Origin of the sequence: Clostridioides sp. ES-S-0001-03 (assembly GCF_020676075.1) — a bacterium.
Classification (GTDB): Bacteria; Bacillota; Clostridia; order Peptostreptococcales; family Peptostreptococcaceae; genus Clostridioides.
Window position 1 is genome coordinate 230,686 of sequence record NZ_JACVWJ010000006.1, and the last position, 57,671, is coordinate 288,356.

Genomic DNA, 57,671 nt, shown 5'->3' on the forward strand with positions numbered 1-57,671 from the left:
AACCCATCTTGCAACTTCTTCTTCTTGTTGTTTATTTACAGGAGCAAATACTCCACTTATTGCAACACTTTCTACCTTGCCTTTTATCTTATTGCAAAAATCTACAACTTCATCTTTACAAAGTTCATTTATCTTTCTTCCATCAAACTCATAACCACCAGATATCAATATTGAATCTAATTCTATTTTTTCTCTTAAATCTTCTGGCCAATCTATAAATGGTAAAATAGCAGTGGTTGCTGGTTTTCCAATTCTTATCATTGCTACATTATTAAGTCTTTTTCTTTCTACTATTGCATTTGTACAGTGAGTTGTACCAAGCATAGCATATTTTATTAATGAATGGTCAATTTTACTTTCATCTATAACTTTTTTTAAGGCATTATAAACACCAGTTTCAACATCTTTTGTAGTTGCTACTTTAACTGAATGGATTACTTTTAATTCCTTATCCAGTATACAAGCATCTGTATTTGTTCCTCCAACGTCAATTCCTACACGATACATCAAAATTTCCCCCTAAATTTTTATTTTCCTTGTAATTCTTCTACTGTTTTATACTCTACATCATATCCAAAGTATTCAGGTCCAACTGTCTCAATTCCTTTTTTAGTTCTCCATTTTTCATTACAAGGAAAAGCTACTACCATCACACGAGAACCATATTTTATTCTTTCTGTAGTTATTGGGAATCCAGTTTCTAAATCTAATATTGCTATTAAATCTGGCGTAATACAAAGTGGTGTACTACCTTTTTTTGCAATTAGATTTTCATTTTGAAATAGTACAGAGTATTCTCCATCATATCCATTAATTCCAGCGAAGAATGCATGCCCTCTAGTAAAACCACCTTTTAACTCTCTTTTAATATCAACTACTTTTCCTTCAAATAATTTATACCCTTTTAATTCTTTCAATATATTTTCAATAGCACCTTTTGAGTCTGACTTATTCTCAAGTAAAAATCCTCCTATAGTTTCAGCTATAGTCAAGGTATTTCCTATCGCAGCTTTTTTAACTTGAGCTCCACTTAAATTATAGTCACTAATAGAAGAACTTCCTCCCATTTCTACTGTTAAAGTTCTAGCCAATCTTTCTGACCAAATTCCATCAACAGGATAAAGGATGGCTGAATTACCCTTTTCATCAGCCATTACAGCAGGTGATGCTTCATATCCTTCAAGATAAAAAGTTACCATTTGAGCTTCCGGAAACGCTCTACCCATAGAATCTGCATCCAAAATAGGAAGCCCTTTTTTTGCAGCAACTGCTATTGGCATAAGTGAATTTATTCCTCCTATTTCTATAGGAATTATAACATCAACTTTTCTATTCAATAATTTTTCCATTATCTCTAAAGGAGTAGTTAATTCCACTTCAGAAAGTAATTTTTCTATTGTAATTACAGGGGAACCCATACCAGATACTGGTACTACTAAAGCATCATCCTCTAGCTCATCTAAACTAATCACTTTTACAGGCCCATACTTTTTAATTGCTTGTTTTGCAACTAATTTACCTATGTATGGGTCTCCTCCTCCTCCTGTTCCAAGCACTGCTGCGCCAACTGCTATTTTATCCACGCTTTCTTCTGTTAAAAATCTCATGTTACTTTCTCCTCATATTCCAAATTTATTTTATACTTTACAAGCATATTTCATTAAACTGCTTTTTCTGCTTCTTGTTTGTTTTTTGATGAACAAATCACTTTTCCAATAATTGATTGTATTATAAATCCTGCTATAAATCCATCTAAAGGTGCTATAGTAGTAAGAGTTATAAATCCATATGTAGAAAGGTATGTTATTAATATACCAATTATCCAAGATATTATTGAATGTTTAACTATTGGTTTGTATGCTATCCCCTTATCAAATCCTTTAAGTTCTTGTTTTACTATATAATATTCTGCTGTATACACACCACCAACAGGTGCAATAACAATTCCAAGTAAATTTAAAAATCCTATAAATCCTTCATATATTCCAAATACAGCTAATAAAGTTGCTACAACACCAAGAACTATAGTTAATACTTTTTCAGGAGCTTTTTTTAGTACAAGAGCTATACTTAGTGATGCAGAATATACATTGCTTGTATTTGTAGTCCATTGAGCTAATGTAAGTACAATTATACCTGGTATAGCAATTCCTAATGTAATAAAAATTCTCATAATATCTGAAGTACCCATACATTTTACTAATATTATTGATACTACTATCATAAAAGCATTTCCAAATTGTATCCCTAGAAAACTTGAAAGTGCACAATCTCTTCTACTTTTAGCCCAGCGACTTATGTCAGGTGATACTATTGCTCCAACTATTATTATACTCATTGATAGAGAAACTCCACCTGCAAATGTCATAGTCGATTTCATATTATCATCAACTGGAATTCCATTTGCTTTAAAAGCTAAGAATATAGTTAACATCATAAGAATTAATAAGAATGGTACTGAATACACACTTAATTTTTCCATTGCTTTATATCCATAAATAGCTGTACTCATCATCAAAAGACCACCTATGAGGCTTAAAATTTGCATGCTCACATCTAGATTAAATATATCTTTTATTATTATTTGAGCATTTTGAGCAAAAAAGCCTACTTGAACTCCAAACCATCCTAATAAAGAAACTCCTATAACTAGAGAAAATATTTTTGCTCCAGCTTCTCCAAACACATATTTTGTTATCATAGATGTAGATAAGCTTGTAGATGAACCAACTAAAGAGCATATAGTATACAAAATAGCAGAAAAAAATGAACCTACAATTACTGATAATATTGCTTGTTTCATTGGCATACTTTGAGCTAACTCAGCTCCTAAAATAACAGATGATAAATCCACACCTATTGCTACTAGCACTGAAAACATAGCTACCCAACCACGTTTTTGATTCTCTGGAACCTGTTCCAGGGCATAATTAATTTTTTCTTCTTCCATTTTCATCCCTCCATTAAAATTGTAAAACCATTTAATTTGTTTGTTTTACAATTTTCTAATTTATAAATTTATTAACAACTATATATTTATAATTTTCATTTAATATATAGTTTTAAATTTTCTGAAATAATTTTATAATAAAAAACGCCTCTTGGAAAAAATCCAAGAGACGAATACCAATCCGTGTTACCACTCTTATTAGTAAAAATTTATTTTACTCACTCATTTTCTTAAGGCGAATTAAACCACTACTACAATAGAACTGTAATAGTATTCTCCAAAGCTCTTTTCACACAAATTTCAATATTAGTTCTCAGCCAAATCTAACTCTCTGTAAAATTCCTTTATGCTACTTTCTTCTTCTGCGAATCTACGTTATTTATTTATTTATGATTTATATCATAATATATATGCAATATTTTGTCAACTTAAAAAGTAAATTACTTGTATTTTTTAGTTTTATATGTAATTTTTTATATTATTACTGTATTTATATTTTGTATTTTTTAAATTTAATAAAAATTTATATTATTTTTATATACAATTGAATATAATTTTACAAATTATTTTCATTTTTTTGTAAAGTTCTACAACCATATTTTACAATTCAGTTAGTATATTCATTTACACTATACCAATCCTTCGCAAGCTTTATAACTAAATCTGGGTGTGTTTTAGAAATGTCATTTAAATTATTAGCAACACTCTTTCGCACATACAGTGATGAGTCGGTTTTTAATTGTTCCAATATAGATAGAATAGGTGTAGGGTCTTTTTTAAATTTAGTTAGTGCTTAACCCCAAGGCAACTGTGGACGACAACATGAACGTACAGCAAATAATCATATCTCACATTATACAACAGTATGTTATATTGTTAAATCTATCTATTTAAAATACTTCACACTGCACATTCTGAAATATTGTAAAGTATCTACTGACAGTAAAAATGTCCGAACAGCCTATAAAACAAGGCTATACGAACATTTAATAAAATTTTAAAATATAATCAGAAATTTATTTTAAGTTCAATCAAATTTTTATTGAATTATATCTATTGAATCTCCAATACTTATAATTCCTTCCTTTAAAACCTTAACAAAAATTCCTTCACGTGGCATTACACAGTCCCCTGTTAATTTTTTAATTTCACATCCATTATGACACTTTTTACCTATTTGAGTTACTTCAACTTCACATTTGCCTATCTTTAATTTTGTACCAACAGGTAATGAAAACACTTCTATTCCTTCTGTAGTTATATTCTCAGCAAAGTCTCCAAATTTTAATTGGTCAAAACCTCTCATCTTCATTTTATCTATACTTTCTTTTCCAAGTAAACTTATTTGACGATGCCAGTTTCCCGCATGTGCATCTCCAACTATTCCATAATTTATTTTTAGTTCTGCACATTGCACAGGAACCTTAATTACACCCTTTTTGTCACTTATATTTATTGACACTACTTTAGCCATATTTCCTCCAAATTTTCACCCATATATTCTTAAATTATTCAAACTTAAAATCACCTGATTTTCCACCAGTTTTCTCCACAAGATGTATATTGCTTATAACCATCTTTTTATCAACTGCTTTACACATATCATAAATTGTAAGTGCTGCTAAAGAACAAGCATTTAATGCTTCCATTTCTACACCAGTTTTACCAAGTGATTTACAGGTTGCATATATTCTAATAGCAGATATAGAATCATCTATCTCAAATTCCAAATCACATCCAACCAATTTAATTTGATGGCACATTGGTATATTTGAAGATGTATTTTTAGCTCCCATTATCCCTGCAACTTGAGCTACAGATAATACATCTCCCTTTTTTATTTGTCCATTTTTTACCTTTTCTAAAGCTTCTTTACCAAGAGTAATCGTAGCTGTTGCTATAGCAGTTCTCTTTGTATCATCTTTTTCACTTATATCTACCATTTTAGCATACCCTTTTTCATTTATGTGCGTTAACATTACCTATCCTCCAATTTCATACATACGTCTATTTGTATCACTACATTTATTTTCTATTAAATGATGTTTTTCTGGCTTTTCTTTTATTATATCTTTCATAGTTTCTCTAAATAACAATGGTTTATGTAAAAGTGGTTTTATATCTATTTCCTCTTTTGAATGTAGACACAGTTTTATTGCACCACTAGAGGTAAGTCTAATACGATTACAAGTGTTGCAAAATGAACAACTTAATGGAGTTATAATTCCTATTCTTCCTTTTGCTCCTTTAAACTTATAATATTCTGCTGTACTTTTTTCATCATTTTTAACTTTATATAAACCATATATTTTTTCAACCATTTCTTTTACATTAAAATATCCTTTTTTGTAGACTCTATTAGCTTCACCTAATGGCATAAGTTCAATAAATCTTACATCAATTGGTGATTTAACTGTTAAAAACATAAAGTCTTTAAGCTCATCATCATTAAATCCATTTATGGCAACACAATTTACCTTTACTTTTATACCTAAATTTAAACATGACTCAATCGATTTTAATACTTCTTTTAAATTGCCACCTCTTGTCACAGATTTATATTTATATTCCTTTAAAGAATCTAAGCTTATATTTACTTTATTCAGACCACATTCTTTAAGCTCAAAGATTCTATCAGAAAGTCCAAGAGCATTAGTTGTCATTCCTATATTTTCTATTCCACATTCTTCTCTTGTAAACCTTATAAGTTCATTTAAATTGGGATATAAAAGAGGTTCTCCTCCAGTAAATCTAACCTTTTTTATACCTTGTTCTGACATAGCCTTTATAATGAATTTATAGTCTTCAAAACTTAGATTATCGTTTATATAATTTTTTTCAAATTTAACATCTGGTGGCATACAATAAACACACCTTAAATTACACTTATCTGTAAGTGAAATACGAAGGTAGTCTATTTTTCTTCCATACTTATCAATCATACTCTATCTACCTCTTTGTCTATTTTTTATCTATCTGAATTATATACTATTTTTTGTTATTAGTGGCACATTCTGTGGCTTCTCCTCTTAAAATTTCTATGCCATGGTCTAAGACATCAATAATGAAACTTAGATTTTCAACTGCACCTTTAGGACTTCCAGGTAAATTTATTATTATAGAATTATTCCTTATTCCACTTACACCCCTACTTAGTATAGCTTTTTTAGTAATTTCTGTAGATTTCATTCTCATGTATTCACTGAGACCTGGTATCTCTCTTTCTAAAACATCTTTAGTAGCCTCTGGAGTTATATCTCTCTTTGAAAATCCAGTACCTCCATTAGTAAGAATTAAATCTACTTTATTACTGTTACAAATTTTTATAATATTTTCCTTTAACATTTCCTTATCATCTTTTATCAACACGTATTCAGTAACTTTATAATTCCCTGTATTTTCAACAAATTCAGTTAATTTTTTTCCTGTTATGTCTTCTCTTTTCCCTTCATAGCCCTTATCACTAAGCGTTATAATTGCTACATTAAACATATGGTTTCACCCCTTTATATATTAATTAAACTTTTATAAATAAAAAATCTATTTAATAGAACCTATTCTGGTAATATTCCTTCTGATAATAATGCTTCTAAAACTGCTCCTGCTATACAACGTCCTTTATCTGATATCGTAAATGAATTTTTTACTTCTTCCATTCGAGGGTCTATATCCAATATCTTTAATCCTTTTTCTATTTGTGAACCATTTCTCAATAAGCCTCTCAAAACACCATCTATAGAAGCTTTCACTTCTATTTTATTTCCATTTTTTTCAGTAATATAACATATTATATCTCCTTTTTTAACTACATCCCCTATATTACATACATTTTCTATTATTCCAACGTTCTCAGAATAAAAAACTCGTTCTTTGGTTATACCCAATATAGCACCTGGTATTCCTGTATTTTTTAAAGCATATCCTTTTCTTATCACTTTTCCTAAATTATGTCCTCTCATAGTTTCAATAACTATGTCTACATCTTTACCTGCACAAAATCCTGGACCTAAAGCTATTGTAAGTGGTGCCATCGCTTTATTTGTTCCAATATTTTTTTTTGCAAGTATACAATCTATAACCGCTACAGGACGTATTTCATCTATATATTTACCTTTTGGGTCTATTATTAGTGCCACGTTTCTTTTATTTAAAGCTTTTTTTATTTCTGCTTTATCTTTGCAATACACACAATAAACACCTTCCACAGAAACTTTCTTTTCATAGATAGCCTCACTAAAAGAAACTTTCCTTCTTATTGCAAGAGGAGTCTCAACTTCTAAAGCGATTATTTTAAAACCACAGTTATGTAACTTATGTATAACTGCTGTTGCTAAATCTCCAGCCCCTCTAACTATTATAACATTGTTCATATTTTCTCCTACTAATAAAAATTTTAAAGTCTATACTTTATATTATATAATATAATTTTACTTATTTATATAATATCATCTTATTTTATTATTATAATGGTTAAAAATTACTTTTACCTGATATTTTTCAAACAAAAAGAGACATCCATAAAATTTATAAAAGATGTCTCTTTCTAATTCCTTATATTTTATTTTTCAGATATATCATTGTTATCTTCTAAAATAACTGCTGTTCCATAAGCAAGCATTTCTGCCGCTCCTTGCATAACTGAAGCTGAAGACAATCTAAATGCTATTATTGCATTTGCACCTTTAGATTCTGCATCTTCAACCATTCTACCAATTGCAATTTGTCTTGCTTCTGTAAGCATTTCATTATATCCTGTAAGTTCTCCTCCAACAAGATTCTTAAAGCTTGCTCCTATATCTTTTCCAACATGTTTTGCTCTTATCGTACTTCCTCTAACTAGCCCTAAAACTTCTGCTATTTTTTTTCCTTCTACTTTTTCTGTAGTTACTATTAACATAATATATCAACTCCTTTATATTCCTGTTTAATATATTATATCATGTAAATAGCAATCTTCTTAATAAATCTTGTAATTTAATACTTTATCTAGGAAATCTATACTATAAAATAAGATATTTCGTTAACCAATTATGTTCCTAATCAATTTTCTATATATAAATTTACTTAGTTAACTCATCATATAAACTTAAATTGTATTCTACATTCAATTTTAAATCCTTAATTTTTTTAATAATCATTTCACTAAAGCTTCCTTTTTCAAACCAGATATTTTGTATGTCTAAAAGTTCTATCTCTTCTAAAATGGCCTCCATCTTAGACTGCTTATCTATAATAGCTACAACATCAATATTGTGTGGTACGTCTTTTAGGCACTCATATACATCTATACCTTCAATATTCTTTTTCTCTTCATCTATAGCAACAACTTTGTACATATTCTTTTTAAGTTCATCTAATATTTTATATGCTTTGCTTTCTTCGTCACTATTATTTAATATCACTGCCCAAGAATCACATTTAAGTAAATTCATAAATTCTCCTCCATATAAATCCTACTCTATTTTACAACCGTAGCTAATTAAACTTCAGTCAATTTTTTATACTCATCAATAGTATTTACATTTAAAAATAAATCTTCGTTATCAAAGTATATATAGCTTTTATCTATTTTTTCTATAAGAGTTCTAAGCTTCAAATCATTTTTCCCTATACATAAAGATACTTTATTTATTATACTCTTTTTGTATCCAGAACACAATGGTTGTAACTTTCCATTTGTTACTGAAATTACACTTTTATCATCCATTTCATCAGCTATTTTTTCGACTACTTCATTATTTAGATATGGCATATCACATGCAACTGTAACTATATCATACTTTGCATGTTTAAGAGCAGTATATATTCCTCCTATTGGACCAACATTTTTTATTATATCATTATAAACTTTAATGTTATATTTTGAGTATAATTCTTCATTGTTAGATACTATTATTACCTCATCAAAATTTTTAAATACTTCTATTGCAATTTCAATAAAAGGCTTTTCATGTAATTCTAGAAAAGCTTTATCTTTACCCATTCTAGAACTTTTCCCTCCTGCTAAAATTACACCTGTTTTTTCTATACAAATCGCCTCCTTTAAAATACTTTTATTTATATTTGAAAAATGGCGCTATTGCGCCATTTCAACATTGATTGACTACTCAAAAATCTGAATAATTTTTTCTTTAAATGCATTCATAAGTTTTTCTTTTTCTTCTAAATATTCACTATAACACTCATATTCTCTACATATACAATTTATAATTTCACTTGATGTAAAATTGATTTTTTCAAGATTATAGTTATATAAAATTTCAACACTATCAACCTCACTTATGCTATTAAAAATACAATCATATATATCTTCAATTATAAAATTACTATCTTCTTCAAATTGACCTAAAAGTTGTTCTCTATTTTCTTCAAGCAATACATTTTCCTTTATAAACTCTACAAAGTTTTCAAAATCTTCAGTGTTATTACATGGTTCTATTTCAAATAGTATCCTAAAAAATAAATTCCATGGAAACTCTGTATTTAGTCTACTTCTAAAATGATTTCCTAAATCATTACAGAACTTATCATCAAATGTAGGTTCTCTTTCAAACTCTATTTGGTCATTAAAATCTATATCTTTATTTACAATTTCATTTAATCTTGCAAACTCATCAAGCATAAAATTGCCTAAAACTTCATCACTTATATCTTGTTTATTAAAAGAATAACTTAATATAGTTTCACATGGCTTTTTAAAATCCACAACAAAACCTATACTTTTATTCATCTTTTCTGAAAAAGCATCATACACTAATTTTGCAAAGAGTTTTTCAATTTCTTTTTTACTTACTTTCATGTTAAAAGACTTTCCTGAATGAAAGTTTTTATAAATACTCAAAAGCTGATTATCTATCATAGTAAGATTATTCTTTATAGAGTCCATCATATCCTTTATAAATTTATCAGCAAGTAAATATGTGTTATTTTTATAAATTATTTTATGCTCAATCTCACTCCAAAACACATTTACAAGAGATTTAATTTGAAGTTCAAATTTTACTTCTCTATCTAAATATGCAAAAACTCCATCTATCTTATATATTTCAAATCCATTTTTTTGCTTATTAGGCTGTCTTTCAGACAATTTTAATTTAATATTTTTATTTTCTTTATTATAATAGTTTATTTTATCATCTGTTTTATTAAAATATCTTCTTAAAAGCCTATATATCTTATTTTCATCCTCAATAAATCTACACTCAATTCTTAGTCCTATTAAATCAGATACATTATGAATAAGATTACTTGCCTCCCCATATTTTTTTAAATATCTATTTCTAATTATCTTTTCCCTCAAACTTGATTCTGATTTTATTCTAGAGGTTACATTTATATACTCTTGATTTTTTTCGTCCAAGATATTTTCAAAGTACTCTTCTATTTCATCTGATATAGTTTCTAAAGTTGGAGACATTACCCTCAACATTTCTATAGACTCTTCAATAAAATCAAATTCTTTTAATCCCATAAATTTTTACACTCCTATGTTTAATAACTGTTAGCTATTTCAGTTCTTTATATTTAACTACATTCTTATTTTAACATTTTTTCCTATTATAAGTAAGTATTCTCCAAAAACCTTCATATATATTTCAAATTAGAATTAAAATATCAGATAAAATTAAAAGATTTTGTGATAATAAAGTTATAAAAATAGTGGATTTTTTTTCCTAATACGAGTATACTATAGATATAAATATTTAACTAATTAGTTAAATATTTATATCTATAGTAGGGAGGATATTATGGTAAAAGTATTTAAAGCATTAAGTGATGAAACTAGAAGAGAAATTTTAAAATTGCTTAATGAAAGAGATATGAATGCAGGAGAAATAGCAGGTCATTTTAATATGTCTAAACCAGCAATATCTAAACATTTAGATATTTTAAAAGATGCAGAACTTATTAGTTCAGAAAAAATGGGGCAATTTTTGATTTATTCTATTAATTTATCGGTCCTTCAAGAAGTACTTGGAAACTTCTTGGATATTTTTAAAAAGATATAGGAGGCTATTATGGAAAATATAGGTTTAATATTACTTATAGCATTATTAATTATAAACTATGTAAACGCACCAGAAATTTTAGGTTTTTCAAAAGATAACCCTAAAGTTAAAACTGCAAGAAGGTTACAAATGTTATTTTTAATAGTCGCAGTTGGAAGGTTTATCATTCCTTTACTAGGTATAGATGAGATATTTTCTTATGAAATTAACGACAAAGTATCAGTTATAATAAATGCCATTATAATTATGTATTTTGGTAATTTATTACCTAAGCTACAAATTTATAAGAACATAGATACTAAATGTGCTTGGGCCATTGGAGATGAAAAAATATGGAAAAAGGCAAGTAAGATCTTTGCGTATTTATCATTTGTTATATCTATTGGAATGATTATATTGAGTTTTTATTTTGATTCAGATACAGTCACAACAGCATGCCAGTTCATATGGTTTGCAATACCATTATTATATTTATTACTTCATTATAGAAACAAATTTAGAGCTCCTAGTCCTAAATAAATAGTTGTAAATAAAATAAAGCCACCTCTTCTTAAAAAAAGCTATACTTTATTTTAATATTGAAATGAAGTGTTTATAAAATAAATTGCCACCAAGACATTTATGGTGGCAATTTATTAATAATCATATTTTTAGTATTTTATATAATTTCTAAATATATTAAATTAAATTTTCTTCAATTAAAAACCTATATATATACCTATTGTTAAAAAAACTAAAGATACAGCTGTTAAAATCAGTAATATAGGCATTATAAATTTTACCCATTTTGAAAAAGGAATATGAGCTACTGCAAGTGCTCCCATTAGTACTCCAGATGTTGGAGTTATAAAGTTTGTAAGACCTACCCCAAATTGATAAGCAGTTACTATAACTTGAGCTGATATATTAACTAAATCACCAAGAGGAGCAAGGACAGGCACTGTAAGTGAAGCAAGTCCTGAAGATGATGGAATCAAAAATGCCAACGCAGCTTCCAAGAAAAATGATAGATATACAAATATAACCTTTGGAAGTCCACCTAAAAAGCTTGCTGCAGAATTTAATATAGTATCTATTATAAATCCATTTTGAGCAATTATTACAATTCCACGAGCTAAAGCTATTGCAAGGGCAGCTGATGCTAAATCTTTTGCTCCATCTATGAAACTATCGGAAATTTCACTTTGTGACAATCTACCAACTAATCCAGAAAGTACACCTATCGCAGCAAAACACATTGATATCTCTGGAATATACCATCCTTGACTTAAAACACCCCAAATCATTATTGCCATTCCTATTCCAAATATAGCAAGAACAGATACTTCTTTAAAAGTAAACTCTTTTATTTCAGTTGAAGTATGATTAAGTATTGATTTATTATTTTTATCTATCTCATACACTATTGAGCTTTCAGGGTTTTCTTTAACTTTTTTAGCATAATACATAACAAATGCTATACTGATTAATATATATGCTATAAAAATCACTACTCTATATGCTACTCCTGAACCAGGAGCAAGTTGAGCTAGTGCTTGTGCAATACCAACTGAGAATGGATTTATTGTCGATGCAGCCGCTCCTGCCGCTGCTCCTATAAATACAATCGCAATGGCGGTTAGAGAATCATATCCTAAGGATGTCATAAGTGGAACAAATATCATATAAAATGGTAATGTTTCTTCTGCCATCCCAAATGTAGTACCTCCAAGACCAAATAAAATCATTGATATTGGAATTATAAGTAGTTCTTTTCCTTTAAACTTCGATATAACTGATGCTATTCCTGCTTCTATAGCTCCAGTTCTATTTACAATACCAAAAGCACCTCCAACTATTAAAACAAATCCTACAACTTCTGCTGAATCAATAAAGCCTTCTATGGGTGCTTTAAAAACATCCGTAAATCCTTGAGGATTACTTTCTACACTTTGATAAGTCCCTGATACAACAACCATCCTACCTTCTACATCTTCTCTACTAAATTCACCACTTGGTACTATCCAAGTTAATATTGCCATTAATACTATTAGCAAGAATATAATTGTAAAAGTGTGTGGTATAATAAATCGTTTCTTCTTACTGTCAATCATTATAATGTCCTCCATACTTTACTAAATTTTGAATCTATATAGGATACTTTTTAATCTCTCTGACTAAAGTTTTCCCTTTTTACAATTTTTTATTAGCAAAGATACAAAATAAAAAAGCTCTCTTTTAGATTTTAAAAGATAGCTTTTTTTATTTTTATTCAATTTAAATACTTTACTTTCTATTTTACTAATTGAATTTTTTCATTATAATTTGATATTGTTTCTTCAATATTTTTAGATTTCATTATAGTTGACATTACAGCAAAATCATCACAGTATTTTAATGTTTCTTTGACATTAGATGGTAGGATTCCTCCAAGTGCAATGGTCTTAATATCAGTAATTTTCTTAGCTTCCTTCAAAAGTTCAATTCCTTTTGGCAATAAATTTTCTTTACACTTAGTTTCATATATATGTGATAATGTTATGTAATCTATTTTTATATTTAGTTTTCTTATTATTTCTTCTAGACACTTTACTTCTTCTACTTTATGTAATGACAATCCCAGTATCTTATTTTTATTGAAATTATATCTATTTCCCAGTAAATTCAAAAACAATTTAAATGGAAGATGAATACCTTGACAATCTGTCTTTTCAAAAAATTCTATATTGCTATTTATTATAAAGTTTACTTTAAATCCATCATTATTCTCTTTCTTTTTTATACTATTCTTCAAGCTTTCATCCAATATTTTTTCCTGAAAATTAATATACTTAATTTTATTTTTTATCTTTATATATAAATCTTTTAATGCTTCATATTCTAAATCTTTTTCTCTTATTATAATATTTTCTACACCACTCAATATAGATTCTTTAATAACCTCTAAGTATCGTTCCTCGCTACATAAATTTCTATTTGTTATCAAATACATCTAAAATCTTTCCCAATCTTTAAATACATGTTGATAACCAATTGAATTTAGCATTTTCTCTATATCTTCAACAGTACTTTCATCATTTATTTTGAATTGAGCAGTATCATGTTCATCTTGAGAATGCCCTCCTACATCTGTAGATACACCTGCACTTAATTTAGTTACTCCTAAAGGTACTATATGACTTCTCATTTCCAAATTTTCTCTAGTAGATATATTTAAAGCTGCATGAGGGTCAAACAGCCTCATACAAACCATCGCTTGAACTAAATCAGTGTCGCTTATATCTACTAATTCTTCAAAACAACCTTTGAATGGTCTCATTCTTGGTGTTGAATATGAAAGCTCAATATGAGGATATTTTGTTTTTAGATATTTCCCATGCAATATTGTAAAGAAGGTCTCTTTTCTAAAATCATTTAATCCTAAAAGTGCTCCTATTGATAGAGTTCTCATACCTGCCTTTGCTCCTCTTTCAGGAGCATCTAATCTAAATTTATAATTTGATTTTGGCCCTTTTAAATGAACTCTTTTATATATTTTCTCATCATAAGTTTCTTGGTATACAGTTAGACCTTCAACTCCTTTGTCTACAATATACTTATATTCATCTATTTCCATTGGATATACTTCAATTCCTATAGATGGAAATTTATCTCTTAATATTTCTATAGCCTCACCTATATATTCTACACTTGAATGAAAACTACTTTCACCAGTTAAAACAAGTAGATGTTTGAAACCTTCTTTTGAAATTTCATTTCCTTCCTCTCTGATTTCATCCATAGTTAGTTTTTTTCTTTTTATTCCACTTTTTATATTGTAACTACAATAAACACATTGATTTACACAATAATTTGCTATGTACATTGGTGTATATAGGCAGACTGTCTTTCCAAAATATTGAACACTTAATTTATGTGCTTTTTGTGCCATAGCTTCTAAATGTTTTACAGCAGTTTTAGAAAGTAAATTTAATATATCAAAATCCTCAAGTTTGTCTTTTGATAAACTTCTTAAAACATCATTGTCTGTAACATTATTTAAATATCCATCAAAATCAAAATCCCTATATTTTTCTATTACCTCATAAAAACTCATCATCAATCACCACTTTCTATAAATTGCCTAAAAAACCTGTTAAAGGAGAAGATGCATTTGCAAATTCTGATACACTTCCTGCTTTTGCTATATAAGCTTCTCGTCCACCTTCTACAGCTAACTTAAATGCTCTAGCCATTTGCACAGGGTCACCTGCTGAAGCTATAGCAGTATTAACAAGCACTGCATCAGCTCCCATTTCCATAGCTTCCATAGCTTGAGATGGTTTACCAATACCTGCATCAACTATTATTGGTATATCTAATTCATCTATCATTATTTTTATCATTTCTTTCATTTGAAGACCTCTATTTGAACCAATTGGAGCACCAAGAGGCATAACTGCTGCTGCTTTAGCTTCTATAAGTCTTCTTCCAGCATAAAGGTCTGGTGTCATATATGGAAGTACTATAAATCCTTCATCAGCAAGTATTTTTGTAGCTTTTATAGTTTCTTCATTATCAGGAAGTAAGTATCTAGTATCTGATATTACTTCTATTTTTACAAAGTCTCCACAACCCATTTTTCTAGATATTCTAGCTATTCTTACAGCTTCTTCTGCATTAGTAGCTCCTGATGTGTTTGGAAGTATAGTCATTTCTTTTGGAATATATGTTAAGATATTTTCTTGTTTATTATCTAAATCTACTCTTCTAAGTGCCATTGTTATTATTTCGCTTCCACTTTCTTTGATTACTTTAGGCAATATATCATTTGAGCCATATTTACCTGTTCCAACCAATAATCTGCTATTGAATTCATGTCCTCCAAGTACTAATTTATCCATTTTCTTTCCTCCCCATCTTATTTTTTTCAATTTTCAATCTTTTTATTTTCTGATTCACGTATTTATATATCTATAAGTATTTTTGTTGCCAAATTTGCCATATGATTTGCACAAATAGCAACTCTTGGAGCCATAAGTCCCTCTCCAATTTTAGCTTCATTTACAAAATCTCCACATATATAAAATCTATCTCTTATTTTCTTAGTAGTTATTATATTTGAATCATAGTAACCTGCCATACCTGATGATGCTATCAAATATTTATCTTTCAAATTTATTAAGATATAATTACAAACTTGTGCTTTACATGAAGCATCATCAAAAGCTTCAATTATCAAATCTGCCTCTTTAAGTATATCCATATTATATTTATTTAAAAAAATATTTTGCTTTTTTAATTTTATAAATGGATTAATTTTTGTTATATTTTCAACCATAGCATCTGTTTTTAGTTTTCCTATATCATCTATAAAGTATTGCTGTCTATTTAAGTTAGATGGCTCCACAACATCATAATCTATAAGTAGAAGTTCTCCAACTCCAATTCGAGCTAAAGAGATAGCTATATTGGACCCAAGTCCACCTAGTCCCAATATAGCAACTCTTCCTTTTTTTAATTTATTATGCACATTTGGAGTATGTCTAGCTATCAACAAGCTTTCTAACTCATCAAAAGAAGGTTTAACCCCTTTTTGTATAAGTGTTAATTTATCATTTTCAGAAAGGGGAATGTCAGCTTTAATTGGATATCCATTCAACACCAATACATCACATTTATGATTATATTTATCTCTAACTTTATAGGCAGTTGTATTTTTTTCAACATCTGTTAATACTTCATTTACAAATATTTTTATTTTAACCACCTCCAATAAAGCTAATAAGTTCTACAACATCTTCATCCTTTAATATATATGTATTGTAATTGGATTCTTCAATTATTTCTAGATTTATCTCAACTACAACTCTATCGCTCTTCAAATTATATTTATTCAACAAATCTATAACAGTTAAGTTTTCTTTGAATTCAACATTCTTTCCATTAACCTTCACTAAATCACCTCCTCATTTTGACTTTATTCAACTAATGCTCTGCACAAATTATATTAAATTAAGTTCCTCATTGTTTAATATTTTTTTAACTGTTCTCATTGAACACATTTTTCCACACATAGTACAACTATCTTCATGAGTCGGAGTTGACTCATCTCTATATCTTTTAGCTTTTTCAGGGTCTATTGCAAGTCTAAACATTTCACACCAATCTAAATCTGCTCTAGCTTTACTCATTTTGTTATCCCATTCACGAGCTCCTTTAACATTCTTAGCTATATCTCCTGCATGAGCAGCTATTTTAGCAGCTATTATCCCTTCTTTCATATCATCTAAATTAGGTAATCTTAAATGTTCTGCTGGAGTTACATAGCATAAGAAGTCTACTCCTTTAGCACATGCTAATGCTCCTCCTATTGCACTAGTTATATGGTCATAACCTGGGGCTATATCTGTAACCAATGGACCAAGAACATAAAAAGGTGCTCCATGACATAGTCTTTTTTCTAACACTACATTTGCTTCTATTTCATCAATAGCCATATGACCAGGTCCTTCTATCATGACTTGTACATTTCTTTCCCATGCTCTTTTAGTAAGCTCTCCTAATACTACAAGTTCTTGAATCTGAACTCCATCTGTAGAATCTTTTATACAACCAGGTCTACATGCATCCCCCAAACTTAATGTAACATCATACTCTTCACATATATCTAAAATCTTATCAAAATTAGTATAAATAGGATTTTCTTTATTATTTAACTCCATCCAAGCAAATAATAGTGAACCTCCACGAGATACTATATGAGTTAATCTTTCATGATTTTTTATCTTTTGACAAACACTTCTAGTAAGACCAGCATGTATAGTAATAAAATCAACTCCGTCAATAGCATGTTGTCTTATTACATTTAAAAATTCTTCTTCTGTTATATCCTTTAGTTCTTTTTCTAAATACCCTACTGCATCATACATAGGAACCGAACCTATCATTGCAGGTGACATTTCAACAACTTTTTCTCTAAATTCTCTAGTTTTTCCATAGTTACTCAAATCCATTATTGCTTCAGCTTTCATGTCTATTGCCACTTTAACTTTTTCAAGTTCATTTTCTATATTCTTACAATCTCTTGAAATTCCTAAGTTTACATTTATCTTTGTTCTTAAATTTTTACCTACACCTTCTGCACTTAAGGATTTATGATTTTTGTTAGCAGGTATAACAACTTGTCCCTTTGCTATTAATTCTCTTAATTCATTTACATCTACTTGTTCCTTTTGAGAAACGATTTCCATTTCTTTAGTTATTATGCCTTTTCTAGCAGCATCCATTTGCGTTGTATAATTCATATTACATTCCTCCAAGATTAAAGTTATAGTTTTTAACAATAAAAAAAGTGCTTTTCCTTGTTTTGGAAAGCACTCTTATAATCATATATACACTTAGACAAATTTCTCACTATGCAGAATAATTTATCTATTTATATAACAAAATTATATTACAAAGCTTCCCTTCGCAAGCATTATCTTGATCAGGTTATTAGGGTTTGTAAGTTACGGCTTTATCTCTCAGCTAGCCAATTCTAGCGCCCCTAGCTCTAAATTTTTATCATTTTTACAAATTCAGTATAACACAGCAAAAATATTAGTTCAACATAATAATACAAATTTTATATTTTAATCCAGCTAACTTTACTCCAATGATGCACCTTTTTTCGAATTTTCAAGATAAGATTTAAGTATAACAGCCCTTATATTTTCATACTTTATTGAATCTGGAAGTTTTCTTTTTATGTTATTTAAATTTTCATAACCTACTTCTTCACATACTTCTAAAATCATCTTCCTTTCATCTTCACTATAAAAATTTTCTAAATCTAATGTAAATGATATACTTTGCCCATCTTTTAAATAATCATATACATATCCAATAACTGTAGATAGGGAGACTTCTATTTCTTGACTTACACTTTGTATATCCTTACCTTGATTTAACAAATCTAGTGCTATTTCATTGTTTTTTCTGCTTTCTCCATCTAGTATCAATTTTCTTTTTTTCTTTTTCTCCCAAGTAACATCAATACTATTTTCTTTTACATAATGTTTAACTTCATCTAAAATACTAGCCCCATACTTTTCAATTTTTACTTCACCTATACCAGAAATATCCTTTAATTGTTCTTTATCAATAGGATATCTTCCACTTATTTCTTTCAAAGCCTTATTAGTTAAAATCATGTATGGAAGTAATTTTTCTTTTTTAGCATATTCTTCTCTAATATTTATTAGCCTTTCATATAAAGCTTTATCTGTATTAACTTCAAGAAATTCACTATTGACATTCATTAAATCGACATTTTTTTCTTTGTCTTTTTTATCTATATTGTTTTTTTCGACATATTCTTTGATTAGTGTTTCAAAATCTTCACCATATTTTTGATATTTAATTTCTCCTACTCCAGATATATTTAGCATTTCTTCTTTATTGACTGGATAACTACTAGACATAGCTCTAAGTGTTCCATCTCCAAAAACCATATATGGAGCTATTCTTTCTTCACTTGCAATTAAGTGTCTTAATTCTCTTAAAGCACTATATAATTCATCTTCTATTTCTAGAGATTTTGTCATTACAATTTCCTTAAATTCTACCTTTACCTCGCCCTTCAAAACTTTCATAGACATATCATTTAATCTTATAGTTGGGTAACTTCCTCTGTTTCCGCTACCTAAAGTTTCGACTAAATCTAAAAAACCATGAGAAACTAATGTATTTATAAAATTCTTCAAGTCTTCACTTGAATAATCTCTCATAATATTATATGTAGACAAAGTATCTAAACCAAGTTGTAAAATTTTTTTGTTTTTAGACCCTCTAAGTACATCTACAATAGTAGTAACACCATAACTTCTTTTCATTCTAGCTACACATGAAATAACTTTTTGAGCATCTATAGTTTTATCCACTATTTCTCCTTCAACTAAACAATTACTACAGTTATTACAGTTTTCTATATAATTTTCTCCAAAGTAATTTAATATTGTCCTCCTATAGCATGAATTACTATAAACTAAATCAATCATATGCTGAAGTTTTTTATGTTGAAATAATTTTCTTTCAGGATTTTCAACACCAATATCTATTAAATATTTTTGTATATGTACATCTCCTGGAGAAAATAAAAGTATACATTCACTTTTTTCTCCATCCCTACCAGCTCTCCCTATTTCTTGGTAGTAATTTTCTACACTTTGAGGCATATTGTAGTGTATAACCCATCTTATATTGGGCTTATCAATACCCATCCCAAATGCATTTGTTGCTATCATTATATCTATATTATCATTTATAAAATCTTCTTGATTCTTATTTCTTTCATTTTTAGATAAACCTGCATGGTATTTTGATACAGATATATTTCTCTTTGCCAAGCCATTATAAATATTTTCAACTTCTTTTCTAGTAGCTGTATATATAATTCCAGACTCATTTTTATGATTTTGAATATAGTCCAAAATATATTTATTTTTACTAGATGATTTCACTATATTTATTGCTAGATTTTCTCTATCAAACCCTGTTATGTAACAATCTGGACTCTCTAAACACAATAAATTTATTATATCAGCTCTTACCTCTTCTGATGCAGTAGCTGTAAAGGCTGTGACTATAGGTCTTTTAGACAAACTATTGATAAACGTAGAAATCCTTCTATAACTCAGTCTAAAATCATGTCCCCATTGAGATACACAATGTGCTTCATCTATTGCAATTTGACTTATGTCATTATTATTTATTAGTTCAAGAAATTCTTGGGTATCTAATCTTTCTGGAGCAATATAAAGTATTTTATAAGTATTTTTTCTAATATTACTTAATATTTCATTAAATTCTTTGTTTCCCAATGAACTATTTATAAAAGCAGCATTGATTCCCATGGCTTTTAAAGCATCTACTTGGTCTTTCATAAGAGATATAAGTGGTGAAATCACTACTGTCATCCCATCTAATATCAATGCTGGAAGTTGATAACATATAGATTTTCCTCCTCCAGTTGGCATTATAGCTAATACATCTTTTTTATTCAAAATAGAATTTATTATGGACTCTTGGCCTTTTCTAAAACTTGTATATCCATAGTATTTTGATAATATTTCTAAAGGTTTTTTATTCATATATTTCTCTCCCAATTCAAATTAATTAAACTTCTTTTCTGATTATGTTCAAATTTTTATTTTTATATTCACAATCGCATTATTCCAAAGTTTCTAGCTGTTATATATTATATATTAACATATATTTTTAAAAAAATAGTTTGCAAAGTAAAATAATTTATGATACATTTTAAATATAAATTTAATACTTAATCTTCGGGGTAGGGTGAAATTCCCAATCGGCGGTATAGCCCGCGAGCTGAGTTAAAACTTGGTTGATTTGGTTAAATTCCAAAGCCGACAGTAAAGTCTGGATGGAAGAAGATATATACTAAATAAGTGTTTTTGTAGAGCCGTTTTGCTATACATTTATACAATATTTATTGTAGATTATTCTAAACCCCGAGTTAATTCTCGGGGTTTTTTGTTTGAAAATTATCTAAGTTTAAATAGGAGGTGTAAATATTGTGAAATTTATAAGTCAAAAAGAGAAAGATATTTATTATATGAAAAAAGCTATTGAATTAGCCAAAAATGGAGAAGGTTTTGTAAATCCAAATCCATTAGTGGGATGTGTAATCGTTAAAGATGATGACATAATAGGTAAAGGATATCATGAGAGATTTGGCTCTAATCACGCTGAAATAAATGCTATAAATAGTGCTAATCAAAGTTTAAAAGACACTACCCTTTATGTAAATTTAGAACCCTGTTCTCATTATGGCAAAACACCTCCTTGTGTAGATAAAATTATTCAAAATAAGATTAAGAGAGTCGTAATATCTACATTAGACCCAAATCCAATCGTTTGTGGTAATGGAGTAAAAAAACTAAGAGACAATAACATTGATGTTACTGTAGGTATATTAGAAAAAGAAGCAAAACAATTAAATGAAATATTTTTTTACTATATAAAAACAAAAAAACCTCTTTGTATTGTAAAATCAGCAGTAAGTTTAGATGGCAAGATTGCCACAAAATCGCTAGAATCAAAATGGATATCTAATGAATCATCAAGATATCTAACTCATAAGTATAGAAATAAATATCAAGGTATAATGGTTGGGATAAACACAGTTTTAAATGATAATCCATTGCTAACTTGCAGACTTAACCAAGAAAATGTATCTCACCCTGTAAGAATAATAATAGACACAAACTTAAAATTGCCAGTTGATAGCAAATTAGTTAAAGATAAAAACAATAAAACTATAGTTTTTACGTGTTGTGAAGATAGTGAAAAATCATTAGTTCTAAGAAAAAATAATATTGAAGTAGTACTTTCTCCTAAAAAAAATAATATAGTAGATTTAGAATTTGTAATGTATAAATTAGGAGAATTAAAAATTGATTCTGTTTTAGTTGAAGGTGGTGCTACACTTAATGACAGTCTATTTAGAAACAATTTAGTTGACAAAGTCAAATTGTTTTTATCACCTAAAATTATAGGTGGAAAAGATGCTCCTACTTTCGTTTCTGGAGATGGAATAGATTACTTATCAGATGCTATACAATTAGAAATTAAGAATGTAACTTTAATAGATGGCGATATTTTGGTAGAGTCTGATGTTTTAAATTAAATTTATAAATATACACGTCTAGGAGGTTAAAATGTTTACTGGCATAGTAGAAGAAGTTGGAATACTTAGAAAAATTACTGCTAATGGCAAAAGTGGAAAAGTCACCATACAATCAAATAAAATACTAGATGGTACAAATCTTGGAGATAGTATTGCTGTAAATGGAGTTTGCTTAACTGTTTCAAGTTTAGGTAAAAATGAATTTACTGCTGATGTCATGATGGAAACAGTCCGTTCCACAAATTTAAGTTCATTAAATCCAAGTGATGAAGTAAATCTTGAAAGAGCTATGAGTCTTTCTTCTAGATTTGGTGGACACCTAGTAACAGGTCATGTTGATAGTAAAGGTACTATTTGTAAATTTGAAAAAGATGAAAATGCAGTTTTAATAAGCATACAACCGTCCAAAGAACTTTTATCAACAATGATACACAAAGGTTCTGTTGCTATTGATGGTGTAAGTCTAACTATAGCTTATTTAGATGATGAGATATTTAAGGTTTCGGTTATACCTCATACTAAATTTAACACTACTCTCTTGACAAAGAATATTGGAGACTTTGTCAATTTAGAAAGTGATGTAATTGGAAAGTATGTTAATAATTTTCTTGTAAAAAACTACAAGGAATTAAATTCTAATAGTAGTAACTATAAATCAAATATAGATAAAGAATTTTTATTTAAAAATGGTTTTTAAAAATAATAAAAGGAGTGAATTACATGTTTAACACTATTAAAGAAGCTATTAATGATATCAAAAATGGAAAAATGGTAATCGTAGTTGATGATGAAAGCAGAGAAAATGAAGGAGATTTATTGATGGCAGCTGAAATGGCTACACCTGAGACAATAAACTTTATGGCTACATATGGTAGGGGCCTTATTTGTCTTCCTGCTACTGAAGAAAAATTTAAAAGTCTAAATATACCTCTTATGGTTAAAGAAAATACAGACACATTTCAAACTGCATTTACTGTCACTATAGATGGAATAGATACTTTAACAGGTATATCTGCATATGAGAGAGCTGAAACTGTCAAACTATTCTGTAATGAAAGTTCCACAAGTAAAGATTTTAAAACACCTGGACATGTATTTCCATTAATAGCAAAAACTGGAGGTGTCCTAGTTAGAGATGGTCACACAGAAGCTTCTGTAGACCTTGCTAGACTTGCAGGATTTAAAGAAATTGGTCTTATCTGCGAAATAATGAAAGATGATGGTACAATGGCAAGAGTTGATGATTTAATGATATTTAAAGAAAAACATAATTTAAAAATAATTACTATAAAAGACTTGATAGAATATCGAAAAAGAAATGAAACCACTATAGAAAAAATTTCTAGTGCTTTTCTTCCAACAAAATATGGAAATTTTGAAATAATAGGATATAAAGATATTTACTCAAATGAAGAACACATTGCCCTTACTTATGGAAATGTAAATGAAGAAAATACACTAGTCAGACTTCATTCTGAATGTTTAACAGGTGATGTATTTCATTCTTTAAAATGTGATTGTGGATTACAGTTAGAAACTTCTATGAAAAAAATTGTAGAAAATGGAAGTGGTGTTTTAATTTATATGAAACAGGAAGGCAGAGGTATTGGGCTTTTAAATAAAATTAAAGCTTATAAACTTCAAGAAGAAGGTTATGATACTGTTGAAGCAAATTTAATGCTTGGATTTGAAGAAGATATGAGGGATTTTTATATCGCTGCTCAGATATTAAAAAATTTACATATAAAAAGTATAAACCTTTTAAGTAATAATCCTGACAAAATAAATCAATTGGAAAAATATGGAATAAAAATTGAACATAGAGTTCCTATTAATGAAGAAATTAATGATTTTAATAAATTATATCTGAAAACTAAGAAGGATAAAATGGGACATCTATTAGATATTATATAGCTAATGGTATTTAATTTTTATTCTACTAAGTAATTTTATTACAATAATATGCATATATACTAAAAATATAGATTTATAACCTAAATAAAATTGGAGGAAATAAAAATGATATATGAAGGAAAACTTATTGGAAAAGATTTAAAAATAGGTATAATAAACTCTCGTTTTAATGAATTTATAACATCAAAACTTTTATCTGGTGCTCAAGATTGCCTTTTAAGACACGATGTTACTCAGGAAAATATAGAAGTGGTTTGGGTACCTGGAGCTTTTGAGATTCCTCTCGTTGCTCAAAAAATGTCTAAGAATGGTAAGTATGATGCGATAATATGTTTAGGATGTGTTATAAGAGGTGCTACTTCTCATTATGATTATGTATGTAGCGAAGTATCTAAAGGCATTGCAAAAGTATCTTTGGATAATGAATTACCTGTTATATTTGGAATAGTAACAACAGAAAATATTGAACAAGCTATTGAAAGAGCTGGCACAAAAGCTGGAAATAAAGGATATGATTGTGCTATGAATGCACTAGAAATGGCAAACCTATTTAAGGTTCTAGATTAAATACCTTTATTGATTAAATAGTGGAAATTAAAATAGAGACTATAAAATACTATTAAGTACCAATATGGCAAAGCATACTTGTCTTTTGGTACTTAATAATTTTAAAGATAATTATCTATTTGAACAACCTTACCCATATCTTCATATTCATTAGAAATACCAACACTATTCACGTATATTTTGAAATTAGAATATATACAATCATTATGTAAATTTTTAAGGACACAAGATAGATTTTTAGTGTTAAATTCCCTGTAATCTAGGAAATATAAGTTAATAATAAAAAATACTTTTAAAAGCTTAAAATAACTACAAATATAAATCTAAATATAAAATACCATAAATTTGTACATATTACTATCAAAGCTATCGTTTTTATTTATAGCATATATTAATGTTATATTAATTATCTATTTTATTATTTTCTCGATTAATTATACAATATAATTAAGTAAGCAATAATAAACTATAAATGAACACCATAATTTAATGGTTGTTTATTGAATATTTATGGGGGACTGAATTATGAAAACAAGTTCAATACAAGATTTAACACTAGAAAAACGTAACCTTATAAAAAAATATTCTCTTACTTTGAATGAAGATTTAATTTGGGAATTTAAACACGATAAATACCACACTGTAAAATACTTCACACACAAGTTTGCAGTTAAAGAATCTATATTTGCTCTTTTATTCAATATACACAGATTATGTTATGCTAAAATAAAATACTTTGAATCAAATTTTTCAAAATATGAACCTTATAAATACAACTATCAAGAAGGATTTGTTAAATGTGAAATATATGATATGAGTTTTATGTTGCATAAATATAGCAACATGATGATAGACTTAAGAAATTTACAAGAAATCAAAAATATAGAAGAGTTTAGATTATTTTGTGATTACTTAGAAAGCTTTGAAGATAACTTACAAGATTTAATTGTGTAGTATTTAAAAAGAGAGGTTTTAATATATTATTTATGATAACTAAATTATATTAAAATACTAAAAACTCTTAATAAAATATAATATACTTGATATAAAAAAATATTACTGGAATTAAAAATTCCAGTAATATAAGTTAACTAAAATACTATATTCACATAAATTAAATACATTCTAATCTATCAAAATTACTTTATAATTTTCATACTACTTTTTATCCTAAACGTTCATCAGATAATTCAGTATGCCACTCTGATACATTTTCCAGTCCTTCTATTTCATCTGCAATAAATACAGGGTCTTTTATTCCAGATTTTTTTTGGCTTGTATAGTCTTTTAAAGCAATAAATGCGTACTTACCTAAAAGAGTTATTGCTATTAAGTTTATTATAGCCATCAGTGCCATAAATAAATCTGCTAAATTCCAGACTACTTCTACTTGAGTAAGAGAACCAAATAAAACCATACCTACAACGAAAACTCTAAATACATTAAGTTTAATTTTACTTCCACTCATAAACTCCATATTTGATTCTCCATAGTAATAATTTCCTACTATAGAACTAAATGCAAATAAGAATATACAAACTGCTATAAAAATATTTCCTATTGGACCTATATGGTGAGTTAAAGCTTCTTGAGCTAATTCAATTCCTGTTGCTCCACTACTAGCATAATCTGAATATAATAATACCATGAATGCTGTACAACTACATATAATTATAGTATCTGTAAAAACACCTAGAGATTGGATTAAACCTTGTTTTACAGGGTGAGTTACATGTGCTGTTGCAGCAGCATTAGGTGCACTACCCATTCCTGCTTCATTAGAAAATAAACCTCTTTTTACTCCAGTCATTACAACTCCCATAAATGTACCAATTGCCATTCCTCTAAAATCAAATGCGCTTTCTACTATTAATGATATAACTCCTGGTATTTCTGTTATATTCATTACAACTATAGCTAAAGCAACTAATATGTATAATCCTGCAAATACAGGAACTATTATTTCTGAAACTTTTGCTATTCTATGAACACCACCAAAAATAACTATTGCTGTTAAAATTCCAAGACCTATTCCCATAGCCATTTTACTTATACCAAATGCATTATTAAATGCCAATGAAACAGTATTTGCTTGAACTGCATTGAATACAAATCCATAACAGATAGTTATAAGTATTGAAAATAAAACACCCATCCATCTTTTATTTAAACCTTGTTCCATATAATAAGCTGGTCCACCTCTAAAAGCTGGTCCATTCTTAACTTTATAAATTTGAGCCAATGTACTCTCCACAAAACTTGAAGCAGAACCAATTAAAGCTATAAGCCACATCCAAAATACAGCACCAGGACCTCCTGCTACTACTGCAATTGCTATCCCTGCTATATTTCCAGTACCAACTCTTGAAGATGTACTTATACAAAAGGCTTGAAATGAAGATATTTTTCCTTCTTTTTTTGCATTTTTATTTGCTGCACCATCACCTAAAAGCCTAAACATTTCTATAAAATATCTGAATTGTACAAAATTTGTTTTAATAGTAAAGTAAATACCAATTACAACTAACATTATAATTAGAATATAAGACCATAAGTAATTGTTTACAAATACTACTGCATTGTTAATGCCTGTTAAAATACCATTTAAAAAATCCATTTTATTAATTACCCCCTGTTAATATTGTTTTCTCAATAAATCTTAAAATCAAAAAAATGCATAATTCCTTGTGAAAAATTCATTAATTTAATTATAATATTTATAAAATTAAATTACAAGGTTTAAAATGAATAATTTCTTTAATAAATTGCAGTTTTATCTTTGAATTCAACTTTATTTTATTAATTTTATAACTTAGATGTAATTAATACTTTATATTGCTTATCAAATACAATAAATTATACTTTTGAAGTATATTTTTTCGTTTGTCGTTTAATATTATAAGTAATGATATGATTTTAAAATTTATTTAAATAACAAAAATTTTCTCTAAATTCTGTTAATTTTTTAAAAACTTTGTTAAATAATATACTTTTATACATCCATTGAAAAAACTAGAAAAAAGTAATACTATATATAGTACTAGCATTAGACACAAAAGAATACAAATGGAGGTACTTATATTATGGAATTTCAACAAATAATAGCTATATGTATATTTTTAATAGTTATGGCAGCTATTATTACAGAAAAGGTAAACAGATCTGTAGCAGCGGTTGGTGGTGCACTATTAATGATAATATTCAATATACTTACACTTGATGAAGGATTAAGCCATATAGACTTCAATACTATTGGAGTATTGGTTGGTATGATGCTATTTGTTGCTGTTGTTAAAAACTCAGGACTATTTGAATATATAGCTATTTGGACTGCAAAAAAAGCTAAAGGTGATCCATGGAGAATAATGATTTGTTTTGCTATTATAACAGCTATTTTATCTGCTGTATTAGATAATGTTACTACTGTTTTACTTATAGGTCCAATGACTATAGTTATTACACAAATTCTAGGACTTAATCCAGTTCCATTTTTAATAACACAAATTTTAGCTTCAAATATCGGAGGTACATCTACTCTTATAGGTGACCCTCCAAATATTATGATTGGTAGTGCTGCCAATCTTAGTTTCATGGATTTTGTAATAAATTTAGGACCTGCTGTTATAGTAATACTTATTATAACAATAATATGTTTTAAATTTATTTATGGAAAAGAACTTGTTGTAGATGATAAAGCCAAAGAAGTAATATTAAAGCTTGATGAAAAAAAATCTATTAAAGATAAACCCTTACTTATAAAAAGTCTTCTTTTAATAGCATTTATACTCTTTGGTTTTATGTTTCATAGCACAATCCATATAGATTCTTCTGTTGTAGCATTAACTGGTGCATCTATAATGCTTCTTATAGGAAAACAAGATGTAGATGAAATTATGGCAGGTATTGAATGGTCTACAATCTTATTCTTTATGGGATTATTTGTAGTAGTTGGTGGATTAGTAGAAGTGGGTATAATAAATAAATTAGCTCAAGCATTGATTGGACTTACAGAGGGCCATATTGTATTTACAATGTTATTAATATTATGGTTATCAGCAATAGTTTCTTCATTCTTAGATAATATTCCGTTTGTTGCAACATTAATTCCACTTATTTTGACTATGCAAGCTGAAGGAATTGATGTAATGCCACTATGGTGGGCAACATCCCTTGGAGCTTGTCTTGGAGGTAATGGGACACTTATTGGAGCCTCTGCCAATGTTGTACTAGCAGGTATAGGCAATAAGCATGGTCATCCTATATCTTTTAAAGAGTATTTTAAGATAGGTTTTCCACTTATGATTATATCTATTATTATATCTACTGTTTATTTAATTATAAAATTTTAGAAAATATAGTATAATAGTATTAAAGGGGATGTGTATATATGAATATTAATACTGTTCAAGGAGATTCAATTGAAGTTCTTTTAAGACAACTTGGAGCTACAAAAATATCAAAAGTAAGTAGTACATTATATTTTATTAAGTTTGATTTAGGAGACAACTGGGAAATATCTTATACTTATAATATTAATGCTAAAGATCAATATTTTTTACAAAGAATTGAACCATATCCTATTGGTAGAGGTCTATTTAATGATGAATATGAAATAATATCATTTATATCAAAGGATTTAAACAAATTTCTAAATGCTAAAAATAGTAGTAACTTTAAAACTTTTGTTGAAGTTACTAGAAAAGTCAATTCTATTATTGATAATGTAGAAGAGTTATTTTTAAACTATAATGTAGATGGAGATGATTTAAAAACACTCAATAAAGAACTTAACGATATATTAAATGATATTAACTATATAGAAAAGCATACAAAGAAAATCTAAAGTAAGATACTTATAAATTTAAGGTTATATATAAAAACTTTGTACAACCTCAAAATTTAATACTAAATATAAAGAATCTTATTTGTTAAAATGATAAAATAGCTGATGAAGCATATGCTTCATCAGCTATCTTGTTTTTAATGATGCCCACATCCATCGTGTGAACAAGTATGATTTGATGGAAATTCTACTAATTTTCCATCTTTAAGTAAGTCCAAATTACCACTGATAGTATCAGCTTCAGCTCTATAAACTTTTATTCCCATACTATTTAATTTAACTATGGCACCTTGCCCTATTCCTCCAACTACTACTGCATCTACAACTGTACCTGATAATGCTTTTATTGGTTGGCATTTCCCATGTTCATGACCTAAATCTCCATTGTCTAAAGATTTAACTTCTCCACTTTCTAAGTCACACACAACAAAGATTGGTGCAGAACCAAAATGACCATATGGTTTACTATCTAATCCTTTATTTTCTTCTACTGGTATACATACTTTCATTATTATTTCTCCCTTCTCTTGCAACATTTTTTCATAGATTTACATTCTTTACTGCATCCTAGATGTATTGTATTTATATCAAATACATCTATAAAGCTTTCACTAGAATTACTTAACATAGAATTTATAAAATCCATACATATGTTAAACACTTCTTTGTTAATATGATATAAAACATAGTATCCTTCTTTATATCCTGTTATTATGCCAATTTCTTTTAATATTTTTATATGTTGTGAAACAGCAGAATCTGAAATTCCTAAATATTTAGAAATTCCTTTTTGGCAGATATTTCTTTTAGATACTAATATAAGTATGTTAAGTCTAGTTTCATCACTCAATGCTTTAAATATTTTAACCAAATTTTCCATAAAGACCTCTTTTTGATTAAGTAATTACTTAATTAAATTATAGTACTCTTAATTAGATTTTTCAACTATTATTTTGAAATTTTGGAACTTATTATAAATAATTCTAATTATTTCTATATATATTTCAATTGCCAATTTAAATCTATCAAAATAAACATACCTAGAGATACATCTCTAATGTATCTTGAAGTAAAATAATAATATACAAATAAAAAACTGTCTAAAATAATTATATTATTTTAAGACAGTTTTTTATTTGTATATTTAAAAATTTACTTACTAATTATACTAAGCTCTTTTTAATTTATCTAGATAATAAACAGCATTTAATGCTGCTATTTGACCTTGCCCAGCTGCTTTGATATAAGAATAGGGTTTACCTACACAGTCTCCTGCGGCAAAACATCCTTCTATATTAGTTTTCATATTATTGTCAACCTTAATATGGATACCATCAATTTCTATTCCAGGAATCAATGTACTTGGAGCTGTGCTATCTTTTATAACGAATACTCCATCAACTTCAATATGATTTTCTTTAAAAGATATCTTATTTACAAGTTTATCTCCATCTATTTGCACTGGTCTATCATGTATAATCTCAATAGAATCATCTAAATTATCTGAACTTCTCATAAGGTTTTCTTTTTTATACATAGGTATAAAATAAGTTTTTGAAGTAAGTTCACTTAAGAAATTTGCCTCTTCTTTAGATTCTTCATTATATCCTATAACTGCTACTTTTTTATTTCTATAAAGTGGTGCATCGCATGTAGCACAATATCCTACTCCTCTTCCTAGAAATTCTTCTTCACCTTTTATTGGTCTAGTATATTCTACACCAGTTGCAAGGATTACAGTAGTAGCTTCATACATATCATTTCCAGACATTATTGCAAAGTATTCTCCCATAGCATAAATATTATTTATTCTTTTATTTTCAATTGAAATATCCATGTTATCTATATGGGATTTAAATTTGTCTTTTAATTCATCTCCACTTATATCATAAAAACCTAAATAATTATCTATTGAAGGAGCTTTAACAAGCTTATTGCTTAAATTATCATTGCCAAACATAATCATTGTTTTATTTCTTATTTTTGCATTTATAGCAGCAGATAATCCTGCTGGACCACTACCTATTATAGCTATGTCATATCTCATAATATTCACCCATTTTTATAAATATGATTTTACTTTCATCTCAATTTTGTTCTTAGGCATAAATCCAATTAGAGTTTCAACTGGCTCTCCATCTTTAAATATAATCATAGTTGGTACTGTAGATACACTAAATTGTTGAGCTATTTCTAAGCTTTCATCTATATCAACTTTTACAAATCTAGCTTCGTCTTTCATCTCTTCGCCTAATTCTGCAAATACAGGTCCTAACATATTACAAGGTCCACACCAAGTTGCAAAGAAATCTACTACAACTACTCCTTTACTACCTTCAACACTACTTCTAAATTCAGATGTATTTATAATTTTTGCCATTTTTTTAATCCTCCTAAAAATTTATTATCCTTATAATTATACTATGAAATTTATAAATATAATTTTACTTTTATAAATTCTTTTATATTTTATTTTATACTATTAGTATACCCATTCTTTATTTGTAAAAACAGATTTTTATATTTTTATTATTTTAATTTTTTTGGTATTGATATTTCAAATGTAGTTCCAATACCTATATCAGAAGTTACATCTATTTCGATAGATAAATTCAAGCTAATCATATGTGCTATTGAAAGACCTATTCCAGAACCTTCTAAATCTTTATTTCTCACATTTTCACTTCTAAAAAATCTGTCAAATATAAAAGGCATTTCTTCTTTTTTTATACCTATACCAGTATCTCTTATAAGTAATGTTACTTCATCTTCCACATCTTCTTTTAATTCTAATACTATCTCATCACCTAGTTTAGTATATTTAAAAGCATTATCAATAAAAATTAATATAAGTTGTCTCAATTTATTTTTATCTGTTATTATAACTTTATTCTTTAATTCAGAGTTAAATGTAAATTTTTTTTCTTGAAACTCAGCAATATCCACATAATCTTCTGATATTTCTTCTAGTAATTTTTCTAAATCAATTTCCTCCAAGTTAACTTTAACAATAGAATCTTCCTTAGTAAGAGATAGTAAATCCGTTATCATCTTTTTAAGTCTTCTAGTTTCTTTCATTGCAGTAGCTATTGTTTCAACTTCATCATTTACTGTATTTTCTGGAGATTTTAACATACTTTCTAATTTTGATGAAACTATTGTTATTGGAGTCCTTAACTCATGTGAAGCATCTTGTATAAATTTAGCTTGGTTCCTCCAAGCAGTCTCTATTGGAATTAATGCTTTTCGAGTAAGATATACAGCTACAAAGTATGTTATTATAACAGAAATTAGTATTCCAATTATAAGTACAGATGTCAACTGTTTTAAAGAATTCATCTCTGAGTCAATGTTTCTGATTATTTGTATCTGATATCTGCCCACATCCACATTTAATTCTCTAAATGTATAACCATTTTCTGTATATTTAAAAAATGTATTTTTCTTATCTAGTCTTCTGTCTGGAAGTAATTCATCAAAATATTCATTTTGAGTATAGTAACTTATTCTGTCATTCTCATAAACATATACCATATCTTTAGGGTCTTTAAGTCTTATTGGGTTTAAAAATGAGGTTCTCTTAAATTGAGAAACTATATACTCCAGTTCATCATTGATTTCACTATCAATTCCACTATATGTAAGACCTCTAAAATATGAATATATAAATATAGAAAATATTATTAAAAAACTACCCACTACAACAATGTACATTTTTATCAAATGGTTTTTAGTGCTGGTAAATACATTCTTATTTATCATCGAATATGTATCCTACCTTACGCTTAGTTTTAATATATTTATCATATCCATATTTACTTAGTTTTTTTCTCAGATTACTTACATATACCTCTACTATTTCAATAGTTGCATCTGAATCAATTCCCCATATTCTATCATAAATCTGTTCTTTTAATAAAATTGAACCTTTATTTAAAACAAAATATTCCAATAAGTTAAACTGTTTATTTTGAAGTTTTATTTCTTCTTCTTCAATATACACTCTTTTTTCTAATGTATCTAGATATAAAGATTTAAATTCTAATCCATTTCTTTCTTTTATTTTTCCATTAGTCCTCAATATGGCATATACTCTTGCTACTAGTTCCTCCATATAAAAAGGTTTTGTTAAATAATCATTAGCTCCTATAGTAAATGCTTCTACTTTATCATCTAATGCTTCTTTAGCAGTCAATATAAGTACAGGTGTATCTATATTATTGATTCTCATTTTCTTCAAAATATCAATTCCATTTATATTAGGAAGCATTAAATCTAAAATAACTAAATCATATATATTTTGATTTATTAAATATAATGCTTCTTCTCCATCTTCACACTTTTCAGTTTCAAAATGATTACTAAGTTCTTCTACTACACTTTCTAAAAGCACCCTATTATCTTCAACTATCAAAACCTTCATAAATATCCCCTACCTTTACTTGTCTATCTTGACTTTATGAGATTTCAAATCAATATCTACATTTGCTTTTTCTTTTATATCATCATAAGTATATCCTACTATTTCAACATTCTTTGCTTTTGTTGAACATGTTATATCTATATCTGTTTCTTCTGAAGCCTTCAAAACTTTGTATGATGGTACACGACTTACTGTCAAGTATTCCCCATTATCATTAACTTCTGCCGTCTTAAGGATAATATTTCCTAAGTCTTTTGATGATGAATTCTTTACTTTTATTTGATATGTAATTCCCTCTTTTGACTCATTTACTTTTTTAAGTTCTGAAGTAGATAATACTTCATACTGACTACTATTTTCTAGCTTAATTTTATTGTTTCTTATATCAATAGTATTTTCTTTTAAATTAACATATACAATTTTACCCTCTGCTTCATATTCATATGCATAGACTTCTACACTTTTGGCAAAAGTTTTATGTCCACATTCTACATAAGCAACTTTCCCAGGCATTAAAGTCATATCTAACAGAGATTTACTATCAGATGAAGTAATTTTTTTATTATCATCGTATTCATTATATATTAGTTCAACATTCGATATATTAAATGTTGAATTATTTTCTATCTTTGTGGATGTATCTATTTTTCCACCTTCATCTACAGTTATAATCTCTGTTGCTCCTATATTCAATACTTTTGCATTGTCCTTATCTATTGTTACTTCATTATTGTCTTCTGCTTGAATCTCAACTGAATCAGATTGTTCTTCTTCCCTTTTACATGCAGTCAGTGTAAAAATAAATATTGTTAATATAATCATTAAAAAAATTAATTTTTTTACTATTTTATTCATATTAAGCACCTCATATAGTAGTATTTTATAGTAGATTTTTATACTTTTTCATAAATTCCTTCAATGCTTGTGTAAGTATTTGGTGTTTTTCAAAATTTGAGTTGCTACATAATCTTTCAAAGTCACTCCAAGTTTCTTTATCTATACGTACTCTTGTTGTTTTTAATTCACTTAAAGATTCATTATCTATATGTACATCTTTTTTATTAGATATTTTTTTAGGTTTTATATTATAATCCTTCACTTCTAAATACCAATCATACACTTCACAAAGCTTATCTAAATCTTCTTGAGTTATATTTATTTTTCTGTCTTTTTTAGGTTTAATATTTTTTCTTGATTTTATATTTTTTAAATCTGTGTCGTTAAACTCAATTTGTTCAATACTCTTATTTAAAACCTTTTCATTAGATTTCTTCTTTTTGGTGCTTACCTTTTTTACATTATTAGTGTTATCTTCCTTAGTTTTTTCTTTATCCAAATCTTCTTTATTCTTTAATTCGTCTTTTAATATGTATTTACCTTTTTCTGACTTATATCCTTTTTTATTTAAAAAAGTTCTTAAAGTACTTTGACTAATTTTTAGATTTTGAGCTATCTCTGTAAATTTGATTCCTTTACTTTGAAATTCTAAAAATTTATCAATTCTTTCCTCATTATTCATTAATACTCCTCCGTCAATATCTTCTTGTCTTTCTTTTCATACTTCTTATTATATTCTTCTTTTCTAAATCTACTCTGTTTGATTCAACTATTTTTTGTAACATTTTATTATAAGTAAAATCATCTAAATTATTGTTTTTTATATAAAGAAGTGTTTCTTCTTCATACTTAACAAAACAAATTGACAATAGCCATGCCATACCCATTTTAACATAATATTCTTCACTTTGTATATTGTTACAGTATTCAAAAATATCTTTAATATGTTCATCATCAACATAATATATTAAAAACATAACTAATGCAAATCTAATCTCCCACGGATTTTCTGAACAAACATATTTTTTTAATATATCATACATGTATTCTTTATAATTACTTGTACATTTTAGTCCAGAACAAAATCCATCACAAATTGCCCAATTACTAATTTTAGGTACAAATTTTTTTATGTAATATAAAATCTCTTCAAAATTACTATTTATATTGCCAATCACCATACCCTGTAACATAACTTCTTCATAATAAGTATCTTCTGCTACTTCTAAAAATTCTTTCCAGTTGCCTTTACTTATTTCTTTTGACAACTTTCTTAAATTAGGAATTCTAATACCTATTATATTTTCTGTTCCTGGTATAAGTTTCTTATTAAAATCTCTATACTTAACATCTTGCATAGATTTCATATACTCTAAAAATTCGATATATTCCAATTTATCCCATTTTTCCCTACTAAGCATCATTTATTTACTCCTTAGTTCCTTTTTTCTTATTGTAACATAAAATTATATAAAAAAAAGCTTCTACATATCAGAAGCTTTTTCAAAAATGTACTAAATTTTTCAATTTAAAATTTAAATTAAATTAAGCTTTACTACAGCATAATATCTCTTTAGAAAATCTTACTAATCTCCCACACCGAAGTCTGTATTATTGTATAAAACTTCTATATTTGGATTTTCATTTAAAAATTCATACTTATTAATAAACCATTTAACCAACTCTTCATCTCTTTTTATTTTAGAAGAATTGTTTATAAAAACATTCACAGTTGCTTTTTCAAAAGTATTTAGAATAATATCCATGTCATTATCTATCATTTCTTTAGTCTGTCCTTTGATTCCAACCATAATACAAGGCGAATCAAAATATTCTTTTACATCTTCTGGAGTTTTAAATCTTGCATTCTTATTTAAAAAATTATTTCTAAAATCATAATCAAATGTTTCAACCCCAATTTTAAATATTATAGGGATTTCAAAATAATCTCTCATTTCCTTTAGTCTATTTTTGTAGGACCAATGACTTTCTAAGAATAGTTTTTTTATATTTTTTTCTTTTATAATCTTCTTTATTCTCTCTAAAGTATCTTTAGGTATTTCAAAACAGCTACCAGAATTTATGACTTCAAGAACTCCATATTTTCCAGTTATATTTTTTAAAACTTCAAAGTTTACTTTGTTCATTTCTTCTTCCAAATTAGAATTATCATCTATATAATCACAAAAAGAACATCTTCCCCATATACATGGAAAGCTTTTAAGTAAAACTATTTCTCTTTGATTTTTATTTATTATCTCACTATATCTATCCATATTCTCTCCTATCTTTCTCCAGTTAATGATACTTTTAAAGTCTTTGGAACTGCATTTAATCCCAAATTTACCAAAACAACAGCAATTAATTTATCTGTATAATCTGTGAACACTTGAGTTATAAACACACTAAATACATCTCCAAGCCCTAGTACTTTTAAAATTTGAACTATATAAGAAGAACCCGATGATGTCACCCCGCCAAACAAAAAAGCTGAAATTACTGAGCTTACTATAGATGTTGGTATGGCAAACAACAATACTCCTAATGGAGTTTTTAAACCAGTTAAGAATTTCTTTTTAAAAGCAATACCAGCAAGTAATCCTGTTGATATCTGAACTGGTGCAAAATAAAGAGAATATACATCAAATGTAACTCCACTTATTAAACTTCCAAACACACCTGTAATAACAGCATATTTAGGCCCCAAAAGTGAAGCTATCATTATAGTTCCTATTGAATCTAAATATATAGGTAGCCTCAGCCCCATAGCTATAAACGCACCTACTATATTTATAGAAATCCCAAAAGCTATAAGTGTAATAGTTTTGACACATATTTTTCTTTTCACACTATATCACTCCTTCCACAGAGTCTATAATGTTTTCATATCCTTTAAAAAGTCTTTTTAAAAACATATACATAAATTTCTTTTCATCAACCTCATTTAAAATAATCGCATTAGCATGTTTTTTGTAGAAATTAAATGAGTCTACTATGGATTGCCCCATAGCTATTCCATCTTCCACAATTTCTACATATGATTCAAATCCTTTACATATACTTCTGTCTATAAAATATGCCACTGCTAGAGGGTCATTTATTACACAACCTATTATTCCTTCTTGCTCCCAATGAAAATCAATATAAAATCTAGTGATTTCAGTTATATATTTTGCCATTTTTTCATCAAGTCTATTTATAAACTCAATAATATTAGGAGTAAGTACAATTTTTCTAGTTACATCTAAACCTACCATGTGAATTTTTTTAGATAAATTCTTGTAAACATAATCTGCTCCATGTGGGTCTACCCAATAGTTAAATTCTGCTACTGGAGAACAATTTCCATGAATTTTAAAAGCTCCTCCCATAGATACAAATTCATCAAGATTTTCAAAGGCTTTTTTATCTTTCATAAGTGCTTTAGCTATGTTTGTAAGTGGTGCAAGTGCTATTATAGATACTTTTTCACGATTATGTAAAGTATTTATTATAAAATCTACTGCTCCATTTTTTGCTTTAACTTCTGTCACTTTTTGATAAAAATTTTCTCCTATACCATCTTCTCCATGTGTATCTTGAGCTGTTACAAGTGTTCTTTTTAGTGGTGCTTCTTCTCCTATATATACTGGAATATTTAGTGAAGAACACATTTGAAGTGTTTTTAGTGCATTTTCTGCACCTACATTTGCTGGTACGTTACCACAACATGTGGTAATTCCAATTACTTCTAGCTCTGGTGAGTTTAAAGCCAAAAGGATTGCCAAAGAATCATCAATTCCTGGGTCACAATCAATTATTACTTTTCTTTTTTCCATATTACTATCCTCCTTGATTTGTGGTCGAGGAGAACTACACATCTTTTTTCCACTTTCAAAAAGGTGTGTCTAAGGGTATTAATTATATACTGCCACTATATAATTCCTTAGTTTTTTATACTTGGAGTTCTCGAACAAGTACAGATGTTAAGTTTAGTTATGATTTTAAGTCATTTATTATAACCTGTCAATCAACTAAAACCTTTCAAACACCTGATTTACTAACTACAAAAACACTGTTTGTAGTTTAAAAGAATTTATTATATTTTTATGTGTCTCATTAAAGCATGCTTAAATAATAAACAAACTTTAATAAAATGTGGCACGTTTAAACCGATTATTATTATACAACAATATTATAAATATTACAATTAATACCTTTAATTAAATTTACATATAAAATTTATGCATTTGACATTGCTAACGTATTCAATGTAAGTATAGAAGAAGTTTTTGAATATATAAAGGATTAGTAACTATTCTCTTCTTAAAATTTTTGCTCTACTTTTCTTAAATAGATTAAAACTAATACAATTTGGTGATTATATGAAAAGAAAACTTTCAACACGCTTTTTTGGATATATTTGGTTTGTTCATATTCTTTTTAGTGGCTTTTATATTAAAAAATTAGTACTAGATACTATGATAGGAATAATAATTCAACCAGTTTTACAGTTGTAATATCCAGTTTTGCATATACACTTGTAAAATATATTAAAGCGAAGTATTATACATATATATTTTCAAATAAAATAATTTATTTTATTTACTGAATATTTTTATTTTTTAGGGGGATGTATTGTGTTTAAAGACAAAATTGATGAATGTGTTCATATAATGACTGCATACATTGTTAGTTTAAAAGAATACTATTCATTTATAGAAACTCAGATTGATGATTTTATTAAAAGATATGGAGAAGATATTGTAGAGTCTTGTCTTCATAGAATTATGATTTTATTATGTGAATGTGGTTTGGCATAAAATTTAATTCATCAAAAAGAATAAGAAGAATTTTATATAAATTCTTCTTATCTAAATATTTAATTTAATAAAGATTTTAAATTACGCTTTTTCTTTTATAAATGCTCTTACTTTATCCATTGTTGACCACACATCACTATCATATATTTGTGTAAATTTTTCTCCTGTGCTCTTACTCATTTCTTCCATCTTGCTACAAGCACCTCCGCCAATAACATACAAATTTTCTGTTTTATATGGCTTATAATCTTTTATATCTGTTACTAAACAGCTTTCATCTTTTCTTTTATAATATAACCCTATTATTTCTGCTGAAACTCTATCATCTCCACTATAAACTATTGTATGTTTAATCTGCTTGATATCTCCACCATTTATATTATTATTTAATACGCCTTCTACGATTAACTTAGCCACACCCTCATATCCAAGTTTTTCTGCTTTCTCATAATCCTCTTTATTGTCACAAAAAAAACTTTCTATTAATATAGCAGTAGGTTTTGAACTATTTAGAATATACAATCCTTTATCTAATTTGGCTCCTCTATTTTTAAATACCATACCTAATTTATTACATATTCTAGTTGCATATTCTAAACCTTTATTACTATAATATAACACTTCTGAGCCTTTTCCTTGACCATCACTTGCATTTAAATGTAACTCTATAAGTAAATCATATTCTCCATTATTAACTTTAGGTATTTTATAAGACTTTTCCTCATTTTTAGAACTAAACTGTTTTTCAGGGCATATTATTACGCTTACTGTATGCCCTTTTTTCCTAAATATATCTGCTAATATTGGTGCCAATAATTTGTTATACTGATATTCATTAACTAATCCATCAGCAGAAGTACATGCACCATTTTTTAGAATACTGTGTCCTACTGTAATACATATTTTCATAACATTTTACTCCTTTAATTAAATTTTATCCATGTATATGTCCCATAATAATGAAAATCTAAATTTATATAAATCATTCATCTTCATAAAAAAAATAATTATCATTTTATTTTTTATAAAAATATCACAAATATTCTTAATATTCAATATATAATACATAAGTGGTAATCTAAAACGCATAACTAGACAAAAACATTTTTATTTTCATTTATTTTCATCTGATTTGATAAACTTTTATGTGATTCTACTATATAATCTCTATTGTCTATTTTTATTTAAAAATTCGTAAAATTATTAATTGATAATACTTTTTTTAACTATAACACTTTTTTATCATTTATATATTTTATAAATACTCTGTTTTAATTTTTTTATGTTAATATCTAATGATTACATTTTTTAGTATAACTTTAGTTATATCAAAAATATTTTAAAAATCTTAAATATATTCACACATTCTCATAAATTATGTTATAATGAGAATATTGCGATGACAGTTTTAGATTTTTGACAACTGGAGTGTAAAATCACTCCCTTTTCTTTTTACTAATTATGATAAATATTTAGTTAATACTAATATGCTATTATATAAAGTAAATATAAAAAATAAACTTTGTTATATGTACATTTTGCATTAATGCAAAAATGAATTTCATATATATTTCTCACAATAGGAGTGCTATGGCACTCTTTTTTGTTTTTTATAATTATGTGAAATATTCAGATACCATGTAATAAACCTTCATTTTTCAATTTTATATAAGAATCAATCATTAGATAAATACTATCTTTTTTATCTTAATATTATCCAAATCAGCACATAATAAATCCAATGTATCTTCTTAATATCACATAAGAAGATTCTAATCAATTTTAGTATCCTAAATTATTTTGCAAAACCAAATTAATTTGATTTAATAGTAATTCAATTAAAATGTGTAAGTACTGTACCAATATAGAAAGTATAGAAATCTAGATTGTTGACAAACTTAAAAATAAAACATACAATAACATTGTAAATTAAATTAACACTGTTAAGTTAAAGAGGTGATTATATGAGTGTCAAAGAAAGACGTAAAAAGGAAAAAATAGAAATGAAGAAAAAAATTATGGATGCTGCCATTGAAATTATCAATCAAGAAGGATATGAAAATTTATCAATTAGAAAAATTGCTACAAAAATAGAATATTCTCCAACTACTATTTATCTTTACTACAAAGATAAGGCACAGATTATTAATGATATGGCTAATGAACTTTATAATAAAATAGAAAATGATTCTATTACTGTTATGGATAAGTACTCCTCATTTTCAGTAGATAAACAAATCAGAGAAATTATGCTTACTTTTATCAAAATTCTTTCTAGCAATCCAGAAATGACAAAAGCCATAATGTATAGTGGAATGAATATTATATTTGCATCTCAAAATACTGCTAGTACTCCTGCTAATAATGGTATAGAGATGTTTGATAAACTTCTTGCTATTGGAATTAAGCAAAAAATATTTAAACCAAACATAGATAATGCTTCTTGGATGCTTATAAGTGCATTATTAGGTTTTGTTTTATGTGCTGTTGAAAATCACTTGTATTCTTTACATAACTTCCCACAATTTATAGACAATTTCGTGGATATTTTACTTGGAGGAATTTACAATGAGCATTCACATCAAAAATCTTAATAAGAAAAATAAATTTTTAAGAATTCTAAAAGTATTAATAGTTTTATTTTTTATATTTATATGTATTATTATTGTAGCTGTAGTTAATTTGAAACCAGAAAAATTAGTAGTACAAAATATAAATCCTACTAAAATAAAAAATGGTACTTATCTTGGAAATGCTGATAATGGTCTAGTAAAAGCTACTGTATCTGTCAAAGTTAACAATGGAGTAATAAAAGATATTCATATATTGAAACATGACACTCTTTTAGGTAAACCAGCTGAAAAGATTGTAAATAATATTATTAAGCAACAATCTTTAGAAGTGGATGCTATAACTTCTGCAACTTACAGCAGTGATACTATACGAAAAGCTATAGAAAATGCTTTACAAAAAGGAGAGTAAAATATGGATACTATTATTGTATATTCAAGTAAATATGGTTGTACAACAGACTGTGCAAATATATTAAAAAGTAAACTATCAAATAATGTGACTATTGTTGATATTAAGGATAAAAACAGTAAAATTGAATTATCAAAATTTGATACAGTTATTATTGGAAGTTCAATATATGTGGGTTCAGTTTCAAAAGAAATTCGTACATTCTGTAATGATAATATAGAGTCATTAAACCAAAAGAAAGTTGGAATTTTTCTTTGTTGCGCATTCTCTGAACAGACGGATAAATATCTATCAAGTAATTTCCCATCATCATTATTAAAGAGTGCAAAATCAATAAGTGTATTTGGTGGTGAAGCTAGATTAGAGAAAATGAAATTTTTTGATAAATTGATTATGAAGTCAGTTACAAAAAATGATTACAATGGTTTGAAAATATCACAGGATAATATAGATAATTTTTTAAGAAATTTTAATGACTAAAATAAGCTATACTCTTCGTTAACAACCCCATCTACCCCTACTTTATGGCAAAGAGCTCAAAAGTCATGGAATGTTTTACCATATATTTTTATATCAAAAGTTACATAACTTTCCCTTATATAACTTTTGATATAAAATATAATAAAGTATACAATATGTTTTCACATTTAAACTTGAACATTATAAAACAAAAACTATTATATTTACTACATTGGAGATGATACTTATGGGAAAAGTTAAAATCAGACTAGCAAAGGAAACAGATGCTGAAGAAATATTAGAAATATATACACCATATATCACTAATACAGCAATTACTTTTGAATATGATATACCAAATATTAGTGATTTTAAAAATAGAATAAAAACAATTTGTTCAAAATATCCATATCTAGTATGTTTAATTGATGAAAAAATTGTTGGATATACTTATGCTCATGAACATAATGAAAGAACTGCTTATCAATGGAATGCTGGATTATCAATTTATATTGATGAAAGGTTTGTAAGTTGTAAAATAGGCATAGCTCTTTATAATTCAATAATAGATATATTAAAATTACAAAATATTCAAAACTTATATGTTAGCATTGCATCGCCTAATATTAAAAGCGAAAGACTTCACCAACACTTTGGTTTCAAACCATGTGGAATTTATCATAATACAGGATATAAGTTTGGTAGTTGGCATGATGTTATGTTATTTGAAAAATACATAGGTACTCATCCTATAAAACCAGACTACATAAAAACAATCAAACAAATTGATACGAAAGAAATCGACACTATTTTAAAAAAAAGCAGTCTTCTTGTCAAATTACTTTAAAATAAAAACTTTAAATAAACCAAAATAAAAATAAGAAAGTGACTTTAAAATAAGTATTTTAAAGTTACTTTCTTATTTTTTATTAAATTTTATAATAATAGTCATATTAACGTAAATACTATAAAAAGAGTTTAAATTTATTTAGTAAAATTAAATCAAAATAGAAAAAATGGAAGGAGAATAATTGATGATAAAACTGATTGGTATATTAATAGTTGTGATTGGATTTATACTTAAAATTGATACATTATTTACTGTATTATTAGCAGGAATAGCAACAGGACTTGTAGCAGGATTAGATTTTAACCAAATCTTTACAACTCTAGGAGATTCTTTTGTCTCAAATAGAGGTGTGTCATTGTTTATACTAACATTACCTGTAATTGGTGTTTTAGAAAGATATGGATTAAAACAAAGAGCAGTTTCTCTAATAGAAAAATTACAAAGACTCACAACAGGAAAAGTACTGAGTATATATATGTTTGCTAGACAAATAGCTGGAGCCTTATCAATAAGAATGAGTGGACAGCCTCAATTTGTAAGACCACTTGTTAACCCCATGGCACAAGCTGCTGGATTAAGCAATAGTGATGAATTAAAAGAATCAGACGAAGAAGCTATAAAAGCATTATCTGCTGCATCAGAAAACTATGGTAACTTCTATGGTCAAAACTTATTTGCAGGTAGCAGTGGAGTTTTACTTATAGCATCTACTCTTACTCAATTTGGATATAATGTAACTGGAATTGAGATTGTAAAAGCTAATATCATTATGGCCGTAATAGCATTTATAGCTGCCACAATCCAATTTACTCTATATGATAAAAAATTAAATAAAAGTCATAAGAGATAGATTTATTTAGGAGGTATAAAAGTGCAAAATTTTATAAACATATCATTAGAAATTTTTTATGCATTAATGGGGCTTTTAATGATTGTCATAGCATACAGGTCTTTTACTACAATAGACAATAATAAAAAATACGGTACATCATTATTTTGGATACTAATATCACTACCATTTATATTTGGAAGATTAATTCCAGCTAATATAATAGGAATCATACTAATATTATCTAGTTTATTAACACTTACTAAACAAGTCATATTTGCAAAATACGAAGAGCCAAATGAAAATTTTGGGAAAGAACAGGCAGACAAACTTAAAAATAAAATATTCATACCATCATTAATATTAGCTTTTGCAGCAGTAATTGTAGCTATGAGTCTTTCTAATTTCGATAATTCTTCACAGTTTGCAATAGGTGTAGGTTCAATAATTGCACTAATATCTGCTCTTATAATAACCAAATCAAAATCATCTACCTCAGTTCATGATGGTTCAAGATTATTGCAACAAATGGGACCAGCTAGCATGCTACCACAACTTTTGGTTGCATTAGGTGCTTTGTTTACTCAAGCTGGAGTTGGCGAAGTTATCTCAGGTATGATATCAGGAGTAGTTCCTACTGACAATAGATTATTTGGCGTTATAGCTTATGTATTGGGTATGGTTATATTTACTATGATAATGGGAAATGCATTTGCTGCATTTTCAGTCATAACGGCAGGAATTGGAATTCCTTTTGTATTGTCTCAAGGTGGAAATCCTGCTATAATTGGAGCATTAGCATTAACAGCAGGATATTGTGGAACTCTACTTACTCCAATGGCAGCTAATTTTAATATAGTTCCAGCCGCTTTACTTGAATGTAAAAATGATTATGTTGTTATAAAGTATCAAGCACCAGTTGCTTTAATATTAATTGTAGCACACATATTAGTAATGTATTTTTTAGGATTTTGATATAAATAGGAGGTAAAATAATGAAAGTTTTATTAACAGGGTTTGACCCATTTGGTGGAGAACCAATTAATCCCGCTCAAGAAGCTGTCGAAAGGGTCAAAGATAATATAAATGGCTCAGAAATTATAAAAATAACTATACCAACAGTTATGACAAAATCTGTTGAAGCAATAGATAAAGCTATCCAAAAACACAACCCTGATATAGTAATATCAGTCGGACAAGCAGGAGGTAGATTTGATATTACACCTGAGAGAGTTGCTATAAATGTAGATGATTTTAGAATAAAAGATAATGAAGGAAATCAGGTTATAGACACGGTTATAAAAGAAGATGGTCAACCTGCATATTTTTCAAAATTACCTGTAAAAGCTATGGTAAAACATATGAATGAAAATAAAATTCCAGCTAGTGTTTCAAATACTGCAGGTACATTTGTTTGCAATCATGTAATGTATGGAATTCTTTACATGATAGATAAAAAATATCCTAATATAAAAGGAGGCTTCATACACATACCATACATGACTTCTCAAATAATAGATAAAAAGAATACACCATTTATGTCTTTAGAAGAAATAGTTAAAGGTTTGGAATTAGCCATAGAAGCTTGTGTAATCTACAAAGATGATATAAAAGAAATTGGTGGTGAAATTTCATAAAAAATATCTAAAATAAATTTTTTAAATTATAAATGAAAATAGACATTTTTTTAAATATAGACTGTAAGTATATTTGTTTAAATTCAAATTTACCTACAGTCTTTTACAATATGTACAATCTTCAAATGTAAAATTAAATTCTATTCTGTTCTCCCCACTCACACATTGCATCTAAAATCTTAATCAAAGACTTCCCTCTCTTTGATAAACTGTATTCTACTTTAGGTGGTATTTGAGGATATTCAGTACGAATAATCAAATCATCTGCTTCTAATTCCTTTAAAGATAAACTCAGAGTCTTATAAGAAATAGTCTTTATATAACGTTTTAGTTCATTATATCTAACAACTTTAAATTCAGCAAGGCAATAGAGAATTACCATCTTGTATTTTCCATTAATCAGTGAAAGTATATAACTAAACCCTGTTTCACTTAAATCTGCTTGTGAGATACAATCCATATCCATGTGCTACACTCTCCTTTAGGTTAGTATTGAACAAAAATGTGCGTACTTGTCTTTTAGCTAATTTATAATAAAATTATAGTGTAAGAACAATTAAAAGTCAATTTGCTATAATACATATAAATTCTACTTAATACTAGTACTTTAGCATATTGTCAAATTTTAATTTATTTACTCTTTAATTCAAGTTATAAAAAACTTCTAACAAATGTAGTTTCATATCACTGATAAATTTAGTAATAGGAGGTGTTTTAAATGTAAATCTAAGAACAAATGGAATATACCTGTACTTATAGATTCATAGAAAACCTATTTTAGAAAAAGCAAAGACCCTTGAATATCTATTAAATAAATTTTACTGGAGGAATTTCTAATGAAAGTTTTATTAATAAATGGTAGCCCAAACCAATACGGGTGTACTTATACAGCATTAAATGAAGTTGCTAAAACATTAAATAAGCACGACATTGAAACCGAAATATTATATTTAGGTAAAAAACCAATACCAGGTTGTATTGCTTGCTCATCATGCTTTCAAACCGGCAAATGTACTTGGAATGATAAGGTCAATGAGTTAGCGAAAGAACTAGATAATATTGATGGTATTATTGTTGGTTCACCTGTATATTATTCTGGTGCAAGTGGACAACTAACTTCATTTCTTGACCGCTTATTTTTTTCAGCTGGAAGTAAAATGGCAAAGAAACTTGGTGCATCAGTTGTATCATGTCGACGTGGTGGAGCAACTGCAACATTTGACCAACTAAATAAATATTTCTCAATCAGTAATATGCCTATTGTATCATCACAGTACTGGAATCAGGTTCATGGTTTTACACCAGAGGATGTTATGAAAGATAAAGAGGGATTACAAACTATGAGAACTTTAGGTGAAAACATGGCATGGCTTCTTAAGTGTATTTCAGCTGGGCAAAAAACAGGAGTCAAAGACCCTCAATATGAAGAAAAAATTATGACTAATTTTATACAATAAATAATTTGGTTTTATTAATTGTTAATTTAAAATTAAAGTGATACTTAATAAATGGAATAGCGCATAGAAAGCAGTATAATACCTAAATAGTGGTTTTGATTCTATTTATATCAAAACCACTATTTTATTATTTAATCTGTTTAAAACGATTAATTTCTGACATGCTCAGTTATACCCTTCCATTTTCTTTTATAAAAATAGATTAACCCAATAATAGCTGGGAGTATTGGTGATAAAGATTGAGCAAAATAAACGCCTATAAATCCATATTCTAAAATAGTTCCTAGTGTATAACTAAGGGATAGTCTAATAACTACAGAATCTAACAATGCATTAAACATAGCTAGACTAGTAAAACCTATACCAGTTACAAATGAATCATAAATATACATTACTGCATAAATCAAACTGTTAATTAAACAATAAATTCTAAGATACACAATTCCCTCTCTAATAACTGCTTGATTTTTAGACCCACAAAATACAACTATTGGTTCTGCAAATATTTGTACAAAAACAATGGAAATAAATGTTACAACCAAGCTTAATAATGACAGCTTGACCAACTGCCCAACATAGCATCCCGGCAAAAGTATTTATCTTCAATCCAATTCCAGATACTGCTGAGACAGCAACTCCATAATTATTTAACATGCCAGTCATTAATAAGTAGGATATATTGACCATAGACATTTGTATGAAATATAGAAAGTTATTAATAACCATACTTATCAATGTCTTCTATATTCTTAGATTTTTATCAAATACACTCCTAAAATATACAATATATATATATGTATTGGATAGTATAAATAAAACAAATATTTCATACTCTTACCTTTTTCTCCATTATAAAGCAACATAAAAGGAAGTGACGCAATCATCATCCATTGGTAATTTTCTAGAAGAGATTTTTTCAAGCTATAATCTCCTCCTGCTATGGCTACAAATATAAATATACACATCAAAAAATAACAAATACTTAAACTAAACTTCTTTCCTCTACATAAATAAAAAATAATCCCCAGTGCAATCAAAATTGGTCCCCCTTCTACCAAAAATGGTACTGGTACAAAAATCATAATAAACATAAGTACTTTATCCACTGAGCTAAAAAGTAAAGTTAATATAACGATTCCTAAAATTATAGGAACACTTATCATCAAAAGCCCTCTCACAAGATACTTTTTTTCTTTTTCTGCTCTAAATTTCTTTATAAATTCTATAGCCTGTAAATAAATTACTACCAAAAATAATGTTGCAAAAATATTATTCATAATTATTGAACCTTCTGGATTTTGGAAAGCAGTATTAATTATTTGATTCCCTATTGCCATAATGATAGCCCCTACATATAATCTAGCAATATACTTTTTTTTGTTGCTTGTATGACAAAACCCTTCTACTACCATAAACGTAAACAATGGTGCTGATATTCTACCTAACCAATGAAACCAAACTGGTATATGCATTGTTTGTGGCATAAAAGCTGCTATATGGTCAAATGTCATAAATACCAGTGCTAATATTTTAATAGTAAATCCATTGAAACCTTTTTTAAGAAAATCCATATCATATCTCCTACTTCTGATTTATTTTTATGACGACTTCTGTTCCTATTCCTATTTCACTATTCACATAAATACTACCTTTATGAATCTCTATTATCTCTTTAGAAATAGCCATTCCAAGACCAGAGCCTTTATGTAATTCACCTGTATTAGTACCTCTATAATATTTTTCAAAAATATGCTTTAAATCATTTTTACTTATTCCTACTCCACTATCTTTTATTATAATTTCTATAGTATCTTTTTTTACTATTTCTATTTTTATCAGAGTTTCTTCTTTATTATGCACTATTGAATTAAATATGAGATTTGTTATAGCTCTTCTAAATAAAATTGAATCTACATATACTTCAATTAAATCTTCATAACTTACAAACTCAATATTTCTATTTTTATATCTATTGTCATTTAGAATATCTATTATTATATTTCTAACCAAACTAACTAAATTTATTTTCTTCTTGTTCAAAACTAAGCTATTATTTTTTAATCGAGTTGATAAATTTAAATCATCAACCAAATTTTTTATATACTTGGACTTATTGTATATAATCTCTGTATATTCTCGTAATTCCTCTTCCACAAATTCATAATCTTTATCATTGATTATCTCTGCATATCCTTGTATAGAAGCCAGTGGTGTATTTATATCATGTGTTATATTAGCTAACCATTCCTCTCGCATCTCTTCATTTTCTTTTCTCTCTGCTTCGTTTACCCTCAATGTATCAGCCAACATATTGATATTTTCAAAAACTTCTTCATATATTCCCCTGTTTTTAAGATATAAACTATAATTTCCGTTAGCCATAGTTTCAATACTCCATATTACATTGGATATTGGCTTTGTAAGTTTTCTACTAAATAAGTATCCTATGCTTAAAGCTACCATCCCATCAATTACCAATGTCAAAGTGATAATTTTATTTAAAATTGCTTTAGCATTATCTTGAGAATAAGTTAAAATTATTCTCGATACATCTCTACTAGGCATACCTATTATTATATTTAGATGTTTGTTGCCTAAATATTTTTCTAAAACAAAATTAGTATACTCTGTTTCTATATATTTGTAGTTATTAACCATTTGAAAAGGAGTATATTTTTTTGGAGTATTCGTTGGCACATTTACTCCATACAATTCTTCTCCTGAGTCATTTAAAACTTGTACCCAAGAATGTGATTTTTTTAATTTTTCAATGCCAGCTTTTGATAACTTGAACTCTCCATTTTTTTCATATAGCTCTTTTTCAAAAGAACGAGCAAACTCTTCAGGACTGTTTTTAGAACCTACAACATTAAAAAAATTATTAGTCGAAATCACATATAAAATAGACGCAATATTTATAATAACCACTGATATAACTACAAATACGATTGTAAACATAAAGTTTCTAGTAATCTTCCACTTCATATTCTAATCTTCCTTTACTGCTAATTTATATCCAAGTCCTTTTATCGTAAGGATATATTCTGGCTTTGAAGGATTATCTTCTAATTTTTCTCTAATCTTTCTAATATGAACCATTATAGTATTATCAAATCCAATATAATCTTCACCCCATACTTTATCCCATAACTTTTCTTTACTTATAATTTGATTTTGATTGTGTGCAAATAAAGACAATATTTTTAATTCTTTTGCAGATAATGCAATAGACTTACCATCTTTTATGAGTTCTGCTCTACTTTCATTTAATTTATATGGACCAAATGATATAATCTTTTCTTTATTATCTGAGTTTATGCTTTCATTTTGTTCTTCATTAAAATAATTTAGTCTTCTTAGATGAGCTTTTGCCCTAAAAGCGACCTCTTTAGGACTAAAAGGCTTTGTAACATAGTCATCGCCTCCAATTGCTAGTCCAAGTAATTTATCTAACTCTTCCGTCTTAGCTGATAAAAATATGATTGGTACATTAGAGTTTTTTCTTATTTCTTTACAAATATCGTACCCTTCACCATCTGGCAACATAATATCCAGAATGATTAAGTTAGGATTATATTTTTTAAATACTTCCAATCCTTCCTTTCTTGTTTTTGCAGTATACACATTGTTAAGACCTTCTTTCTTAAATACAGTTTCTAAGAGTTTTAAAATTTCTACCTCATCATCTATTACTAAAATGCTATTTTCCATAAATAACCTCCTATGATAATTTATCTATATATTAACATATATCTTCTCTAAGCTTTATTTATATTATTTTAAATCAAGTCAATATATAAACAAAATCATTGTTCTTTTTTATTCTTAATTAAAACCTTTTACTTGATGTAAAATTTTTATATGTTATTTTAGTTAATATTATTATCAATATGATTGAGATTAATATAGATAAACCTATTAAAGTATTTGGTACATTATACTTAACAATTTGTTGACTCATCATAATCCAGTTTGGAGTAATAGAAACAAATTTTATAGCATTATCTGGTATAAAACCTGTAATAAAGTATGGAACAGCCATAATTAAGCCTCCTAATATGAAAGGCATTACAGCTGATTTAAATATTGAAGAAAGTGCTAGTCCTATTTGTGCAAATATGAAAGAACCAAAAATGACTGATACTATAACAATCAAGTACATTTGTATTACTGTAAGATTTAAATTACTATTACTAAAATACCATAAGTTCTTAATTGGTTCATTCAAATTTTTAAATTCAAAAAAACTAAATCCTCTAATCCCAACCAATAATACAAAAGAAATGTTAATCATGGACAAAGTCAATCCATTAGCTATTATTTTTGATACTACTACTGACTTTTTCCCATTTTTAGTTGTATTTATTAGACTTGTCATATTAGAATCATATTCTTTTGTATAGTTTCCAGAAGTTATTATAAACATTATCAACCCTATTAAAGGTATAGAACCCTCTATTTTATAAAATATATCTGAATATGTGTCAAAAACATTAAATTTTCTAATCAATACAAACCCAAATAATAGTAAAAATATCCAAAGCATCCAAACACTTTTTAATTTTAAGGCTTTTATTATTTCTGCTTTAACTAAATTTATCATATCTGTTATATCTCCTTTGCATCTTCTAAATCAAAGTAAAGCATATATACATCCTCAAATTTTGCTTGAACTAGTTGTACATTAGCTTCAGTTGGAGTATTTTCTGACACAACTCTAATTACTATTGAATTAACATCACTTTGAATACTTATAACTTTATATTTAGATTGAATCTCATCAATATCACACTCATCTTCAACTTGAATATTATAAACTTTATCTTGCATATGATTTAATATTTCTTTATATGTTCCTTTCATAAGAAGTTTACCATTTTTAATCATTATTGTTTCTTTTGCAACTGATTCTATATCTGAAATTATGTGAGTAGAAAGAATTATTATCTTATCCCTTGATATTTTTGCTATTAGATTTCTAAACCTCGCTCTTTCTTGTGGGTCAAGTCCTGCTGTTGGTTCATCAAGTACTATTATTTTAGGATTGTTTAATAAAACTTGTGCTATGCCAACTCTTCTTTTCATACCTCCAGAGAATTTTCCTATAGCCTTATTTCTGACATCATAAAGACCTACTAACTCTAACAATTCATCTATCCTACAATTTAAATTTCTGCCTTTTAGACCTTTCAACGCTCCTATATATTGTAAAAATTGTCTAGCTGTAAAGTTTTTATATACTCCAAATTCTTGTGGTAAATATCCTAAAATATTTCTATAATCATCATCCATATTAAATATATCCTTACCATTGTAAAGTATTTGCCCACTCTCAGGTTTTATTAGTGTGGTTATTTGTTTCATTAGAGTGGATTTTCCTGCTCCATTTGGTCCTAAAAGACCATAAACTCCATTTTCTAATGTAACTGTAATTTTATCATTTACTACTTTTTTTCCATATATCTTTGAAATATTTTTAACTTCTAATTTATTCATTTTAATTCCCCTTTTATCTATTTATATACTTTGACTTTATTACTGAGAAACACAAAGTCATTATACCTAAAAATATTACTACTAAAAGTCCTATTGATAGATTGACAATATCTATATTCATTTTAAATATTCTAATATCACCTAAATAATTTCCTATTATTTTATTAAATCCAAATATTAAATCATAGTAATTTACCGTTGAAATAATCGAAAGCAATCCTTTAGGTAATATGTGAACTACTGACATCACTTTAGCTACAGCTATACTTAAAATAAGAAAACCTACTGATGATATTGAAGATTTGCTAATAAAAGAACCTAACATAGCTATCATTGCCCATCCTTCAAACATTAAAATATCTATAGCTATATTTGATATTACATAATTGGTTATATTTGAATTTGCTTTCAATGTAGCTATATTGTCTACTATCCTAAACGATTCTAAGTCACCATTAATTGGTAATCCTTGTTGTATGCAGGTCATAATAAATATCCAGATTAAATAAACAAAATAAATTACTAATGGTATAAATATAGCAATAACTATTTTAGATTTTAATGCCTTTTCCTTCTCTTTTGATGATAGTATAATATCTTTTACTGAAGAAATTACTTCATCTGTATAAAGATTTGATACAGTTATGATTATGACAATCAACATCCCTATATTTATAAGTGAATTTGTGGCTCTATAATTAAATACCTTCCAAAAGTCAACATTTTTATATTCATCAACATTTAGATTATCAAGTTTTTCTTTTGACATGGATTTAATCTTTTTAGAAAATTTATCACTATATGTTTGATTTGAAAGTTGTTTTAAAATATCAAGTTTTTTTTGAAATTTATCATTAGCTATATCTGTTCTATTACTTGTATATTCTATATGACCTTTTTTCTCATCAATATAATAATCTTCTGTTTCTAAAACAGGTTTAACAAATATACTGATTAATAATATGAATATTAATATCCCTAAAGATATCAACATGCTCTTAGATTTAATTAATTTCTTTATTTCCCAACTTATCAATATACATTTCCTCCTAAGTCTTTTTAATTGCTTTTTATTTATATACATAATAAAACTTAAATCTTATATCAATATAATTCTAACCTTTAATAAAACTTAAATTATGTGTTTAGTTTTATTCGCTACTTATTTTTATTGTAATTTTTTAGTTTACATTTTTTATAATAAACTTGCTATACTTTTATTAATAGGATTAAATCTAAGATAAGTTGGTGATTGTATGAAAAGTATAGATATTTATACAAAATTAAAAATAATCTTCTTAACATCTATGGCTATGTTTATTATTGGAGCAGCATTTATCTTTTTTATAGAAAATTATATAGTATCAATTATTTTTGTACTTGTTGGTATTTTTATTGATTGGAAATTTTATCGTTGCCCAAATTGTAATCATTATTTAGATTCAAGAATGGAACTTGTAAAGAATAGTACTTATTGCCCATATTGCGGAAAAATTATCAAATAGTGACTTAAATTGCATTTTATATTTAAAAGGAATTTTTTTAATATAAAAACTTTATTATTAATAATCAAGATATTACATATAAATAATATAGTTTAACCAAATTTAATTGCATTGTTTTATTTATTTTTATAAAAGAACATATATATGTGTTATAGATATGCTCTTATCTTTTTTGTTGTCTCTTAAAATTTTTTATCATAACAAAAAAGATATAAAGAGTTATCTACAAGCTCTTTATATCTTTTAAATATCTATAAGTAAATCAATTAGTTTTTATATCCGTTTTAAAATATCTATCTTAAAGTTCTTACTAACAATAAATTTTATTTTTTATATTATTGTTAATTTTAATATTCTAGCATTTCACTTTATTTATTCTTACATTCATTTTAATAATATATCCTGAATACTTTTTTAGTTTATCCTCTACTTTGAATCTAATTAATTCAAATATATAAACCTTTAATTCAATCTATTCATGTAAACCTTATCAGTTTATTGTCAGAGTTTATTCTTCAAAAAATAAATATAATTTTATAATATTTTTTAATCTAAAACAAGCATGTTGAATAATAAATCATATTCTAGTATTATTAACTTGTAGAATAAAAGCTAAATTGGTAAAACTAGAAAAATTTAGTAATAAAGTTATAGTGATAAGTACTAAAAAATTCTTTGTAAGTTATGTTAGCAAATTAGCACATATATAATTTTTTTATTTTTACTAAAGTTTTTAGGGGGATGGATAATATGTTTATTGGAGAAATAGACAGATGTACACATATATTGACTGCTTATATAAGTAGTTCATATGATTATTGTAATTTTATAGATACACAATTAGATGATTTTATATCAGAATATGGAGAAACTGTAGTTGAATCTTGTTTATATCAAGTTTTATTGTTAGTAAGTAGATATAATTAAAATTAAGTTTCATTTTCTAGAAAAACCTTTTTAGATTTTCTACCTTAAATAACTATATAATTTTTTATACTTTTCAAGTAACTATAACTTATTTTAAAGTAAAGATGTATTGGGAGTACATCTTTACTTTTTCACTATATAATCTAAAAGTATATACTATAAAATAAAACAACTATACAAATTACATCCTTTATATTCTCTTGAAGCACAAGAATCATTCTATACACATATTCTACAATTTCATCAAATATGAATCTAAGTTTTTACTACTCCAAATTTTATCTATCTATAACGCAAATCATATTTATAAAATATCCCCCTATTGTACTTAAATCATATATAAAGTAACATCAATATTTAGAATATTCAATATCAATTGCGTAACTGGTCAATAAAAATGTATAACTAGACAAATTTCCATATTTATATAAAAAATTCAAGAAAAATAATCATTTTATTTAGATATATTTTTTATTTTTTTATTTAATTTATATTAAAAAATATCACTAATAAAGATTTTAATTAGTGATTTTCAAAGTATTAATCACAGAAAATTATATACCTGTAAATTAACTTTAGCATTTCTAATTTATAAAATAAAAGCCCAGCAAAATCTTTACTGGGCTTTTATTTTATAAATTGAGTTTATTATTTTCACCCCATTTACACATTTCTTCTAAAATAGGCATTAATGACAATCCCCTTTTGGAAAGTGAATATTCAACTTTAGGAGGAATTTGAGGATATTCTTTGCGTATGATAATACCATCTCGTTCCAATTCTTTTAACTGATTATTGAGAATCTTATCAGTTATTGAACCAATACATCTTTTAAGTTCTCCATAACGTAATACATCATACTCGACTAACCAAAACATTATAATCATCTTCCATTTTCCTCCAATAATTGAAAGAGTATATCCAAATGGTGTAGAAGTTATATTAGTTAAATCAGATGTATTATAGTTTTTCATACTCATTTAATCACCATCCTATAATAAAGATACTATCCTAAATGTTAGTACCTTACTTAAAAGTAAATACTTGTTTAAATATAAGATAGCACATATACTTATATAAATAAAAGTTACAAATTACGAGGAGATGACTTTCATGAAAAAATGTAAAATAGAAGTAATAAAAACAACATTCCATAAAGATTTAGCAGATGAGTATGGATGTAAAGGTATTGGAAAATGCCCTATGCATAAAGTAGGAGAAGTATTTTTTGGAGATTTTGCTAAACCTGAAAAATTATGTGACGAAGCATGGAAAGCAATGTATCAATATGTATTTGCTTTATCTCATGGTAGTGAAAAATTTTACTATGGAGATTGGATAGATAAAGAAGGAGTGGCTATATGCTCCTGTAATGATGGAATTCGTCCTGTCATTTTTAAAATTGAGAGAACTGATGAAGAATCTAAAATGGAATATAAACCCATAAGATAGATAATCGTCTTAAACTAATTTTACTAATCATATTTTAAATGCATTATTCCAATTTATTCCTTAAAATTTAATGCTTATAGTG

The 57,671-nt window shown here is 27.1% G+C and carries 64 protein-coding genes, 1 pseudogene, 3 riboswitches and 1 other annotated feature (1 of these 69 running past the window's edge); of the genes and pseudogenes, 21 read left to right on the plus strand and 44 right to left on the minus strand.

The features are described from left to right. The 13 genes and pseudogenes from IC174_RS14305 to IC174_RS14365 form a co-directional block, all read right to left on the minus strand. Positions 1 to 507, minus strand: partial view of a hydantoinase/oxoprolinase family protein gene (locus IC174_RS14305; protein WP_227483236.1) — the start only. The gene continues 1,038 nt to the left of window position 1, outside the view; the window shows 507 of its 1,545 coding nt (coding positions 1-507); its start codon is at positions 505 to 507; its stop codon lies off the left edge, out of view. Positions 508 to 527: 20 nt separating this feature from the next. Next, positions 528 to 1,607, minus strand: coding sequence for a DUF917 domain-containing protein (locus IC174_RS14310; RefSeq protein WP_227433213.1), 1,080 nt, complete (start codon positions 1,605 to 1,607; stop codon positions 528 to 530). 53 nt (positions 1,608 to 1,660) lie between these two features. Then, positions 1,661 to 2,950, minus strand: a complete 1,290-nt coding sequence (locus IC174_RS14315) for a cytosine permease (protein WP_227433212.1) — start codon at positions 2,948 to 2,950, stop codon at positions 1,661 to 1,663. A gap of 162 nt (positions 2,951 to 3,112) precedes the next feature. After that, positions 3,113 to 3,324: a binding site (T-box leader), on the minus strand. Positions 3,325 to 3,557: 233 nt separating this feature from the next. After that, positions 3,558 to 3,716 (minus strand): annotated as a pseudogene (locus IC174_RS14320) (hypothetical protein); the annotation flags it as partial. Positions 3,717 to 3,989: 273 nt separating this feature from the next. Next, complete coding sequence (locus IC174_RS14325; protein WP_227433211.1) at positions 3,990 to 4,424, minus strand: MOSC domain-containing protein; 435 nt, start codon at positions 4,422 to 4,424, stop codon at positions 3,990 to 3,992. Between the two features lie 34 nt (positions 4,425 to 4,458). Then, a complete protein-coding gene (gene moaC / locus IC174_RS14330) occupies positions 4,459 to 4,929 on the minus strand; it encodes a cyclic pyranopterin monophosphate synthase MoaC (protein ID WP_227433210.1) in 471 nt (156 codons plus the stop codon). Positions 4,930 to 4,932: 3 nt separating this feature from the next. Then, the gene (moaA, locus tag IC174_RS14335) at positions 4,933 to 5,892 is read right to left on the minus strand and encodes a GTP 3',8-cyclase MoaA (protein WP_227433209.1); all 960 of its coding nucleotides are present in this window, start codon (positions 5,890 to 5,892) and stop codon (positions 4,933 to 4,935) included. Positions 5,893 to 5,938: 46 nt separating this feature from the next. After that, positions 5,939 to 6,442, minus strand: a complete 504-nt coding sequence (locus IC174_RS14340) for a molybdenum cofactor biosynthesis protein B (protein WP_227483237.1) — start codon at positions 6,440 to 6,442, stop codon at positions 5,939 to 5,941. A 62-nt stretch (positions 6,443 to 6,504) separates the two neighbouring features. Beyond that, positions 6,505 to 7,320, minus strand: coding sequence for a selenium-dependent molybdenum cofactor biosynthesis protein YqeB (gene yqeB / locus IC174_RS14345; protein WP_227433207.1), 816 nt, complete (start codon positions 7,318 to 7,320; stop codon positions 6,505 to 6,507). A gap of 188 nt (positions 7,321 to 7,508) precedes the next feature. Further along, positions 7,509 to 7,847 (minus strand): heavy metal-binding domain-containing protein, encoded by a 339-nt coding sequence (locus IC174_RS14350; RefSeq protein ID WP_227433206.1) that lies wholly within the window; start codon positions 7,845 to 7,847, stop codon positions 7,509 to 7,511. Between the two features lie 163 nt (positions 7,848 to 8,010). Continuing rightward, positions 8,011 to 8,382 (minus strand): CoA-binding protein, encoded by a 372-nt coding sequence (locus IC174_RS14355; RefSeq protein WP_227433205.1) that lies wholly within the window; start codon positions 8,380 to 8,382, stop codon positions 8,011 to 8,013. Between the two features lie 47 nt (positions 8,383 to 8,429). Beyond that, on the minus strand, positions 8,430 to 9,011 hold the full coding sequence (locus IC174_RS14360; RefSeq protein WP_227483266.1) for a molybdenum cofactor guanylyltransferase: 582 nt from the start codon (positions 9,009 to 9,011) through the stop codon (positions 8,430 to 8,432). 42 nt (positions 9,012 to 9,053) lie between these two features. After that, positions 9,054 to 10,421, minus strand: a complete 1,368-nt coding sequence (locus tag IC174_RS14365; protein WP_227433204.1) for a GTP pyrophosphokinase family protein — start codon at positions 10,419 to 10,421, stop codon at positions 9,054 to 9,056. Between the two features lie 277 nt (positions 10,422 to 10,698). Here IC174_RS14365 and IC174_RS14370 point away from each other — a divergent pair, with 277 nt between their 5' ends. Then, the gene (locus IC174_RS14370; RefSeq protein WP_227433203.1) at positions 10,699 to 10,959 is read left to right on the plus strand and encodes an autorepressor SdpR family transcription factor; all 261 of its coding nucleotides are present in this window, start codon (positions 10,699 to 10,701) and stop codon (positions 10,957 to 10,959) included. 9 nt (positions 10,960 to 10,968) lie between these two features. After that, the gene (locus IC174_RS14375) at positions 10,969 to 11,478 is read left to right on the plus strand and encodes an SdpI family protein (protein WP_227433202.1); all 510 of its coding nucleotides are present in this window, start codon (positions 10,969 to 10,971) and stop codon (positions 11,476 to 11,478) included. 179 nt (positions 11,479 to 11,657) lie between these two features. On the opposite strand, the gene IC174_RS14380 is transcribed toward IC174_RS14375, so the two are convergent. The 8 genes from IC174_RS14380 to recQ form a co-directional block, all read right to left on the minus strand. Further along, positions 11,658 to 13,052: a YfcC family protein gene (locus tag IC174_RS14380; RefSeq protein WP_227483238.1), complete on the minus strand. Its 1,395-nt coding sequence runs from the start codon at positions 13,050 to 13,052 to the stop codon at positions 11,658 to 11,660. Positions 13,053 to 13,231: 179 nt separating this feature from the next. Next, complete coding sequence (locus IC174_RS14385; RefSeq protein ID WP_227483239.1) at positions 13,232 to 13,930, minus strand: thiamine phosphate synthase; 699 nt, start codon at positions 13,928 to 13,930, stop codon at positions 13,232 to 13,234. Further along, a complete protein-coding gene (thiH, locus tag IC174_RS14390) occupies positions 13,931 to 15,034 on the minus strand; it encodes a 2-iminoacetate synthase ThiH (protein ID WP_227483240.1) in 1,104 nt (367 codons plus the stop codon). A gap of 16 nt (positions 15,035 to 15,050) precedes the next feature. Then, a complete protein-coding gene (locus IC174_RS14395) occupies positions 15,051 to 15,821 on the minus strand; it encodes a thiazole synthase (protein ID WP_227483241.1) in 771 nt (256 codons plus the stop codon). A gap of 62 nt (positions 15,822 to 15,883) precedes the next feature. Next, entirely contained in the window at positions 15,884 to 16,687 is an 804-nt protein-coding gene (thiF, locus tag IC174_RS14400) for a thiamine biosynthesis protein ThiF (RefSeq protein ID WP_227483242.1), read from the minus strand. Next, entirely contained in the window at positions 16,680 to 16,874 is a 195-nt protein-coding gene (gene thiS, locus IC174_RS14405; RefSeq protein WP_227433196.1) for a sulfur carrier protein ThiS, read from the minus strand. The genes thiF and thiS overlap by 8 nt, the downstream gene beginning before the upstream one ends. A gap of 48 nt (positions 16,875 to 16,922) precedes the next feature. Next, entirely contained in the window at positions 16,923 to 18,224 is a 1,302-nt protein-coding gene (thiC, locus tag IC174_RS14410; RefSeq protein WP_227433195.1) for a phosphomethylpyrimidine synthase ThiC, read from the minus strand. 142 nt (positions 18,225 to 18,366) lie between these two features. After that, positions 18,367 to 18,478, minus strand: a riboswitch (TPP riboswitch). Positions 18,479 to 18,566: 88 nt separating this feature from the next. Beyond that, a complete protein-coding gene (gene recQ, locus IC174_RS14415; protein WP_227483243.1) occupies positions 18,567 to 21,050 on the minus strand; it encodes a DNA helicase RecQ in 2,484 nt (827 codons plus the stop codon). 187 nt (positions 21,051 to 21,237) lie between these two features. Then, positions 21,238 to 21,359, plus strand: a riboswitch (FMN riboswitch). 137 nt (positions 21,360 to 21,496) lie between these two features. On the opposite strand from recQ, the gene ribD reads away from it, so the two are divergent. The 5 genes from ribD (at position 21,497) to IC174_RS14440 (ending at position 26,044) form a co-directional block, all read left to right on the plus strand. Next, the gene (gene ribD, locus IC174_RS14420) at positions 21,497 to 22,609 is read left to right on the plus strand and encodes a bifunctional diaminohydroxyphosphoribosylaminopyrimidine deaminase/5-amino-6-(5-phosphoribosylamino)uracil reductase RibD (RefSeq protein WP_227483244.1); all 1,113 of its coding nucleotides are present in this window, start codon (positions 21,497 to 21,499) and stop codon (positions 22,607 to 22,609) included. Positions 22,610 to 22,640: 31 nt separating this feature from the next. Further along, positions 22,641 to 23,306 carry a riboflavin synthase gene (locus IC174_RS14425; RefSeq protein WP_227483245.1) on the plus strand — a complete coding sequence of 222 codons (666 nt, stop codon included), beginning with the start codon at positions 22,641 to 22,643 and terminating at the stop codon, positions 23,304 to 23,306. A 23-nt stretch (positions 23,307 to 23,329) separates the two neighbouring features. Then, positions 23,330 to 24,523: a bifunctional 3,4-dihydroxy-2-butanone-4-phosphate synthase/GTP cyclohydrolase II gene (locus IC174_RS14430; protein ID WP_227433191.1), complete on the plus strand. Its 1,194-nt coding sequence runs from the start codon at positions 23,330 to 23,332 to the stop codon at positions 24,521 to 24,523. A 105-nt stretch (positions 24,524 to 24,628) separates the two neighbouring features. Continuing rightward, entirely contained in the window at positions 24,629 to 25,090 is a 462-nt protein-coding gene (ribE, locus tag IC174_RS14435; protein ID WP_227483246.1) for a 6,7-dimethyl-8-ribityllumazine synthase, read from the plus strand. A gap of 525 nt (positions 25,091 to 25,615) precedes the next feature. Continuing rightward, positions 25,616 to 26,044, plus strand: coding sequence for a hypothetical protein (locus IC174_RS14440; RefSeq protein ID WP_227433189.1), 429 nt, complete (start codon positions 25,616 to 25,618; stop codon positions 26,042 to 26,044). A 211-nt stretch (positions 26,045 to 26,255) separates the two neighbouring features. Here the strand turns inward: IC174_RS14440 and IC174_RS14445 are convergent, their stop codons facing one another. Then, a complete protein-coding gene (locus IC174_RS14445; RefSeq protein WP_227433188.1) occupies positions 26,256 to 27,707 on the minus strand; it encodes an alanine/glycine:cation symporter family protein in 1,452 nt (483 codons plus the stop codon). 466 nt (positions 27,708 to 28,173) lie between these two features. Here IC174_RS14445 and IC174_RS14450 point away from each other — a divergent pair, with 466 nt between their 5' ends. Both IC174_RS14450 and IC174_RS14455 read left to right on the plus strand, forming a co-directional pair. Then, positions 28,174 to 29,439 (plus strand): ArsB/NhaD family transporter, encoded by a 1,266-nt coding sequence (locus IC174_RS14450; RefSeq protein WP_227433187.1) that lies wholly within the window; start codon positions 28,174 to 28,176, stop codon positions 29,437 to 29,439. 38 nt (positions 29,440 to 29,477) lie between these two features. Beyond that, positions 29,478 to 29,933: a hypothetical protein gene (locus IC174_RS14455; RefSeq protein WP_227433186.1), complete on the plus strand. Its 456-nt coding sequence runs from the start codon at positions 29,478 to 29,480 to the stop codon at positions 29,931 to 29,933. 137 nt (positions 29,934 to 30,070) lie between these two features. On the opposite strand, the gene IC174_RS14460 is transcribed toward IC174_RS14455, so the two are convergent. From IC174_RS14460 to IC174_RS14515, 12 genes are all read right to left on the minus strand, one after another. Beyond that, complete coding sequence (locus IC174_RS14460) at positions 30,071 to 30,442, minus strand: NifB/NifX family molybdenum-iron cluster-binding protein (protein WP_227433185.1); 372 nt, start codon at positions 30,440 to 30,442, stop codon at positions 30,071 to 30,073. A 2-nt stretch (positions 30,443 to 30,444) separates the two neighbouring features. Further along, entirely contained in the window at positions 30,445 to 30,813 is a 369-nt protein-coding gene (locus tag IC174_RS14465) for an ArsR/SmtB family transcription factor (protein WP_227483247.1), read from the minus strand. A 288-nt stretch (positions 30,814 to 31,101) separates the two neighbouring features. Beyond that, positions 31,102 to 31,980, minus strand: a complete 879-nt coding sequence (locus IC174_RS14470) for an NAD(P)/FAD-dependent oxidoreductase (RefSeq protein WP_227433183.1) — start codon at positions 31,978 to 31,980, stop codon at positions 31,102 to 31,104. 15 nt (positions 31,981 to 31,995) lie between these two features. Continuing rightward, a complete protein-coding gene (gene trxA, locus IC174_RS14475; RefSeq protein WP_227433182.1) occupies positions 31,996 to 32,313 on the minus strand; it encodes a thioredoxin in 318 nt (105 codons plus the stop codon). 149 nt (positions 32,314 to 32,462) lie between these two features. After that, on the minus strand, positions 32,463 to 33,695 hold the full coding sequence (locus IC174_RS14480; protein ID WP_227433181.1) for a sensor histidine kinase: 1,233 nt from the start codon (positions 33,693 to 33,695) through the stop codon (positions 32,463 to 32,465). After that, positions 33,685 to 34,356 carry a response regulator transcription factor gene (locus tag IC174_RS14485; protein ID WP_227433180.1) on the minus strand — a complete coding sequence of 224 codons (672 nt, stop codon included), beginning with the start codon at positions 34,354 to 34,356 and terminating at the stop codon, positions 33,685 to 33,687. The genes IC174_RS14480 and IC174_RS14485 overlap by 11 nt, the downstream gene beginning before the upstream one ends. Before the next feature lie 15 nt (positions 34,357 to 34,371). Beyond that, complete coding sequence (locus IC174_RS14490; RefSeq protein ID WP_227433179.1) at positions 34,372 to 35,211, minus strand: hypothetical protein; 840 nt, start codon at positions 35,209 to 35,211, stop codon at positions 34,372 to 34,374. A gap of 25 nt (positions 35,212 to 35,236) precedes the next feature. Then, positions 35,237 to 35,875 carry a DNA-binding protein gene (locus IC174_RS14495; RefSeq protein ID WP_227433178.1) on the minus strand — a complete coding sequence of 213 codons (639 nt, stop codon included), beginning with the start codon at positions 35,873 to 35,875 and terminating at the stop codon, positions 35,237 to 35,239. A 13-nt stretch (positions 35,876 to 35,888) separates the two neighbouring features. Continuing rightward, a complete protein-coding gene (locus tag IC174_RS14500; RefSeq protein ID WP_227433177.1) occupies positions 35,889 to 36,617 on the minus strand; it encodes a DNA alkylation repair protein in 729 nt (242 codons plus the stop codon). Between the two features lie 162 nt (positions 36,618 to 36,779). Further along, positions 36,780 to 37,469: a radical SAM protein gene (locus IC174_RS14505; protein ID WP_227433176.1), complete on the minus strand. Its 690-nt coding sequence runs from the start codon at positions 37,467 to 37,469 to the stop codon at positions 36,780 to 36,782. 8 nt (positions 37,470 to 37,477) lie between these two features. Then, positions 37,478 to 38,041, minus strand: a complete 564-nt coding sequence (locus IC174_RS14510; RefSeq protein ID WP_227433175.1) for an ECF transporter S component — start codon at positions 38,039 to 38,041, stop codon at positions 37,478 to 37,480. A gap of 1 nt (position 38,042) precedes the next feature. After that, positions 38,043 to 39,011, minus strand: a complete 969-nt coding sequence (locus tag IC174_RS14515; protein ID WP_227433174.1) for a nucleoside hydrolase — start codon at positions 39,009 to 39,011, stop codon at positions 38,043 to 38,045. Between the two features lie 101 nt (positions 39,012 to 39,112). Then, positions 39,113 to 39,156, minus strand: a riboswitch (PreQ1 riboswitch). Between the two features lie 656 nt (positions 39,157 to 39,812). On the opposite strand from IC174_RS14515, the gene IC174_RS14520 reads away from it, so the two are divergent. Then, entirely contained in the window at positions 39,813 to 39,995 is a 183-nt protein-coding gene (locus IC174_RS14520) for a hypothetical protein (RefSeq protein WP_227433171.1), read from the plus strand. A gap of 81 nt (positions 39,996 to 40,076) precedes the next feature. On the opposite strand, the gene IC174_RS14525 is transcribed toward IC174_RS14520, so the two are convergent. Next, on the minus strand, positions 40,077 to 40,904 hold the full coding sequence (locus tag IC174_RS14525; RefSeq protein WP_227433170.1) for an N-acetylmuramoyl-L-alanine amidase: 828 nt from the start codon (positions 40,902 to 40,904) through the stop codon (positions 40,077 to 40,079). Positions 40,905 to 41,959: 1,055 nt separating this feature from the next. Between IC174_RS14525 and IC174_RS14530 the strand changes: the two genes are divergently transcribed. From IC174_RS14530 to pcp, 7 genes are all read left to right on the plus strand, one after another. Continuing rightward, positions 41,960 to 42,589, plus strand: a complete 630-nt coding sequence (locus IC174_RS14530) for a TetR/AcrR family transcriptional regulator (RefSeq protein WP_227483248.1) — start codon at positions 41,960 to 41,962, stop codon at positions 42,587 to 42,589. Further along, positions 42,564 to 42,977, plus strand: coding sequence for an FMN-binding protein (locus tag IC174_RS14535; protein ID WP_227433168.1), 414 nt, complete (start codon positions 42,564 to 42,566; stop codon positions 42,975 to 42,977). The genes IC174_RS14530 and IC174_RS14535 overlap by 26 nt, the downstream gene beginning before the upstream one ends. Before the next feature lie 3 nt (positions 42,978 to 42,980). Then, a complete protein-coding gene (locus IC174_RS14540; protein WP_227433167.1) occupies positions 42,981 to 43,457 on the plus strand; it encodes a flavodoxin domain-containing protein in 477 nt (158 codons plus the stop codon). A 226-nt stretch (positions 43,458 to 43,683) separates the two neighbouring features. Beyond that, positions 43,684 to 44,283 carry a GNAT family N-acetyltransferase gene (locus tag IC174_RS14545; RefSeq protein ID WP_227433166.1) on the plus strand — a complete coding sequence of 200 codons (600 nt, stop codon included), beginning with the start codon at positions 43,684 to 43,686 and terminating at the stop codon, positions 44,281 to 44,283. Positions 44,284 to 44,470: 187 nt separating this feature from the next. Then, complete coding sequence (locus IC174_RS14550) at positions 44,471 to 45,136, plus strand: DUF969 domain-containing protein (RefSeq protein WP_227483249.1); 666 nt, start codon at positions 44,471 to 44,473, stop codon at positions 45,134 to 45,136. 21 nt (positions 45,137 to 45,157) lie between these two features. Next, the gene (locus IC174_RS14555; protein ID WP_227433164.1) at positions 45,158 to 46,090 is read left to right on the plus strand and encodes a DUF979 domain-containing protein; all 933 of its coding nucleotides are present in this window, start codon (positions 45,158 to 45,160) and stop codon (positions 46,088 to 46,090) included. 20 nt (positions 46,091 to 46,110) lie between these two features. Next, on the plus strand, positions 46,111 to 46,752 hold the full coding sequence (gene pcp, locus IC174_RS14560) for a pyroglutamyl-peptidase I (RefSeq protein ID WP_227433163.1): 642 nt from the start codon (positions 46,111 to 46,113) through the stop codon (positions 46,750 to 46,752). Between the two features lie 133 nt (positions 46,753 to 46,885). On the opposite strand, the gene IC174_RS14565 is transcribed toward pcp, so the two are convergent. Next, positions 46,886 to 47,218: a winged helix-turn-helix transcriptional regulator gene (locus IC174_RS14565; protein ID WP_227483250.1), complete on the minus strand. Its 333-nt coding sequence runs from the start codon at positions 47,216 to 47,218 to the stop codon at positions 46,886 to 46,888. Between the two features lie 370 nt (positions 47,219 to 47,588). Between IC174_RS14565 and IC174_RS14570 the strand changes: the two genes are divergently transcribed. Next, positions 47,589 to 48,209 (plus strand): flavodoxin family protein, encoded by a 621-nt coding sequence (locus tag IC174_RS14570; RefSeq protein ID WP_227483251.1) that lies wholly within the window; start codon positions 47,589 to 47,591, stop codon positions 48,207 to 48,209. A 149-nt stretch (positions 48,210 to 48,358) separates the two neighbouring features. On the opposite strand, the gene IC174_RS14575 is transcribed toward IC174_RS14570, so the two are convergent. The 7 genes from IC174_RS14575 to IC174_RS14605 form a co-directional block, all read right to left on the minus strand. Further along, a complete protein-coding gene (locus IC174_RS14575) occupies positions 48,359 to 48,799 on the minus strand; it encodes a hypothetical protein (protein WP_227483252.1) in 441 nt (146 codons plus the stop codon). Positions 48,800 to 48,958: 159 nt separating this feature from the next. Continuing rightward, entirely contained in the window at positions 48,959 to 49,780 is an 822-nt protein-coding gene (locus tag IC174_RS14580) for a TraX family protein (RefSeq protein ID WP_227483253.1), read from the minus strand. 10 nt (positions 49,781 to 49,790) lie between these two features. After that, positions 49,791 to 51,194 carry a sensor histidine kinase gene (locus IC174_RS14585; RefSeq protein WP_227483254.1) on the minus strand — a complete coding sequence of 468 codons (1,404 nt, stop codon included), beginning with the start codon at positions 51,192 to 51,194 and terminating at the stop codon, positions 49,791 to 49,793. A gap of 3 nt (positions 51,195 to 51,197) precedes the next feature. Continuing rightward, positions 51,198 to 51,920, minus strand: coding sequence for a response regulator transcription factor (locus tag IC174_RS14590; RefSeq protein ID WP_227433156.1), 723 nt, complete (start codon positions 51,918 to 51,920; stop codon positions 51,198 to 51,200). Positions 51,921 to 52,038: 118 nt separating this feature from the next. After that, entirely contained in the window at positions 52,039 to 52,812 is a 774-nt protein-coding gene (locus tag IC174_RS14595; protein ID WP_227483255.1) for an ABC transporter permease, read from the minus strand. A 5-nt stretch (positions 52,813 to 52,817) separates the two neighbouring features. After that, positions 52,818 to 53,705 (minus strand): ABC transporter ATP-binding protein, encoded by an 888-nt coding sequence (locus tag IC174_RS14600; RefSeq protein ID WP_227483256.1) that lies wholly within the window; start codon positions 53,703 to 53,705, stop codon positions 52,818 to 52,820. A gap of 13 nt (positions 53,706 to 53,718) precedes the next feature. Then, a complete protein-coding gene (locus tag IC174_RS14605; RefSeq protein WP_227483257.1) occupies positions 53,719 to 54,741 on the minus strand; it encodes a hypothetical protein in 1,023 nt (340 codons plus the stop codon). Positions 54,742 to 54,961: 220 nt separating this feature from the next. On the opposite strand from IC174_RS14605, the gene IC174_RS14610 reads away from it, so the two are divergent. Both IC174_RS14610 and IC174_RS14615 read left to right on the plus strand, forming a co-directional pair. Further along, on the plus strand, positions 54,962 to 55,210 hold the full coding sequence (locus tag IC174_RS14610; RefSeq protein ID WP_227433149.1) for a hypothetical protein: 249 nt from the start codon (positions 54,962 to 54,964) through the stop codon (positions 55,208 to 55,210). A 750-nt stretch (positions 55,211 to 55,960) separates the two neighbouring features. Further along, the gene (locus IC174_RS14615; RefSeq protein ID WP_227433148.1) at positions 55,961 to 56,137 is read left to right on the plus strand and encodes a hypothetical protein; all 177 of its coding nucleotides are present in this window, start codon (positions 55,961 to 55,963) and stop codon (positions 56,135 to 56,137) included. A 632-nt stretch (positions 56,138 to 56,769) separates the two neighbouring features. Here IC174_RS14615 and IC174_RS14620 read toward each other — a convergent pair. Further along, the gene (locus tag IC174_RS14620) at positions 56,770 to 57,111 is read right to left on the minus strand and encodes a winged helix-turn-helix transcriptional regulator (RefSeq protein ID WP_227433313.1); all 342 of its coding nucleotides are present in this window, start codon (positions 57,109 to 57,111) and stop codon (positions 56,770 to 56,772) included. 139 nt (positions 57,112 to 57,250) lie between these two features. On the opposite strand from IC174_RS14620, the gene IC174_RS14625 reads away from it, so the two are divergent. Continuing rightward, positions 57,251 to 57,589, plus strand: a complete 339-nt coding sequence (locus IC174_RS14625) for a TIGR04076 family protein (RefSeq protein ID WP_227433146.1) — start codon at positions 57,251 to 57,253, stop codon at positions 57,587 to 57,589. The last annotated feature ends 82 nt before the right edge of the window (positions 57,590 to 57,671 follow it).

What these genes read in the sequence shown, in the direction of transcription:
- IC174_RS14310 (WP_227433213.1), bottom strand. Translation starts at nt 1,607, where the DNA reads ATGAGATTTTTAACAGAAGAAAGCGTGGATAAAATAGCAGTTGGCGCA.
- IC174_RS14315 (WP_227433212.1), bottom strand. Translation starts at nt 2,950, where the DNA reads ATGGAAGAAGAAAAAATTAATTATGCCCTGGAACAGGTTCCAGAGAAT.
- IC174_RS14325 (WP_227433211.1), bottom strand. Translation starts at nt 4,424, where the DNA reads ATGGCTAAAGTAGTGTCAATAAATATAAGTGACAAAAAGGGTGTAATT.
- moaC (WP_227433210.1), bottom strand. Translation starts at nt 4,929, where the DNA reads ATGTTAACGCACATAAATGAAAAAGGGTATGCTAAAATGGTAGATATA.
- moaA (WP_227433209.1), bottom strand. Translation starts at nt 5,892, where the DNA reads ATGATTGATAAGTATGGAAGAAAAATAGACTACCTTCGTATTTCACTT.
- IC174_RS14340 (WP_227483237.1), bottom strand. Translation starts at nt 6,442, where the DNA reads ATGTTTAATGTAGCAATTATAACGCTTAGTGATAAGGGCTATGAAGGG.
- yqeB (WP_227433207.1), bottom strand. Translation starts at nt 7,320, where the DNA reads ATGAACAATGTTATAATAGTTAGAGGGGCTGGAGATTTAGCAACAGCA.
- IC174_RS14350 (WP_227433206.1), bottom strand. Translation starts at nt 7,847, where the DNA reads ATGTTAATAGTAACTACAGAAAAAGTAGAAGGAAAAAAAATAGCAGAA.
- IC174_RS14355 (WP_227433205.1), bottom strand. Translation starts at nt 8,382, where the DNA reads ATGAATTTACTTAAATGTGATTCTTGGGCAGTGATATTAAATAATAGT.
- IC174_RS14365 (WP_227433204.1), bottom strand. Translation starts at nt 10,421, where the DNA reads ATGGGATTAAAAGAATTTGATTTTATTGAAGAGTCTATAGAAATGTTG.
- IC174_RS14370 (WP_227433203.1), top strand. Translation starts at nt 10,699, where the DNA reads ATGGTAAAAGTATTTAAAGCATTAAGTGATGAAACTAGAAGAGAAATT.
- IC174_RS14375 (WP_227433202.1), top strand. Translation starts at nt 10,969, where the DNA reads ATGGAAAATATAGGTTTAATATTACTTATAGCATTATTAATTATAAAC.
- IC174_RS14380 (WP_227483238.1), bottom strand. Translation starts at nt 13,052, where the DNA reads ATGATTGACAGTAAGAAGAAACGATTTATTATACCACACACTTTTACA.
- IC174_RS14385 (WP_227483239.1), bottom strand. Translation starts at nt 13,930, where the DNA reads ATGTATTTGATAACAAATAGAAATTTATGTAGCGAGGAACGATACTTA.
- thiH (WP_227483240.1), bottom strand. Translation starts at nt 15,034, where the DNA reads ATGAGTTTTTATGAGGTAATAGAAAAATATAGGGATTTTGATTTTGAT.
- IC174_RS14395 (WP_227483241.1), bottom strand. Translation starts at nt 15,821, where the DNA reads ATGGATAAATTAGTACTTGGAGGACATGAATTCAATAGCAGATTATTG.
- thiC (WP_227433195.1), bottom strand. Translation starts at nt 18,224, where the DNA reads ATGAATTATACAACGCAAATGGATGCTGCTAGAAAAGGCATAATAACT.
- recQ (WP_227483243.1), bottom strand. Translation starts at nt 21,050, where the DNA reads ATGAATAAAAAACCTTTAGAAATATTATCAAAATACTATGGATATACA.
- IC174_RS14425 (WP_227483245.1), top strand. Translation starts at nt 22,641, where the DNA reads ATGTTTACTGGCATAGTAGAAGAAGTTGGAATACTTAGAAAAATTACT.
- IC174_RS14430 (WP_227433191.1), top strand. Translation starts at nt 23,330, where the DNA reads ATGTTTAACACTATTAAAGAAGCTATTAATGATATCAAAAATGGAAAA.
- ribE (WP_227483246.1), top strand. Translation starts at nt 24,629, where the DNA reads ATGATATATGAAGGAAAACTTATTGGAAAAGATTTAAAAATAGGTATA.
- IC174_RS14440 (WP_227433189.1), top strand. Translation starts at nt 25,616, where the DNA reads ATGAAAACAAGTTCAATACAAGATTTAACACTAGAAAAACGTAACCTT.
- IC174_RS14445 (WP_227433188.1), bottom strand. Translation starts at nt 27,707, where the DNA reads ATGGATTTTTTAAATGGTATTTTAACAGGCATTAACAATGCAGTAGTA.
- IC174_RS14450 (WP_227433187.1), top strand. Translation starts at nt 28,174, where the DNA reads ATGGAATTTCAACAAATAATAGCTATATGTATATTTTTAATAGTTATG.
- IC174_RS14455 (WP_227433186.1), top strand. Translation starts at nt 29,478, where the DNA reads ATGAATATTAATACTGTTCAAGGAGATTCAATTGAAGTTCTTTTAAGA.
- IC174_RS14460 (WP_227433185.1), bottom strand. Translation starts at nt 30,442, where the DNA reads ATGAAAGTATGTATACCAGTAGAAGAAAATAAAGGATTAGATAGTAAA.
- IC174_RS14465 (WP_227483247.1), bottom strand. Translation starts at nt 30,813, where the DNA reads ATGGAAAATTTGGTTAAAATATTTAAAGCATTGAGTGATGAAACTAGA.
- IC174_RS14470 (WP_227433183.1), bottom strand. Translation starts at nt 31,980, where the DNA reads ATGAGATATGACATAGCTATAATAGGTAGTGGTCCAGCAGGATTATCT.
- trxA (WP_227433182.1), bottom strand. Translation starts at nt 32,313, where the DNA reads ATGGCAAAAATTATAAATACATCTGAATTTAGAAGTAGTGTTGAAGGT.
- IC174_RS14480 (WP_227433181.1), bottom strand. Translation starts at nt 33,695, where the DNA reads ATGATAAATAAGAATGTATTTACCAGCACTAAAAACCATTTGATAAAA.
- IC174_RS14485 (WP_227433180.1), bottom strand. Translation starts at nt 34,356, where the DNA reads ATGAAGGTTTTGATAGTTGAAGATAATAGGGTGCTTTTAGAAAGTGTA.
- IC174_RS14490 (WP_227433179.1), bottom strand. Translation starts at nt 35,211, where the DNA reads ATGAATAAAATAGTAAAAAAATTAATTTTTTTAATGATTATATTAACA.
- IC174_RS14495 (WP_227433178.1), bottom strand. Translation starts at nt 35,875, where the DNA reads ATGAATAATGAGGAAAGAATTGATAAATTTTTAGAATTTCAAAGTAAA.
- IC174_RS14500 (WP_227433177.1), bottom strand. Translation starts at nt 36,617, where the DNA reads ATGATGCTTAGTAGGGAAAAATGGGATAAATTGGAATATATCGAATTT.
- IC174_RS14505 (WP_227433176.1), bottom strand. Translation starts at nt 37,469, where the DNA reads ATGGATAGATATAGTGAGATAATAAATAAAAATCAAAGAGAAATAGTT.
- IC174_RS14515 (WP_227433174.1), bottom strand. Translation starts at nt 39,011, where the DNA reads ATGGAAAAAAGAAAAGTAATAATTGATTGTGACCCAGGAATTGATGAT.
- IC174_RS14525 (WP_227433170.1), bottom strand. Translation starts at nt 40,904, where the DNA reads ATGAAAATATGTATTACAGTAGGACACAGTATTCTAAAAAATGGTGCA.
- IC174_RS14530 (WP_227483248.1), top strand. Translation starts at nt 41,960, where the DNA reads ATGAGTGTCAAAGAAAGACGTAAAAAGGAAAAAATAGAAATGAAGAAA.
- IC174_RS14535 (WP_227433168.1), top strand. Translation starts at nt 42,564, where the DNA reads ATGAGCATTCACATCAAAAATCTTAATAAGAAAAATAAATTTTTAAGA.
- IC174_RS14540 (WP_227433167.1), top strand. Translation starts at nt 42,981, where the DNA reads ATGGATACTATTATTGTATATTCAAGTAAATATGGTTGTACAACAGAC.
- IC174_RS14545 (WP_227433166.1), top strand. Translation starts at nt 43,684, where the DNA reads ATGGGAAAAGTTAAAATCAGACTAGCAAAGGAAACAGATGCTGAAGAA.
- IC174_RS14550 (WP_227483249.1), top strand. Translation starts at nt 44,471, where the DNA reads ATGATAAAACTGATTGGTATATTAATAGTTGTGATTGGATTTATACTT.
- pcp (WP_227433163.1), top strand. Translation starts at nt 46,111, where the DNA reads ATGAAAGTTTTATTAACAGGGTTTGACCCATTTGGTGGAGAACCAATT.
- IC174_RS14565 (WP_227483250.1), bottom strand. Translation starts at nt 47,218, where the DNA reads ATGGATATGGATTGTATCTCACAAGCAGATTTAAGTGAAACAGGGTTT.
- IC174_RS14570 (WP_227483251.1), top strand. Translation starts at nt 47,589, where the DNA reads ATGAAAGTTTTATTAATAAATGGTAGCCCAAACCAATACGGGTGTACT.
- IC174_RS14580 (WP_227483253.1), bottom strand. Translation starts at nt 49,780, where the DNA reads ATGGATTTTCTTAAAAAAGGTTTCAATGGATTTACTATTAAAATATTA.
- IC174_RS14585 (WP_227483254.1), bottom strand. Translation starts at nt 51,194, where the DNA reads ATGAAGTGGAAGATTACTAGAAACTTTATGTTTACAATCGTATTTGTA.
- IC174_RS14590 (WP_227433156.1), bottom strand. Translation starts at nt 51,920, where the DNA reads ATGGAAAATAGCATTTTAGTAATAGATGATGAGGTAGAAATTTTAAAA.
- IC174_RS14595 (WP_227483255.1), bottom strand. Translation starts at nt 52,812, where the DNA reads ATGATAAATTTAGTTAAAGCAGAAATAATAAAAGCCTTAAAATTAAAA.
- IC174_RS14600 (WP_227483256.1), bottom strand. Translation starts at nt 53,705, where the DNA reads ATGAATAAATTAGAAGTTAAAAATATTTCAAAGATATATGGAAAAAAA.
- IC174_RS14610 (WP_227433149.1), top strand. Translation starts at nt 54,962, where the DNA reads ATGAAAAGTATAGATATTTATACAAAATTAAAAATAATCTTCTTAACA.
- IC174_RS14615 (WP_227433148.1), top strand. Translation starts at nt 55,961, where the DNA reads ATGTTTATTGGAGAAATAGACAGATGTACACATATATTGACTGCTTAT.
- IC174_RS14620 (WP_227433313.1), bottom strand. Translation starts at nt 57,111, where the DNA reads ATGAAAAACTATAATACATCTGATTTAACTAATATAACTTCTACACCA.
- IC174_RS14625 (WP_227433146.1), top strand. Translation starts at nt 57,251, where the DNA reads ATGAAAAAATGTAAAATAGAAGTAATAAAAACAACATTCCATAAAGAT.